Annotated in this window: 47 protein-coding genes, 1 tRNA gene and 3 pseudogenes (1 of these 51 running past the window's edge); 22 read left to right on the top strand and 29 right to left on the bottom strand. The window is 68.4% G+C overall.

Annotated features, from left to right (window positions below):
- Positions 1-367, top strand: partial view of a 3-methyl-2-oxobutanoate hydroxymethyltransferase gene (panB, locus tag IPG50_03195; protein ID MBK6691199.1) — the final stretch only. Its footprint begins 620 nt before the window's first position; 367 of the gene's 987 nt are visible here — the last part of the coding sequence; its start codon lies off the left edge, out of view; its stop codon occupies positions 365-367.
- 363 nt (positions 368-730) lie between these two features.
- Positions 731-2176 carry a hypothetical protein gene (locus tag IPG50_03190; protein ID MBK6691198.1) on the top strand — a complete coding sequence of 482 codons (1446 nt, stop codon included), beginning with the start codon at positions 731-733 and terminating at the stop codon, positions 2174-2176.
- 71 nt (positions 2177-2247) lie between these two features.
- Here the strand turns inward: IPG50_03190 and preA are convergent, their stop codons facing one another.
- The 5 genes from preA to IPG50_03165 all read right to left on the bottom strand — a co-directional run bounded on the left by preA (position 2248) and on the right by IPG50_03165 (position 8110).
- Entirely contained in the window at positions 2248-3594 is a 1347-nt protein-coding gene (preA, locus tag IPG50_03185; protein MBK6691197.1) for an NAD-dependent dihydropyrimidine dehydrogenase subunit PreA, read from the bottom strand.
- Positions 3595-3659: 65 nt separating this feature from the next.
- Positions 3660-4961, bottom strand: a complete 1302-nt coding sequence (locus IPG50_03180; protein MBK6691196.1) for an FAD-dependent oxidoreductase — start codon at positions 4959-4961, stop codon at positions 3660-3662.
- A 51-nt stretch (positions 4962-5012) separates the two neighbouring features.
- Positions 5013-6308 (bottom strand): radical SAM protein, encoded by a 1296-nt coding sequence (locus IPG50_03175; protein MBK6691195.1) that lies wholly within the window; start codon positions 6306-6308, stop codon positions 5013-5015.
- 130 nt (positions 6309-6438) lie between these two features.
- Entirely contained in the window at positions 6439-6912 is a 474-nt protein-coding gene (locus IPG50_03170) for a hypothetical protein (GenBank protein MBK6691194.1), read from the bottom strand.
- A gap of 364 nt (positions 6913-7276) precedes the next feature.
- A complete protein-coding gene (locus IPG50_03165) occupies positions 7277-8110 on the bottom strand; it encodes a hypothetical protein (GenBank protein ID MBK6691193.1) in 834 nt (277 codons plus the stop codon).
- Positions 8111-8255: 145 nt separating this feature from the next.
- Between IPG50_03165 and hydA the strand changes: the two genes are divergently transcribed.
- Positions 8256-9647 (top strand): dihydropyrimidinase, encoded by a 1392-nt coding sequence (hydA, locus tag IPG50_03160; GenBank protein MBK6691192.1) that lies wholly within the window; start codon positions 8256-8258, stop codon positions 9645-9647.
- A gap of 61 nt (positions 9648-9708) precedes the next feature.
- Here hydA and IPG50_03155 read toward each other — a convergent pair whose 3' ends face one another.
- On the bottom strand, positions 9709-10215 hold the full coding sequence (locus tag IPG50_03155) for a hypothetical protein (GenBank protein MBK6691191.1): 507 nt from the start codon (positions 10213-10215) through the stop codon (positions 9709-9711).
- Between the two features lie 173 nt (positions 10216-10388).
- Between IPG50_03155 and IPG50_03150 the strand changes: the two genes are divergently transcribed.
- From IPG50_03150 to IPG50_03140, 3 genes are all read left to right on the top strand, one after another.
- Positions 10389-11837 carry an oligosaccharide flippase family protein gene (locus IPG50_03150; protein ID MBK6691190.1) on the top strand — a complete coding sequence of 483 codons (1449 nt, stop codon included), beginning with the start codon at positions 10389-10391 and terminating at the stop codon, positions 11835-11837.
- Positions 11838-11878: 41 nt separating this feature from the next.
- Positions 11879-12808, top strand: a complete 930-nt coding sequence (locus IPG50_03145; protein MBK6691189.1) for a GNAT family N-acetyltransferase — start codon at positions 11879-11881, stop codon at positions 12806-12808.
- A 446-nt stretch (positions 12809-13254) separates the two neighbouring features.
- Complete coding sequence (locus tag IPG50_03140; GenBank protein ID MBK6691188.1) at positions 13255-13467, top strand: hypothetical protein; 213 nt, start codon at positions 13255-13257, stop codon at positions 13465-13467.
- A gap of 241 nt (positions 13468-13708) precedes the next feature.
- Here IPG50_03140 and IPG50_03135 read toward each other — a convergent pair whose 3' ends face one another.
- Together IPG50_03135 and IPG50_03130 are read right to left on the bottom strand one after the other, a co-directional pair.
- Complete coding sequence (locus tag IPG50_03135; protein ID MBK6691187.1) at positions 13709-15574, bottom strand: sigma 54-interacting transcriptional regulator; 1866 nt, start codon at positions 15572-15574, stop codon at positions 13709-13711.
- A 70-nt stretch (positions 15575-15644) separates the two neighbouring features.
- The gene (locus IPG50_03130; GenBank protein ID MBK6691186.1) at positions 15645-16763 is read right to left on the bottom strand and encodes a trypsin-like serine protease; all 1119 of its coding nucleotides are present in this window, start codon (positions 16761-16763) and stop codon (positions 15645-15647) included.
- On the opposite strand from IPG50_03130, the gene IPG50_03125 reads away from it, so the two are divergent.
- From IPG50_03125 to IPG50_03105, 5 genes are all read left to right on the top strand, one after another.
- Positions 16762-18516 (top strand): serine/threonine protein kinase, encoded by a 1755-nt coding sequence (locus tag IPG50_03125; GenBank protein ID MBK6691185.1) that lies wholly within the window; start codon positions 16762-16764, stop codon positions 18514-18516. The two genes, IPG50_03130 and IPG50_03125, sit on opposite strands and share 2 nt — an antisense overlap.
- Positions 18513-19439 (top strand): PEGA domain-containing protein, encoded by a 927-nt coding sequence (locus tag IPG50_03120; protein ID MBK6691184.1) that lies wholly within the window; start codon positions 18513-18515, stop codon positions 19437-19439. The genes IPG50_03125 and IPG50_03120 overlap by 4 nt, the downstream gene beginning before the upstream one ends.
- A gap of 265 nt (positions 19440-19704) precedes the next feature.
- On the top strand, positions 19705-20109 hold the full coding sequence (locus tag IPG50_03115; protein MBK6691183.1) for a hypothetical protein: 405 nt from the start codon (positions 19705-19707) through the stop codon (positions 20107-20109).
- Positions 20110-20120: 11 nt separating this feature from the next.
- Positions 20121-20756, top strand: coding sequence for a hypothetical protein (locus IPG50_03110; GenBank protein MBK6691182.1), 636 nt, complete (start codon positions 20121-20123; stop codon positions 20754-20756).
- Positions 20753-22468, top strand: coding sequence for a hypothetical protein (locus tag IPG50_03105; protein MBK6691181.1), 1716 nt, complete (start codon positions 20753-20755; stop codon positions 22466-22468). Before IPG50_03110 ends, IPG50_03105 begins: the two co-directional genes overlap by 4 nt.
- A gap of 4 nt (positions 22469-22472) precedes the next feature.
- Here the strand turns inward: IPG50_03105 and IPG50_03100 are convergent, their stop codons facing one another.
- The 9 genes and pseudogenes from IPG50_03100 to IPG50_03060 form a co-directional block, all read right to left on the bottom strand.
- On the bottom strand, positions 22473-24110 hold the full coding sequence (locus tag IPG50_03100) for a protein kinase (GenBank protein ID MBK6691180.1): 1638 nt from the start codon (positions 24108-24110) through the stop codon (positions 22473-22475).
- 49 nt (positions 24111-24159) lie between these two features.
- Positions 24160-25023 (bottom strand): acyltransferase, encoded by an 864-nt coding sequence (locus tag IPG50_03095; protein MBK6691179.1) that lies wholly within the window; start codon positions 25021-25023, stop codon positions 24160-24162.
- A 78-nt stretch (positions 25024-25101) separates the two neighbouring features.
- Entirely contained in the window at positions 25102-26517 is a 1416-nt protein-coding gene (locus IPG50_03090) for a beta-lactamase family protein (GenBank protein ID MBK6691178.1), read from the bottom strand.
- A gap of 109 nt (positions 26518-26626) precedes the next feature.
- Positions 26627-28132 carry an amino acid permease gene (locus IPG50_03085; GenBank protein MBK6691177.1) on the bottom strand — a complete coding sequence of 502 codons (1506 nt, stop codon included), beginning with the start codon at positions 28130-28132 and terminating at the stop codon, positions 26627-26629.
- A gap of 47 nt (positions 28133-28179) precedes the next feature.
- A complete protein-coding gene (locus tag IPG50_03080) occupies positions 28180-29667 on the bottom strand; it encodes an NCS1 family nucleobase:cation symporter-1 (protein ID MBK6691176.1) in 1488 nt (495 codons plus the stop codon).
- 63 nt (positions 29668-29730) lie between these two features.
- A pseudogene (locus IPG50_03075) lies at positions 29731-30358 on the bottom strand (DNA-3-methyladenine glycosylase 2 family protein).
- Positions 30355-31428: a DUF2786 domain-containing protein gene (locus IPG50_03070; GenBank protein ID MBK6691175.1), complete on the bottom strand. Its 1074-nt coding sequence runs from the start codon at positions 31426-31428 to the stop codon at positions 30355-30357. Before IPG50_03070 ends, IPG50_03075 begins: the two are co-directional and overlap by 4 nt.
- Positions 31429-31531: 103 nt before the next feature.
- Positions 31532-32942, bottom strand: a pseudogene (locus IPG50_03065) (sigma-54-dependent Fis family transcriptional regulator).
- Positions 32939-33286, bottom strand: a complete 348-nt coding sequence (locus IPG50_03060) for a HAMP domain-containing histidine kinase (GenBank protein MBK6691174.1) — start codon at positions 33284-33286, stop codon at positions 32939-32941. Before IPG50_03060 ends, IPG50_03065 begins: the two are co-directional and overlap by 4 nt.
- A 175-nt stretch (positions 33287-33461) precedes the next feature.
- Between IPG50_03060 and IPG50_03055 the strand changes: the two genes are divergently transcribed.
- Both IPG50_03055 and IPG50_03050 read left to right on the top strand, forming a co-directional pair.
- A complete protein-coding gene (locus tag IPG50_03055; GenBank protein ID MBK6691173.1) occupies positions 33462-33650 on the top strand; it encodes a hypothetical protein in 189 nt (62 codons plus the stop codon).
- 1020 nt (positions 33651-34670) lie between these two features.
- The gene (locus tag IPG50_03050) at positions 34671-35501 is read left to right on the top strand and encodes a TfoX/Sxy family protein (protein MBK6691172.1); all 831 of its coding nucleotides are present in this window, start codon (positions 34671-34673) and stop codon (positions 35499-35501) included.
- A gap of 54 nt (positions 35502-35555) precedes the next feature.
- On the opposite strand, the gene IPG50_03045 is transcribed toward IPG50_03050, so the two are convergent.
- The 4 genes from IPG50_03045 to IPG50_03030 form a co-directional block, all read right to left on the bottom strand.
- Positions 35556-36134 carry a hypothetical protein gene (locus tag IPG50_03045; GenBank protein ID MBK6691171.1) on the bottom strand — a complete coding sequence of 193 codons (579 nt, stop codon included), beginning with the start codon at positions 36132-36134 and terminating at the stop codon, positions 35556-35558.
- Between the two features lie 104 nt (positions 36135-36238).
- Positions 36239-36763, bottom strand: coding sequence for a metal-dependent hydrolase (locus tag IPG50_03040; protein ID MBK6691170.1), 525 nt, complete (start codon positions 36761-36763; stop codon positions 36239-36241).
- A gap of 73 nt (positions 36764-36836) precedes the next feature.
- Positions 36837-36909, bottom strand: a tRNA-Gly gene (locus IPG50_03035).
- A 652-nt stretch (positions 36910-37561) separates the two neighbouring features.
- Positions 37562-38119 (bottom strand): hypothetical protein, encoded by a 558-nt coding sequence (locus IPG50_03030; GenBank protein ID MBK6691169.1) that lies wholly within the window; start codon positions 38117-38119, stop codon positions 37562-37564.
- Positions 38120-38168: 49 nt separating this feature from the next.
- Between IPG50_03030 and IPG50_03025 the strand changes: the two genes are divergently transcribed.
- Both IPG50_03025 and IPG50_03020 read left to right on the top strand, forming a co-directional pair.
- Positions 38169-38933, top strand: a complete 765-nt coding sequence (locus IPG50_03025) for a hypothetical protein (protein MBK6691168.1) — start codon at positions 38169-38171, stop codon at positions 38931-38933.
- A gap of 60 nt (positions 38934-38993) precedes the next feature.
- Complete coding sequence (locus IPG50_03020; protein MBK6691167.1) at positions 38994-39923, top strand: isoaspartyl peptidase/L-asparaginase; 930 nt, start codon at positions 38994-38996, stop codon at positions 39921-39923.
- A 37-nt stretch (positions 39924-39960) separates the two neighbouring features.
- Here the strand turns inward: IPG50_03020 and IPG50_03015 are convergent, their stop codons facing one another.
- From IPG50_03015 to IPG50_03000, 4 genes are all read right to left on the bottom strand, one after another.
- Entirely contained in the window at positions 39961-40113 is a 153-nt protein-coding gene (locus tag IPG50_03015) for a hypothetical protein (protein ID MBK6691166.1), read from the bottom strand.
- Between the two features lie 157 nt (positions 40114-40270).
- Positions 40271-40555 carry a PEGA domain-containing protein gene (locus tag IPG50_03010; GenBank protein MBK6691165.1) on the bottom strand — a complete coding sequence of 95 codons (285 nt, stop codon included), beginning with the start codon at positions 40553-40555 and terminating at the stop codon, positions 40271-40273.
- Positions 40556-40608: 53 nt separating this feature from the next.
- Complete coding sequence (gene guaA / locus IPG50_03005; GenBank protein ID MBK6691164.1) at positions 40609-42156, bottom strand: glutamine-hydrolyzing GMP synthase; 1548 nt, start codon at positions 42154-42156, stop codon at positions 40609-40611.
- A 47-nt stretch (positions 42157-42203) separates the two neighbouring features.
- A complete protein-coding gene (locus IPG50_03000) occupies positions 42204-43667 on the bottom strand; it encodes a serine/threonine protein kinase (GenBank protein ID MBK6691163.1) in 1464 nt (487 codons plus the stop codon).
- 125 nt (positions 43668-43792) lie between these two features.
- Here IPG50_03000 and dut point away from each other — a divergent pair, with 125 nt between their 5' ends.
- A complete protein-coding gene (gene dut, locus IPG50_02995) occupies positions 43793-44245 on the top strand; it encodes a dUTP diphosphatase (GenBank protein ID MBK6691162.1) in 453 nt (150 codons plus the stop codon).
- Positions 44246-44305: 60 nt separating this feature from the next.
- Positions 44306-45562, top strand: coding sequence for a serine/threonine protein kinase (locus IPG50_02990; GenBank protein ID MBK6691161.1), 1257 nt, complete (start codon positions 44306-44308; stop codon positions 45560-45562).
- Positions 45563-45598: 36 nt separating this feature from the next.
- Here the strand turns inward: IPG50_02990 and IPG50_02985 are convergent.
- The 3 genes and pseudogenes from IPG50_02985 to IPG50_02975 all read right to left on the bottom strand — a co-directional run bounded on the left by IPG50_02985 (position 45599) and on the right by IPG50_02975 (position 48330).
- Positions 45599-47076 (bottom strand): annotated as a pseudogene (locus IPG50_02985) (sigma-54-dependent Fis family transcriptional regulator).
- Position 47077: 1 nt separating this feature from the next.
- A complete protein-coding gene (bamD, locus tag IPG50_02980; GenBank protein MBK6691160.1) occupies positions 47078-47977 on the bottom strand; it encodes an outer membrane protein assembly factor BamD in 900 nt (299 codons plus the stop codon).
- 74 nt (positions 47978-48051) lie between these two features.
- A complete protein-coding gene (locus IPG50_02975; protein ID MBK6691159.1) occupies positions 48052-48330 on the bottom strand; it encodes a hypothetical protein in 279 nt (92 codons plus the stop codon).
- 90 nt (positions 48331-48420) lie between these two features.
- Between IPG50_02975 and greA the strand changes: the two genes are divergently transcribed.
- From greA to IPG50_02950, 5 genes are all read left to right on the top strand, one after another.
- Entirely contained in the window at positions 48421-48897 is a 477-nt protein-coding gene (gene greA, locus IPG50_02970; protein MBK6691158.1) for a transcription elongation factor GreA, read from the top strand.
- A gap of 24 nt (positions 48898-48921) precedes the next feature.
- On the top strand, positions 48922-51042 hold the full coding sequence (locus tag IPG50_02965) for a DEAD/DEAH box helicase (protein ID MBK6691157.1): 2121 nt from the start codon (positions 48922-48924) through the stop codon (positions 51040-51042).
- Complete coding sequence (locus IPG50_02960; protein ID MBK6691156.1) at positions 51042-53948, top strand: sulfatase-like hydrolase/transferase; 2907 nt, start codon at positions 51042-51044, stop codon at positions 53946-53948. The genes IPG50_02965 and IPG50_02960 overlap by 1 nt, the downstream gene beginning before the upstream one ends.
- Before the next feature lie 81 nt (positions 53949-54029).
- The gene (locus tag IPG50_02955) at positions 54030-55259 is read left to right on the top strand and encodes a hypothetical protein (GenBank protein MBK6691155.1); all 1230 of its coding nucleotides are present in this window, start codon (positions 54030-54032) and stop codon (positions 55257-55259) included.
- A 152-nt stretch (positions 55260-55411) separates the two neighbouring features.
- Positions 55412-56647, top strand: a complete 1236-nt coding sequence (locus tag IPG50_02950; GenBank protein ID MBK6691154.1) for a PQQ-binding-like beta-propeller repeat protein — start codon at positions 55412-55414, stop codon at positions 56645-56647.
- Positions 56648-56691: 44 nt separating this feature from the next.
- On the opposite strand, the gene IPG50_02945 is transcribed toward IPG50_02950, so the two are convergent.
- Entirely contained in the window at positions 56692-56880 is a 189-nt protein-coding gene (locus IPG50_02945; GenBank protein ID MBK6691153.1) for a hypothetical protein, read from the bottom strand.
- Positions 56881-57339 lie beyond the last annotated feature (459 nt).

Raw genomic sequence — 57339 nt, 5'->3', positions numbered from 1 at the left:
TCCGCCCGACGTCGCCGCAGCCATCACGGCCCGCGTGTCGGTGCCAACCATCGGCATCGGGGCCGGGGCTGCGTGCGATGGCCAGGTCCTCGTTTGCACCGATTTGCTCGGCATGATGCGAGGCCGTTCGCCAAAGTTTGCCAAGCGCTTCGCCGAGCTCGGTGACGCCATCGTCGAAGCCACACGGACCTACGTCTCCGAGGTTCGCGGCGGGGCGTTTCCGTCGGCCGAGCACACCTACAAGGCTAACGGCGCGCGGCCCGTCGCTGCGGCGCCGCCTTCGTCGTCGACGCGACTCGGTGTCGCGCGCGCCGACGACTCGGGAACCGAGCTGGATGCGCCGCTCGCGCTCGACCAGTGGCACTGAAGCCGCGGCGGTAAGTCGTCCGAGCCGGTAGGCGAGGGCGCGCCCGTGGGTGCTCGGCGCGCCAGCGCACGGGATCGTTGACGCGTGGACCACTCGCGCACCGTCTCTGCGACGCGGGCGCCGACGCGGTTGCGATCCACGCGCGGATCACCCAGGCCCCGTCTCCCGGGTGCTTCAAAAACCGCGATGACGGCACAAGGTAGGAGATGTCGGGCGCCTCGCAAGTGCCCGCGATCATTCACTCGCGGTGGCGACGCTCGCGCACATTCTTTCGTGGAGAGCCAACGATGGCGTTGGCACTGGACTGGCTACGTAGGGTCCAGCGATGGCCGCCACGGTCGGTGGCCCGCAGAGGAGCTCCTCATGAAGAACGAACGCACGGCCCCCGTTGAACTCAGCGTCGATGACCTCGGTAGCGTTGCCGGTGGGCTCGACGAGTTCGCTCGGCGCCCCGTCACAGGGCTCTCGGCCGCGTGGAACTCGTCTTGGCACCCCGACGGCTCGGGCGGTGCGGGGGCGGGCGTCAGTGACATGTTCGGTGTCCTTGGTGTCGGCGGCCCCGCGGGCGTGGGCCACGCGTCGAACAACGGCGGTGGCGCTGGCGCGGCAGGCGGTGTCCTCGGTGGCGGCGCGGGCGCCCACTCGATCTCCACCTTGCCCCTCGGTCAGCTGGCGCCCGTCGCTGGTTGGGGCTCCGGCCCCGTGGGCTCGGGCACCGCGATCAACGGCGGCGGCGGCGCGGGCTCCTCGGCCTTCGTGGATCCCAACGGCAGCCCGCTCGCGGGTATCGGTGGCGCGGGATATCCCGGTGGCCCCGGTGGTGTTGGCGGTATGGGGTACCCGAACGGGATCGTTCCCGCGGGCGCCGGCGTCAACGGCATCGTCGGTCCGAACGGCTACTCGCCCATGACGGCGCCCTTCGCTGGCGCCAACGGCAGCCCACTCGGCGGCCCCGCCGGCATCGGCACCGGCAACCCCGGCGACGTCTCGCCGCTCGGCGGCCTCGGCGCGAACTCGCACTTCACGCCGGGCTGGGGCAACGCGAACGGCGGCCCCTTGGGCGGTGGCGCCGGCGCCTTCGGCCCCAACGGTGCCGGCGGCCTCGGTGTTGGCGGTCCCAACGGCTACGGCGGCGGCGGCGCGGGCATCGTGACGAACTCGTTCGAAATCAAGAGCTGGGGCGACCCGCACCTCAACATCACCGTGAACGGTGAGGCCATGGGCCAGATGGACCGCGCCGCCTCTATCGACAACTTCGCCGTCTTGAACAACACGGCCGGTGGCGCGACGGCCATCTCGACGGTGACGACGAACCAGGACATCAACAGCCAGTCCTACAACAAGGAGATCGACATCGTCGGTGGCAACGGTCAGTGGCACCTCGAGGCTACGAACGCCGACATGGACAACGACGTCGACGTCGTGATCCAGGACGTGAACGGCACGCACGCCATCGCGGAAGGTCAGTCGGTTCGCAACGCGGACGGGACCGTGATCACCAACACGGGCGACAAGCTCCTCGTGACGCAGCAGCTCGCCGGTGGCGGCAACGTGACCACGGAAGTCACGATCAACGGCGCCAACTACCTCGACATGAAGACGACGGGCCAAGGCAACGCAGGCCTCGGTGGCTTCGCGGCGGAGCAGTTCGCCAAGGACCACCAGGTTCAGGCCAACATCCCGCTGGTTCCCGTTGGCAGCATCCTCACCGGCGTTCAGGGTTACGGCGCGCAGCCGGCCTACGGTGCGCAGACCTACGCGCCGTCCGCTCCGCTCCCCGCTTTCCCCATGCCGAACGGCTACCGCTGATCGACGAAGCAGCCACGAGGCAGGCCCAAAGGGCTCCACCGGTTATCCGGCTGGGGCCTTCGGGCTTTTTGTTACTCGTGGATGCCGCCGGGAACTTTGTCTCGGCCGTCGCGGACGCGGTCGTTCCACGTGTCTTTGCCCGTCGCCGGGAGCTCCACCATCGAGATGCAGCCGTCGACGGGGCACACCAGCTGGCAAAGGTTGCATCCTACACATTCGGGCTCATCGACCCACGGGACGCGGGGGCCGGCGAGCTTACCGACGGGGTAGGGGGATGGAGCCTTGGCGATGCCCGGATAGTGGGCTTGCGGCGGGCGCGTGCGGTCGCCCTCGCCGGTGAAGATGCATTGGTGCGCGCCGTCCTGGCAGGCCGCCACGCAGAGCTGGCAGCCGATGCACTTGTCCTTGTCGATGCGGGCGACGAGCTTGTAGTTGAGGTCTAGATCGCCCCACTCTTGGAACGCTGGCACCGCGCGGCCTCGGAGCTCGTTGACGCTCTTCATCCCTTGTTGGTCGAGGAAGTTCGACAGCCCTTGGATGAGATCCTCCACGATGCGGTAGCCGTGGTGCATGACGGCCGTGCACACCTGGACGCTGGTGGAGCCGAGGGCGATGAACTCGGCGGCATCGCGCCACGTCGAGATGCCGCCGATGCCGCTGATGGGCCGCTGGGTGCGCGGGTCGCGAGCCAAGGCCGCCACCATGTGGAGCGCGATGGGCTTCACGGCGGGGCCGCAATAGCCACCGTTCGTGGACGCGCCGCCGACGCGCGGGATCGGGACCATTCGCTCGAGGTCGACGCCGATGAGGCTCTTGATGGTGTTGATGAGCGCGAAGGCGTCGGCGCCGCCTTTGACCGCGGCGAGGCCTGGTTCGAGGATGTCGCCGACGTTGGGCGTCAGCTTGATGAGCACCGGCGTCTTCGCGAAGGACTTCGCCCAGCTCGTGATCTCAGAGAGGACCTCGGGCTCTTGGCCCACGGCGGAACCCATGCCGCGCTCGCACATGCCGTGGGGGCAGCCGAAGTTCAGCTCCAAGCCGTCGGCGCCGGCGTCTTCAACCTTCTGGATGAGGACTCGCCAGTCTTCCTTCGTGTTGGTCATGAGCGAGGCGATGACCGCGTGCTTCGGGTACCGCTTCTTGACGAGGCTGATCTCCTTGAGGTTCACCGAGAGCGGCCGATCGGTGATGAGCTCGATGTTGTTGAGCCCCATCATCTTCTGGCCCGCGTAGTCGACGGCGCCAAAACGGCTCGACACGTTCACGATGGGGTCGCCGAGGGTCTTCCAGACGGCGCCGCCCCAGCCGGCGTCGAAGGCCCGCATCACCTGTTCGCCGCTGTTGGCGGGCGGTGCGGACGCGAGCCAGAAGGGGTTCGGGCTCTTGATGCCACAGAAGTCGATCTCAAGGTCGGCCATGGGAAGAAGTCCGTCGGGCGAAGGTTTGTCGGATACGCGGCACGTAGCGCGGTCAGGTAGCGCGATCAGGTGGCGCCGGCATCGAGCCAGAGGGCCGCGAGGTGGCGAGCCGCGTTGCGGCCGTCGGCCACTGCGTTGACGACCTCTTTGCCGCCGTTGATGCAGTCGCCGCCGGCGAAGACTTGGGCGTTGCCCGTCGCGCCCGTGGCGAGATCCGCCACGATGCAGCCGCGCTTGTCGGTGGCGACGCCCGCGAAGAGCGCCGCGAGCGCCGAGAGCTTGCCCTGGCCAATGGCGACGATGATCGTGTCGCAAGGCAGCTCCCGCTCGCCGCCGGCGCCGGCGACGCGAAGCGCCGTCACGCGGCCAGCGTCGCGGACCACCGCCGCCGGCTGCGCGCCTTCGATGAGCGTCACCCCTTCGATGCGTGCACCTTGCATCTCATGGGCATAGCCGCTCATGTCAGCCCTCGTGCGCCGATAGACCATGCTCACGCTCGCCGCGCCGAGCAGCGCGCACTCCCGGGCCACGTCGATGGCCGTGTTGCCACCGCCGATGACGAGCACGCGGCCGAGGGCCTTGGCGTCGATGGCGCCGAGCTTCATCTCCTCGATCCATTCGACGGCGCCGCGAACGCCCGGCCCGTCTTCGCCGGGAATCCCGAGCCGCGAGTCGGCGCCGAGCCCGACGCCCAGGTAGACGGCGTCGAACCCTGCGAGGAGCTCCTTGGCCTTCGCCTCGGTGGAGACCTCTTCGCCGGTTCGGATTTCCACGCCGAGCTTCCTCACCCACTCGACCTCGTCGAGTGCGTCGTGGGCGTGGAGCTTGTAAGGCGCGATGCCGGTCGTGTTGAGGCCCCCGGCCACGGCGCGCTTCTCGAAGAGCACGGCCTTGTGGCCTGCGAGGGCGAGCGTCCCGGCGAACGCCAACGACGCCGGGCCCGCGCCGATGCAGGCGACACGCCGCGGCTTTGCCGCTGCCTTGCCGACGAGGATTTGCTTCGTTTCGCCTTCCGTCGCCGTCTCGGTGGCGAAGCGTTGAAGGCGACCGATCTGGATCGGCGGCTTGTTCCACCCGTTGTAGACGCAGTCGCCGACGCACAACACCTCGACGGGGCAAACGCGGGCGCAGGAGGTGCCCAAGAGGTTTTGCTCGAAGATCGTCGTTGCGCTCCCGAGGACGTTTCCCGAGGCGATCTTCTTGATGAAGGTCGGGATGTCGATCTCGGTGGGGCAGGCCTTGATGCAGGGCGCGTCAGCGCAATAGAGGCAGCGCTCTGCTTCGGCGCGGGCCTCGGCCGCCGTGTAGCGCGGCTTCTTGTCGTGAAGCGTCGTTTCGGTTCGGTTTTTGGGGAGCGAGGACGCCATCGGCTGAAGGGCCGAGTCTTTCCACTCGGGAGCCTTTGGTCAAGGAAAGGCTCAGGGAGCCAGCCAGCCCTCGCCTGTTTCCGCCAATTTTTGCGCCGTTTCCAGCTCTCCCGCGGGCCAGTCCTCGAGGACGATCTCGAACTTTCCGTGGTCGAAGGGGAGCCCCGCGGCTTCTTCGACCTTCACGATGCGCTCGCGCTTGCCCTCGCGAAGCAGCTCGAGGGCGCGGTGGTGGCAGAACGGGTTGTTGCCTGGCTTGCCAAAGAGGACGTGCGTGGTCCAAGAGCAGCCGGCGCGGCACGTGTCGGCGTAGTAACAAGTGCGGCAGTAGCCGTCGAGATCCTCGACGGTGCGATCGCGTGTATAGCGCAACGGTGCCGTTCGCTCCCAGACGTCCTTCAGGGTGTTCTCGCGGATGTTGCCGCCGACCCAGTCGGCGGTGGGCAAAGACGGGCAGCCCTTGATGTCGCCGTTGGCTTCGATGCCAAGGGTCGAACGGCCCGCGCCGCAGGAGGCCATGTGCCCGCGCGGCATCGTTCCCTTGAGGAGCGTCTCGTAGGGCCCGAAGTAGCCGACGTTGTTGCCAGGCCAAAGCGCGACCTTCGCCTGTTGGGTGCGCTTCTTGATGCGCGCCACCATCGGCATCACTTCGATCATTTGGTAGGGCTCGAGCAAGATCCCCGGCTCGTCAGCGGCGCGGCCCATGGCCACGGTGAGCTGGATCTGCCAGGAGCGAATGCCCTCGGCGATGAGGATCTCGAGCAGGCCCTCCATCTCGCGGACGCTCGCGCGGTTGATCTGCGTGTTGGCGGTGACAGGGATGCCCGCTTCGCGGAGGTTACGCATCGCCTGAAGGGCCGCGTCGTAGCTGCCTTTGACGCCGCGGAGCGCGTCGTGGGTCTCCTTGTAGCCGTCGACCGAGATGGACACGCTCGCGATGCCGGCCTCCTTGGCGGCGCGCGCGCGCTCCTTGGTGAAGTTGCGCCCGCCGCTCGTGATGCCGCACCGCATGCCGTAGCCAACAATGGCTTTGGTGATCTCGGTCCAGTCGTCTCGGAGGTAGGCCTCGCCGCCGATCAGCGTCACCTCCTTGCAGCCGAGCTCGGCGAGCTGGCGCACCATGTCGAGGGCCTCCGCCGTGCTGAGCTCGTCGGGGCGCTCGCGACCGGCACGCGACCCGCAGTGGCGGCAGGCGAGATCGCAGGCGAGGGTGATCTCCCAGACGGTGTAGATGGGCCGCCACTTTTGGTCGATGGGACGAGTCTCATCGGCCAAGGGAAGGCGCTTCTTCGCTGGTGGCGCCTTGGGCGCGATGGGGAGGCTGCGAGGACGGGGCCCGATATCCATGGGAGAACTCTACTTCAGCGAACGCGTCGGGGCGCCATCCAAGCCGCGCGTGACGCCATTCAGCCAGTCGGTAAATGGTGACGAGCGGACCTGCACACGTGGCAGACCCGCTCGGTCTATCTCTCAGAACTCAGTGATTGCCCGGCGGTAGGCCGTACATCGGCATGATGCCACCGCCGTCGAAGACGGCCGGTGGCGGCGGGGCCCCGTACATCGGCTGAATCGCCCCCGCGTCTTCCTCCACGGGAGCGGGCATGCCGTACATCGGCATGATGCCGCCCGCGTCTTCGTCGACGGGAGCAGGCATGCCGTACATCGGCATGATGCCGCCCGCGTCTTCGACGGCACACGGCGGTCGGTTATCGACCGGCGGTGGCGTGGGCGGCATGCCGTAGAGCGCCATGAAGCCGCCGAAATCGTCGGCGGGGCGGCAACCGGCGTCGGCCTTGCCCGAGTCCTTCGCGCCCGCGTCCTTCTTCTTCTTGCGGAGCTCCTCTTCCGTCTGCTGCGGGTCGTCGCCGTCAGCGCCGCCGCTGCAGCCGACACCGGTCGCGCTCGCCACCGCGAGCGCGGCTGCGAACGTGAAGGTCGCGAGGCGGTCCATGCGACGGGTCGTGCTAGGCACGGCTCGCGACGCAAGATCGCTGGGGAGTTCGGCGCTGCAGAACGGGCAAGCCGCCTCGGCGGAACGGACGTGGCGTTGACAGCCGGGGCAAGGAACAAGGACGGCCATGGTAAAAATCCCTCCGAGCGATGTGATGCAAAGAGCGTGTCAGGGGCACACGGCCACACTTTCCCGCCTGTAGTGGTCTACGCCGGAGGGGCGGGAATCCTGACATGCAGATTTCCACCAAGGTTCGTCGCTCACCGATGACGGCGGTGGCCGATTTCACCCCAGCACGCGCTCTCGGCGTAAATGGCCGGCGGGCGGATCGTCGTCGGCTCCGTTGGATCGATGGGGGCTCGATTTAGGAGGCCTCTTCCAAGGCGGACGCGGCGCGCTCCGAGAAGTCGTCCTCGCCGGGCACCTCGACGCAGCGGCCTGGTTGATAGTCAGCCGGGGCCGCGCCCGCGACGAAGACCACGCCCTCGTGCGACGGGCTCCTCACCCAATACCAAGCGCCCTGCTCGTTTTTGAAATGGCGAAAGCCAACCGAGTCAAACCATACGAGCCGGTCCACCAGATCACGCGGCTCGAAGGCGGTGCCGAGGCTCGCTCGAATACTCTCAAGCCGCGCCGCCGAGAGCTCACTGCTCTCGACGATGCGGTCCATCATGGGCGCGAAGGGCCCCACGCCGGGGGCCGTCTGCGCGTCTGGCTCTTTGGGAACCGCAACGGCGAGGAGCATGAACGCCAGCGCCGCGTCGGGCATGAGCGGCACCGGTTCAGGCGACAGCGCCGCGAGCACCTTCGTAAGTCCGCCTAGCGAGCCGCCGCACGCAACCAGCGTCGCGAGCGCGCCCGTGACTTCATCGCGCGCTGCTTTGTCGAGCGACTCCCAGCCGGCAAAGAGCCGCTCGAACACCGTCTGCCACGACTGCCGCATCGGGGGCGCCAGCCATTTCTGAAAGACCGGAGAGGGAACGGCGCTATTCACGAGCCAGCTCGCGGCCATCGCCGGTGCGAGGAGCGACGCGATGGGCGTTCCCTTTTCGGCTGCGAGTCGGAGGCCGAGCACGCTCTCGTCGAACGCCGATGCCCCCGGCAATCGTGAGCGGAGTCGCAGCTTCATCTCCGGCATGAAGGTTGACCATTCGCCATGCACCGTCGCCAAGGTGACTTTCGCGTCGCTCACGCTCATGGTCGCAAAGAAGCCTCGTTCCCACCATCGCGTCAAACGGCAATCGCGCCGGGGCGCGGTTCGCGTCGGCCCCCGATTTTCTCCGCATCGAAACCACGCCCTTCGATACCCTGCGGTGCGCAGCGTCACGCTGCAGGAGGCGAACATGGGTCGAACGTTGATCAAGGGGGGAACCGTCGTCACCGCCGTCGACACCTACGCGGCCGACGTGCTCATCGATGGCGAACGCATCGTGGCGATGTTCGACCCGAGCGCCGCTCCGGCGGGCACCTTCGACAAGACCATCGACGCCACCGGCAAGCTCATTATGCCGGGCGGCATCGACGCCCACACGCACCTCGACATGCCCTTCGGCGGCACCACGTCGAGCGACGACTTCGAGACGGGAACGCTCGCGGCCGCGCACGGTGGCACCACCTGCATCGTCGACTTCGCCATCCAGGCGAAGGGCGAGAACCTGCGCAAGGGCCTCGACACCTGGCACGGCAAGGCTGAGGGGAAAGCCGCCGTCGACTACGCGTTTCACCTCATCATGACCGACGTCAACGATCAGACGATCCCGGAGATGAAGTCGATCGTCGACGACGGCGTGACGTCGTTCAAGATGTTCATGGCCTACCCGGGGGTCTTGCACGTCGACGACGGGCAGATCTTCCGTGGCATGCAGCGGGCCGGCGAGCTTGGCGCGCTCATCTGCATGCACGCCGAGAACGGCATCCCCATCGACATCCTCGTGGCGCAAGCCATCGCGAAGGGGCACACATCGCCGGTCTATCACGCGCTCACGCGGCCCCAGATCGCCGAGGCCGAGGGGACGTTCCGCGCCATCTGCCTCGCGGAAATGGCCGGCTCTCCCGTCTACATGGTGCACCTCTCGGCGGAGCGCGCCCTAAAGCAGGTCGTCGAGGCCCGCGATCGCGGCTTGCCGACGTACGCCGAGACCTGCCCGCAGTACCTCTTCCTCTCCGAAGACGACCTCGCGCGGCCCGACTTCGAAGGCGCCAAGTTCGTGTGCACGCCGCCGCTCCGGCCCGCCCACATGCAAGAAGACATGTGGCGAGGCCTTCGGACGAATGATCTGCAGGTGGTCTCCACCGACCATTGTCCCTTCTGCATGAAGGGCCAGAAGGAGCTCGGTAAGGACTCCTTCGCGAAGATCCCAAACGGCATGCCCGGCGTCGAAACGCGCATGTACCTCCTGTGGGACGGAGGCGTCCGCAAGGGCCGCATCTCGATGAATCGCTTCGTCGAGATCACGAGCACGGCGCCCGCGAAGATCTTCGGCCTCTATCCGAAGAAGGGGACCATCGCCGTAGGGGCCGACGCCGATCTCCTCGTGTGGGATCCCGAGAAGAAGCACGTGCTCAGCCAGAAGACGCTGCACATGCGCGTCGACTACTCGCCCTTCGAAGGGCAAGAGGTCACCGGCGCCGCCACCCACGTCTTCTCGCGCGGCAAGCTCGTGGTCGAGAACGGGAGCTACGTCGGCAAGAAGGGCGACGGGCGCTTCACGAAGCGGCGCACGTTCTCGCTCTAGGACGTCACGCAGGCCGGGCCGCCAGAAGGGGCGCCTTCTTTCTGGAGGTCGCTCCGAGGCGTCACGTCTTGCGGATCATGAGCTGCCACTCGCGCGGATTCCACGTGACGAGCACCGCGCCGACGGGCTCGATCTCGAGCGTGACCGAGTCCGACTGAACGAGAGCCAGGAGGCGGCAACCGTCGACGAGGAATTGCCGCGATTGGCTCTCGATGACGTCGAGCACCTGTTGCGCCAAGAGCCGGCATTGGCGCGCGAAGACATCGAAATGCAAGAAGACGAGCGCCGCCCGGCCATCCTCCGAGAGCTCGAGGCGTCGCAAGCCGTCGCTGAAGCCGTCGAGGTTTTCGACATAACGCCCGCGAAGGTCGAGCATCAAGCGCACGCCCGAGTGAAAGTTGCCCGTCGAGAGCCAGTGCGAGGCGTCGAGCACGTAGATCCGATACCCGAGAGACCGGAGCCGCGAGGCGTCTTCGTCGAGGATGTCGCGGTCGTGGTAGAGGCTCACGGCGCCGCTCAGCAACATCTGCTCGTCGAGGGGACGCTCGGCGGGAGGCAAGCTCGTCATCGGCGCCTCGAAGATAGCGCTCCGCGGTTTGCTGACGCGAGCTTTCCGTCGCCCCTGCCTGCCTCGTGTGCGCGCCGAGAAGCGAAACCGGCGCCGCGGGGCGATCTGGTATAGACGAGCGTGGTGAGCGGCGCTTGTAGGGTTCGGGCGTGCGGGCGCCGAGGGAGCGCCTGATGTCTCTCGCCGCTCGCACCGTGCGGGGTGCCGCTGTGAGCGTCGCCGCCGGCCTTACGTCGCGCCTTATCGGCCTCGTCGCGACGTTGCTGCTCACGCACTTCCTCGCGCCAGCGGAATACGGCGAAGTGGCCATCGCGACGATCGTCGTGATGACGGTGTTCCAGTTCTCGTCGCTCGCCGTGGGCGTTTACCTCACGTCCCATCCGAAGGCGGGGCCCGACGTCGTCTTTCACGCGACGGTGATCCACGTCACCTTGGCGACCGTCGCGCTCGTGCTCTCGCTCATCGTGAGCCAGGCGGGCGCGTTCTTTCAGGTGCCCCAACTCGGGCGCTTTGCTCCGCTGCTCGCTCTAGCGTTCTACGTCGACCGACTGGCGGCGATGCCCGAGCGGATGCTGCTTCGGAAGCTGGCCTTTCCCCGGGTGAGCATGACGCGCGCCCTCGGCGAGGTCACGTATGCGGCGACGGCCATCGTGTTCGCCGTCAGCGGCGCTGGTGGCATGGCCGTCGTGTTCGGCAACCTCGCGCGGTCGTTTCTGCGGAGCGGCATTCTTCTTCGCTCCGTGCGCCTCGCCGAGTGGGCGTCGCCGGTGAAGCTCGACCGAGGCCTGCTGGCGACGCTCGCGCGTCACGGCTTCTGGGTGAGCCTCGGCGCGCTGACGGATTTTGCAGCGCGCAAATGGGACAACGTCATCGTGGGCAAGATGTTCGGCCCGTCGGTCGCCGGCACCTACAACCTTGCCTACAACCTCGCGGAGCTTCCCGCGCTCCAGGTCGGCGAGCCCATCAACGACGTCCTGCAGGTCACCTACGCGCACGCGCCCGAAGGTGAGCGCGAGAACGCGCTCCGTCGCTCGATGGCGATCCTCGCGCTCGTCATGGGGCCACTGGCCTTCGGCCTCGCCGCGGTGGCGCAGACGGTGACGCTCGTGGTCTTTCCGGCGAAGTGGTCGGGCCTCGGGCCCATGATGACGGTCCTCGCGATCTTGTCGTTCCTGCGGCCCGTCGAGGGCGCCGTGGCCTCGTACCTCTACGCTCGCGCCGTGCCGCGCATCGTCGGCACGGTGGAGTCCGTGGGCCTCGTCTTGGTGCTCGGCCTCCTTTGGACCGTGGGCCGAACGAGCCCCTTGGCAGCCACGCTGGCGGTCCTCGGCGCCGTGGTGCTCCGCGGCTTGCTCTACGGCATCGCCGTTCGCATCGTCGAGAAGATGCGCGTCTTGGCCCTCTTCTTCGCGGTCTTGCCACCGCTGCTCGCCTCCATCGCCATGGCGGCGGTCGTCGGGCCGATTCCCCACTGGGTCACCTGGGGACCGAAGGTGACGCTCGCCGTCCAAGTCCTTGTCGGCGCTGTCGCTTACCCGGTCTTTGCGTTGCTCTTGGCGCGCACCGCCTCGCGTGACTTCCTGAAGCTCGTTCGCGAATCGCTGCTGCGCCGCCGCCGCTGAACCTTCGCGCCTCCGTCTCGTTCGAGGTAGGCTCGCGCGCGATGGAGCCGCTCGAAGCCTCGCGCACCGCCGCGCGTCCCGTCTCCGTCGCGCTCTGGGACGCTTCAGCGGTTGAGCCGTTGATGGGCGACTGGGCGCGGCTCGCTGCCTGCGCCATCGAGCCCAATCCGTTCTTTGAGCCTTGGTTCTTGCGCCCGGCGATCAAGGCCTTTGGCGACGACGATGTGCGCTTGCTCACGGTCCGCGTCGACGGCACGCTCGCCTTGCTTGTGCCGGTGCTGGCCACGCGCCGCGTCTTGGGCCTTCCCATGTCGGGGCTCCGCACCTTCCGCCACGACTACGATCCGCTCGGCACCCCGCTCGTGCACCGCGACTACGCGGCGGAGGCCGTCGGGGCGCTCCTCGACGGAGCGGCCGGTCCCGACGCCGGTCACCAGGCTCGCGTGCTGCTGCTCACCGACGTGCGAGGTGATGGCGCCTTTCGCGCCGCCTTGATCGAGGCCCTGCGTGCTCGGCAGGCACCGCTCTTCGTCGTCGAGGCGCACACGCGCGCGCTCTTCCGTCCGGCCGCGAGCGCAGACGCGTTTGTCGAGCGGATCTTCTCCACGCGGCAACTGAAGGACTTGCGTCGTCGTGAGCGTCGCCTCGCCGAGAGCGGCGCCGTTGAATACGGTGTAGACTGCACGGAAATGGAGGGCGAGCGATTCGCCGCCGAGTTCCTCGCGGTCGAGGCTTCGGGGTGGAAGGGGGAGGGGGGCACGGCGCTCGCGTCCAAGCCTCTGCACCGGACCTTCTTCGAGGAGGTGCTGAGGGGCGCGGCGCGGGAGCGGAAGCTCGAAGGGCTGTGGCTTCGTGTTGGCGGCGCGCCGGTCGCGATGTTCTGCGCCGTTCGCGGGGGCCCCGAGCTGTTCGCCTGGAAGGTTGCGTACGACGAGGCGCTTCGCGAAAATGTCGCCGGGGATCCTCCTTGAGCTCGAGAACATCCGCCGCCTTCACGAGCCCGAGCGGCGTTGCGAGATGGACTCGTGCGCCACGCCGGATCACGAGCTCTCCAATCGCCTTTGGCCTGATCGGCGCATCCTCGAGTCCGTCGTGTTGCCGCTCGGAGCCACGCCGGTCACTCGCCTTGCCGTGGCTGCTCTGCCGCTCCTTCAATGGGCGAAGCGACAGGCTCGCGCAGTCCGCGACCGTAAACGATAGACGCTAGGCGTAAACGTGCGCGCTTGGGCGCGCGGGCGCGACATGTGCACGTTGCTTGGGGCGGGCCGTGGCGCGCGGCCGTGGAGCCCGCGAACGTACCGATTGTCGGGTTGGGGACGGATTGTACCGAGCGGTACAACGCGCGAACTTTTGCGCTTCGCATTTTCGCGGACTTGCGGAGGGCCGCTGGTGGATCGGGAGTTGCTCAAGGGAGAGCATGCTCACTCTCCTCGGCACGGAAGAACTGGTTGAAGTCGTCGGCGGGACCACATTCGAGGAGCAGCAGGCGGAGTCGTCGGGTGGAGCCGACGGCGGCGGCGGCGGCGGCGGCGACGGCGACGACGGCGACGAAGGCGGGGTGTCATTTGGACAGAGCCGGATTTGGAACCCGTACACCGGCACATGGAGCCGTTTCTACGGTGGCACGTGAAGGAGCCCGCGATGAAGAGCGCAAAGACTCGCAGCGTATTGCTCCCTCTCTCGGCCATCGAAGCGGCAGCGGCTCGCGGCGGACAGTTCCTCAGCGACACGTCGACCGACGGCGGTGGATGCACTTGTTCGCCGGAGCCCGAGCCAGGTGGCAGGCGGCCCGAAGGCCGGCTACGGCGGCGCTCCGATGACGGCAGTCTATTGCACGTGCCGGTGGCGGTTCGGCGGCGCCTGACGAACGGCTACTTCCGCGGCCGCGGCATCCCGTACTTTTCCATTTTTCCGATGAGCACGCGGCGGGTGATGCCAAGCATCTCCGCCGCTCGCGTTTGATTGCCCGCACACTTCTCGAGCGCTTCGAGGATGCGGGCCTTCTCGATTCGCGAGATCTCGTCTTCCAGCGACGCCGAGGCCGGCCCCGAGCCGGGCGACGAGCCCGGCGGGGTGTCGGCGAACACCGGAATGGGGCGCGTCTCCGAGCCCGGCTCGACCCGGACGGCCGGCGGAGACATCGGTCCGGCTCCGATGGACGGGATGCGATCTTCGATCGCCACCAGCGTGTCGCGGCCGGGAGGCCGCGGTGCGATCGACCCGATGCCCAGGTGACCGCGAATCTCCTCGGGAAGATTCTCACTCGAAACGGTGCCGCCTTGTGCGAGGAGCACGAGCCGTTCGATGGCGTTGCGCAGCTCGCGGACGTTGCCGGGCCACGGGTAGCGCTCCAGCATCGCGTGAATGTCGTTCGGGAAGCGCGGCGTGGGTCGACCCAGCGCCTCCGCCGCTTTCTGCGCAAAAAGGCTGGAGAGTGCACGCAGCTCGTCGCGCCGCTCGCGGAGCGGCGGGAGCCGCAAAATGATGCTATTGAGGCGGTAGTAGAGGTCCGGCCGGAAGCGCTTCGCTTGGATCTCCTCCAAGAGATCGCGGTTCGTCGCGGCCACGAGCCGGATGTCGACGGCCTTCGGCTTCACGCTACCGACGCGGAGCACGGTGCGCTCCTCGAGGACCCGGAGGAGCTTGGCCTGCGTCGAGAGCGGCATCTCGCCCAGTTCGTCGAGGAAGAGGGTTCCGCCGCTCGCGGCCTCGATGAGGCCCGGCTTCGCGGTGTTCGCGCCGGTGAAGGCGCCCTTCTCGTAACCGAAGAGCTCGCTCTCGAGGAGGGTCTCGGGCAGGGCCGCGCAGTTGAGAGCGACGAAGGGACCGTTGGCGCGGTTCGAGCGCGTGTGAATCGAGCGCGCCATGACCTCCTTGCCAACGCCGGTCTCGCCCAGAATGAGAATGCTCGTCGGTGTGGCGGCAACCTGGCCCACGAGGTCGTGGACCTTCTGCATGGCCACACCGCTCGACGGCGTGACGTCGAGGCTGAGCGGCGTTCGCTGGGAGGCGCGGAGGGCGGTGTTGTCGGCTTGCAGCGCCTGCGGGCAGAGCAACGGGAGACTCTCGCCGTCCTCCGGGCAGCCGGTGACGCGGCCCGAGATCTCCGCGCCGCTTCGGCCGAAGAGCGTCGTCAGGCCGTCGAGCCACTTCTCTGCGAAGGCCTTCGGAATGCGCGGCAACAGCACCGCGACGAGGTTCTCGGTGATGGCGGCGATGTGACCGCGCGGTGGGGCCATCGTGGCGACGGCGTCGAGGTGATGCGCGGCGCCGGGCCAGCTCAACGTGCAGACGCTGAAGGGGCCTTCTTGGCGGTAGAACCCGGCGGCGCGCTCGATGGCGTCGGCGATCTCGTCGCGCCCCACCGAGCGGCTCGGCCGAAGCTCCACGGAGCCCTCGTAGACGACGCACAGCACGTCGCCGACGGTGAACAGCTCGCCCAAGTGCAACGCAGCGGGCTCGTTCGCGGCGAGATCCTTGCCGCTGACGCGCGAGCCGTTGGCGCTGCCCAAATCGGTTACCCGGAGCGACTCTCCGTCGAGCGCGAGCTCAGCGTGGCGTCGCGAGACCGTTGCGTGGTTCACGTGGACGTGCGCATCCGCACCGCGCCCGATCACGTATCTCCCGGCGGCGGAGAGCGCCGTGACTTGCGCGCTCCCGTCGACGAGAACACGCAGCGTCCGCCGCGTTTCCGGGCCCGGTGCCTTGGCAATCAACGTCTCGAATACGTCGCTCATCGGGAAATCTGCGTGAGTATCTCCGAGTTTCGGCCTGAGCAAAACCTTCTCGTCTGAGGGCCCGTCGGTTTTATGGGGAGGAGCGCCGCGGACGCGTCGGCCAGCGGCGACCAATTCGGCCCTTTCGGGTCAGACTGACGAGGGCCCAGAGCCCTGCCACGAGGCACGCAAGAGCCGCACCGGGTGGCGTCGGGGCGGCTGCGGCGATGGAACAGCCGCTTGCCTCGCCGGGGCCAAAGCAGGCGCCGCCGCGCTCCGTGGCGACGCACGGGCACGAGTCGTCGCACGATGACGCGCAGGCGAAGGAGCGAGCGCCGTCTTTGCTTCTGCACAAGGCTGAGTCGCAGTCGGCGTCGTCGTCGCACGGAACGCCAATGCCCCGCCCAGGGCCGTTGCCGCGTCGCTCGGCGGCTTCCACCCAAGCCGGGACGGGGCCCGGCGCCGCGCGCGCTGCGCGAGCGAGCCAGAGGGCGTGGCCGTCGAGACGCGTGTAGACTGCAAGTCCACAGGCCGAGCCCGAAGACTCCAGGCTTCGCGAGAGAATGCCAGCAACGCGAGCGTCGCCGGTGATGGCTCCACCGCCGGAATCGCCTGAGCAGGCGCGCGCGTCGAGCAGGAATTCCCCGGGAACGAGCGTGCTGCCGTCGGCGAAGGCGGCGCAGCGATCCACCCCCCCGAGGCAGGCGAGCTTGGCCCCGCTCGTCTTGCGGCGCGTGCCGGTGCCACCGCCCGAGCTGTCGGTGGCGCCGTAGCCGACCATCGTGAAGGGAGGCGCGGACGAAAGGACGAGATCGAACCCGGGCGCCACGGGGGGGCCCTCGAAGGGGGCCGCGAGCGTGAGCGCGGCGAGGTCGTGGCCGCAGGGCGCCGTGGCCCGCGGCGCCGAGATGGAAACGACGCGACGCGCATCGGAGGCCGCGTCACCAACGGATGCCGCCATCGTCACCGAGAAGCGGCCGGCTTCTCGCGTCGGGCTCTCGACATCGCTGGCGCAGTTGGGGCCGGCACCGCCGCGGTCCGTCACACAATGTCGGGCCGTGAGGACCACGGCTGGCGCGATGAGCACGCCGGTGCACCGGAGTTTGCATGCCTGCAGCGGGCCGTCCTCGCAGACGGCCACCGTAAATCGTGAAACCTGATCCGCCTCAGCCCCCTCGAGCGCCCACACCGGCGCCGTCCAGAGCACCATGAAGAGCGAAGCACAAGCGGGGACGACGGCACGAACGCCAAGCATGATCGGTTTGGCCTGCGAAGAAGGTACCATCTCCCTGCCGGCGCCAGCGCCGCCATCGACCGTGTCCGCGACCGAAGAACGTACCCTGACGGCACCTCTCGTGGCGAGCGTTGGCTCGTCGCGCTACCGCGTGCTCTTGGAGCTTGGGCGCGGCGGCATGGCGACGGCGTTTCTCGCCGCGCAAGCAGGGCCGGCGGGCTTTCGAAAGCTCGTCGTCGTCAAGCAGCTCCATCCGGATCTCGCACTCGAGCCGGAGCTGCTTCAGATGTTTCTCGACGAGGCGCGCCTCGCGGCGCGCATCGACCACCCGAACGTGGTCCACACCTACGAGGTCTCGGTCGAGGGCGACCGGCCGTTCATCGCGATGGAGTACATCGAGGGACAAAGCCTCGAAGGCATCGCCCGTCGCGCTCGCGCAGCGAGCGAGCCGCGCACGGCGTTCCCCCTGAACCTGCACCTCCTCGTCTTGCGACAGATCCTTGAGGGGCTTCACTTCGCGCACGAGCTCAAGGACTTCGACGGCTCGCCGCTCGGCATCGTCCATCGCGACATCTCGCCGCACAACGTGATGGTGAGCTACGAGGGGCACGCGGTGCTGGTGGACTTCGGCATCGCGAAGGCGAAGAGCACGACCTCGCACACGGCGACGGGGAGCATCAAGGGCAAGAGCGCCTACATGGCGCCGGAGCAGTTCGAGGGGAAGGGCGTCGACCGGCGCGCCGACGTCTTCGCGGTCGGCGTCATGTTTTGGCAGGCGCTCACGGGGCAGCGGCTCTTCGCCGGGCGCAGCGACGCAGACATTCAGCATGCCGTCTCCACGGGCGTTCCCAAGCCGAGCAGCGTCGTGCCCGACGTGCCTGGCGACTTGGAGGCCGTCTGCATGAAGGCCCTCGCGCCGCGCCGCGAGGAGCGTCACGCGTCGGCTGCGGAGTTTCTCCTGGCCCTCGAGGCATGCATCGACGCCGACCGCTCTCGTCGCGCGACCTCGCGCGAGCTTGCGACGCACTTGCAGGCGACCTTCGGCGACGCGCGCGCGAAGGTTCGGCGCGCCGTCGAAGAGGCGCTCGCGAAGCCGAGCACGGCGGAGCCAGCGAAGCCGCTCGCGACGCCAGCGCGGTCCGGGCCTCTCCGCTCCCCGCTCGCTGTCTACGCCCTCGGTGCGCTCTTTGCGGGGCTCGCGTTCGTGGGCGGGCGCCTCGCGCGGTCTCCTGACGCGCCGCGAACCGATCTCTCGGAGCAAGCGCTCCTGCTCGTTCGCTCGTCGCCAGAAGCGCACGTCCTCGTCGATGACGCGGCGCTCGTGGGGTCGCCAGCAGAGGGCTCCTTTCGTCGCGACGGTTCGCGTCATCTCGTTCGTGTCGAGGCGCCGGGGCACGAGCCCTACTCCGAGTGGCTCACGCTCTCGGCGGCGCGCATCGTGATGGATGTTGGCTTGCGGCGCGCGTCGGAGCCGAAAGAGACGCTCGGCGCAGCTCTGACGGCGGCGACCGCTGCGGTAGCGCAACCGCCATCGTCGTCGGTGGTGGCGGGCGGCCGGACCATCGCGGGGTCAAACGCCGGGCAGAAGACGCCGCGCGTGGGTGCTGCGTCGGCGACGCCCGTCGCGTCTACCGCGCCCGCCAGCAGCGCGCCGGCCGCGGCACCGCCGCGCACCGGCATTCAAGTTGATCTCGACAAGGACAATCCCTTCAAGAGGGGTACCCCGTGAGGCAGCACCTCGCTTTGCCCCTCGTCGTGGCAGCGCTCGCGCTCTCGTCAGTGGCCTCCGGCCAGACTGGCGAGGTCGCTCCGCCGACGCCCGAGGCCGTTGCCACCGCCAGCGCGCACTTTGAGCGCGGGGTGCGCCTCTTCGAGGAGGGCGATCCGAAGCTCGCGCTGGTCGAATTCCGCCGCTCCTACGAAGCGGTCCCTGATTTTCGCACGCTCTACAACATCGGTCAGGTGGAGCTAAAGCTCGGCGCCTTCGCCGCCGCGCGGCGCACCCTCGAGCGGTACCTCGCCGAAGGTGGAGAGCGTGTGCCCGAGGCGCGCCGCGAGGCGGCGAAGAAGAACCTTGAGGCGCTCCAGCTGCGCACGGCGCACCTCACGTTGCGCGTCGCCGTCGAGGGGGCCGAGGTCACTTTGGATGGTGCGCGCCTCGGCGCGACTCCGCTCGAGCGCACCATGGTCTCGAGCGGCATCCACACGCTCTCGGTCGCCAAGGCCGGCTTTCGAACGACGACGCAAGACGTCTCGCTGGTGGGCGGCGAAGACCGCACGGTCGCGCTCGTCCTCGAGCCCTTGCCCAAGACCGCGGAGACGCCGCGCCCCGTCGAGCCGCGCGGTCCCTCGACCATCGTTTGGATCACCTGGGCGACGGCGGGGCTCTTTGCGGCGGGCACGCTGGGCATGACCTTCGCATGGCAATCAGCGGACTCGGACCTCGACGCCACCAAGCGGCGATTGACGACCCGAGAGGAGCTCGATGAGAAGAAGTCTGCCGTGGAGACTCGCATGGGCGTAGCCATCGCCCTCGGCGCCGCAACGCTCGCGGCGTCGGGCGTCGCTGTGTACTTCACGCTCGGCAAAGGCGCCGGCGCGAACAAGGCGAGCGCATCGCTTACGCCGCTCGGCATCGGAGGGCGCTTCTGATGCGCACCGCGCTTCGCGCACTCGTTGGGACCGTGGTTGTCGGGGCCCTCGTCGCCACGGTTGCGTATCGGTCGCGCGCGAGCGATCACGATGACTATTCATCGGGGGCGAATGAGCCGGCGACCGACCTTGCGGACGTCTTCGCGTTCATGAAACCGAGTCCGCTCGCCGACGGCGGACCCAGCGTGAGCGATCGCTTGGTGCTCATGATGACCGTGCACCCCGAGCGACCAAGAGCAGCGAGTTCGACGCGTACGGCGACTACGTGTTTGTCATCCAGGGGGCGGCCGAACCGCCAGCGGTCGGCGTCGACAAGACCATCGATGTCACGCTCGGCTGTCGCTTTCAGGCGAAAACGGACGGCGGCCAGCAACCCTATGTTTGCTCATCGAATGGGTTCTTCTTCGCCGGAGAGACCAACGTCGTCAGCGGAGTCGAAGATGGTCCGTTGCGCGTCTACGCAGGGCTCCGCGCTGATCCGACGGTCGGGGCCGCGGGTACGGTGGTGGGGGCGGTCGACGCAGGGCTCTTGCCCGACGCCGGTACCAACGACTTTGCAAACACCAACGTGCTCGCCATCGTCGCCGAGGTTGACGTCAATCGCGTCGTCTTTGGTGACGCGAGTCGTCGGACGCTCGCCATCGCGGCGACGACGGGGGCGTTCAAGTGAGGCTGCTAGACTTGGTCGCCGCCCTCGCGCTCGTGGCTGGTTGCAGCGACGACAGCCCCGCGCCCGTCGTCGCGGGGCCCGCCGATGCCACCGTTGAGGACGTCACGGCTGCGACTCCGCCCCGTGATGGCGGCGCTTCGGATGCTGCCCTGGAAGGCGGCGTACCGGGGGGACCGCGCGACCGAGCCGGCCGCGCCTTCTTCTCGACGCTGCTCGTCGCGCGCGAAAACTATGAGGTGATCAACCGCTCCGAGGCGCCCATCGAGGTGGGCTACTTCACCCGTGCCAAGGGCGCCAAGGCGAGCGTCGGCGAGTTCATGGACGCGCGGCTCGCGCGCTTCGATGCCCTAGACGGTGTGCTCGATTGGCCGGCGCCCGACGCCGGAGCTCCTTCGCTTGCCGACACGCTCCTCGTCGACGCGCTCCTCGTCGACCCTTCTCGCCCCGCAGCGGCCGGCTATCTCGAGATCGAAGCGAGCGGAGCCGCGCACGTGACTTCCGGCGGGCGCCACCCTTCGGAGGATGCCCTCGACATCACGCTCTCTTGGCTTGTGAGTCGGAAACGAAGCGGCGTTGGGGATGGTTTCGACGGGGGCGGCAAGCCAATCACCGACACGTTTCCATACTTGGCGGAGCCGCATCCATGACATCGGTGTCACAACGCACGCTGGGGCCGCGCGGGTGGCTAAGTCTTGGCGTACTCCTGGTCGGCTCCATCGGTGCGTGCACCGTCAACGGCGATCAGTGCTCGGTTGACGGCGACTGCGCGGCCCTCCTTGGTGTCGCGCCGGAGCAAGCCCAGTGTGTTCTGGGAGTTTGCGGTCGCCGCACGGCGGCCCTTGCGGCTGGCGACGGCGGCTCGGAGAGGAGCTGCCAGACGACGAAGGATTGCACCGCGGGAGGTGACACCGCCTTCTGTCGCGAAGGGCGCTGTGTCTCCATTCTGACCGGCGGCATCAGCGAGGTGTCTCAGAACTACATCGCCGGTGACCCCATCTTCGTCGGCGCGCTGGCTCCCATCAACCTCGAGGTCCCCGGTGGCACGGTCGAGTCGGTCTACGACAAGATCAGAACCGACGGAATCCGCCTCGCGAGCGACGACTGGAACGCGGCGACGGCTGGGGCCGTGACGGTTGGTGCTGCGCGACGGGCCATCTCGCTTGCGGTCTGCGACACCAACGCGTCGCTCGACAAGCTGAACAGTTGCTTTGACGCCATGACGACCGGGCTCCGCGCGCCCATCGTGTTGGTGTCCAATAACGAGGAGGTCGAGACGCTACTTCCGCGGGCCATCGAGCGCGACGTGGTTCTCTACTGCACCGATTGTGAGCCGAGTCGACTCCCGATCCAGAACACGGAGGGGCACGTGTGGTTCGGATTCCCCTCGGTCAAGGTGCTGTCTCCTATCCGGACGCGATGGCTGGAACGCCTTGAGGGACAGGTGCGCGGCGAGCGGCTAGGTCCACTGCCAGCCAAGTTCAAGGTGGCGCTCGTCGGCGCCCAGAGTCTCGTGTCACTCGACACCCTCGTCGGAGGGGTGACCTTCAACGGCCAATCGGCAGCCCAAAACCAGGCCGCCGGTACACTCCTGACCAAGATCATCGATGACAACGCGCCCTCCGACTACCGCGCGTTGGCTGACGAGCTGGCGGCGTTTGATCCCGACGTCATCATCGTCGCTAACCTCGGACGACTCTTTCACTTCTACGTCATGCCGGAGATCGAGGCACGATGGCCGCGCGACGCGAAGGGCAGTCCGCTCCGGCCGCTGCCGCGGTATCTGACGAGCGCCCAGGAGGCCTATGCGTTTCGCTTCGAGCGCTCGGTCGGCGCCAACGACGACCTGCGGCGTCGCGTCACCGGCGTGCAATACCATTCCTCGGATCCGAAGCTCGACGAGAACCAACGTCTGTTCTTTGGCGCGTTTCGAGCGAGCACACGATTTGGTTACGATCCGGCGAACATCGGCACCGGTTTCGAATCCTTTTACGTCGCAAGCTTCGCCATCGCTGCTGGATTTCAGCTCAGCTCCGCCAACCCAGCCGAGCTTCGCGGTCGCGATGTGATCGCCGCGTTGCGTCGCCTGTCGTTCGACGCCGCCGACCCAGGTGCAGTCGTGGACGTTCGCGCCAACGAGATTGCCCGGGGTCTAACCCTGCTGGCGGGTCGGCAACGTATCGACCTGCGGGGCCTCCAATCCTCTCTCGATTGGGACCCCGCGACCGGCGAGGTGGCGGCCGATGCCGCGATCTACTGTGTGAAGCGCGACGGGGCGTTTAGCCTTGGGGACGTGTGGATCTACGACGCTCGCACGAAACAACCGATAGGCGAGCCGAAGCCCGAGGTGTGCGGGCTCTGACCCCTCACTCCACCAGCACAAACCTCACGACCGCGTCGCCGTCGAACTTCACGCGCACGGTGCGCGCTTGGTGCCCCTCGGCCTCCGCGAGCACCGTGTGCTCAATCCCGTCGCGCGGCATTGTTCCGTCGTACGGGTTGGGCAACCACGGTCCGTCGTCGACCTTGAAGCGCGCGGACGCGGGCGTGGCGCGCAGCTCGACGCGGATGGGCGCCGGCGGCGCCGCTGCCGTCGTCGGCCAGAGGAGCGCTGCCGCGCCAGCTCCCACGACGGCTACCGCGACGGCGAGCATCGGTGACAGCCGTGCTGATCGACCGCCGCCCGACGCCTTCACTACCGACGGAGGTGCCGTCCTCGACGGCGGCGTGTCGAGCAACGTCTCGGCGAAGGCGTCGATGCGAGCCGGCGGCGCGAGCGAGGGCAGGGGGCTCCGCGCTTCCGTCACCGAGGGCGTCACCGACGGCGTCACTTCGCCGCTCGCGGGCGGCCTCGCGATGGGGGGCCGGGTCTCCGTCGGGGTCCCGGCCTCGTCCTTCGCCGGCGGCGGTCTGCCGTCGGGGCGGGAGGCCCTCGCATCGACCCGCGTCGGCTCCGTGTCGGGGCGCACCGGCGTCTTGTCGTTCGCGGTCCGTTCGCTCGGCGGCGCCGACGCGGCAAGCACGGGGTTCGAGCCGCTGCGCTTCAGGATCGCGAGCTCCGCGTCGATGATCTTCTTTGCGGCTTCTCGCCGCTCACGGAAGAGCTCTTCGATCTCGGCGCCGATCTGGAGCGCGCTCGGCCGCGCGAGCTTGCCCGCCGAAAAGGCCTCGAGGGCCCGTTGCATGTCGAGCGCCGTCGCGAAGCGCGCGTCGCGGTTCGGGGAGAGCGCCTTCTTGCAGATCTCGAGTAGCTCGTCGTCGGCGACGCCAACGGGCAGGGCGGGGAGCTCGTCGGAGATAAGCGCGCGCATGATCGTCTGGTCGCGCAGGCCCTCCCAGTAGCGCTTGCCGACGATGGCCTCGTAGAGCATCACGCCCACGGCAAAGACATCGACGCGGCGATCGAGCTCTTCGCCGCGCGCCTGCTCCGGCGCCATGTAGGGGAGCTTGCCCTTCACGCGACCGTGCTTGGTCTTGGTGGTCCGCCCTTCGGCGCGCGCGATGCCGAAGTCGACGACCTTCGTCTGGCCGTCGTAGGTGACGAAGATGTTGTGGGGCGTGACGTCGCGATGAACGACGTTGAGCTTCTGTCCGTCGAGGTCGCTGAGCTCGTGAGCGTGATGCAAGCCCGCCAAGACATCGGTCAGGATGGCGAGGTGCATCTCCAGCGGGAAGTCGGTCCCCTCGTCATGCGCGCGCTCCACGATGCGGTGGAGCGGCTGTCCGTCGAGGTACTCCATCACGATGAAGAGCGTGCCGCCCTCGGAGGCCGCTTCGATGGTTTGAACGACGTTCTTGTGGTTGAGCAGCGAGGCGATGCGCGCCTCGTCCAAGAACATGGTGGCGAACTCGGGGTCCTCCGCCAGGAAGCCCTGCATCTTCTTTACGACGACGAGCTTGCTGACCGCGCCGCCCATGCCCGTCGCCACGGCGAGGAAGACCTTCGCCATGCCCCCTTCGCCGAGCTCGGCAAGAAGGTGGTATTTGCCGAGGTCTTTGCTCATGGCGCTGAGGAAGCTACGCGCCAACGATACCAGCGGCCGCGCCGCTTCCCTAGATCTTGACCATGTCGCCGTAGGTCTCGGGGCGCCGGTCCCGGAAGAACTGCCAGGTCTTCCGGACCTCGTCGATCATGTCGAGGTCGATGTTCGTCGAGACGAGCTCGTCCTTGTCTTCGCTGGCTGTCGCGAGGAAATTACCCCGCGGATCGACGATGTAGCTCGTTCCGTAGAAGCGCCCGATGTTCCACGGCGCTTCCGTGCCGACGCGGTTGGACGCCGCCACGAAGTAGCCGTTGGCGACGGCGTGGGCCGGCTGCTCGAGCTTCCACAGGTATTGCGAGAGGCCCGCGACCGTCGCCGACGGGTTGAAGACGATCTCCGCGCCGTTCAGTCCAAGGCAGCGCGCGCCTTCCGGGAAGTGCCGGTCGTAGCAGATGTAGACGCCGACTCGGGCGTAGCGCGTCTGGAAGGTCGGGTAGCCGAGGTTGCCGGGCTTGAAGAAGTACTTCTCCCAGAAGCCGTTGGTCTGCGGGATGTGGTTCTTGCGGTACTTGCCGAGGAGGGTTCCGTCGGCGTCGATGACGGCCGCGGTGTTGTAGTAGACGCCGGCCATCTCGCGCTCGTAGACGGGCACGACCATCGCCATGTTGTACTTCTTGGCGTAGGTCGCCATGAGCTCGACGGTCGGGCCGGGCCAAGGCTCCGCCGCGTCGTACCACTTGGGATCTTGGCTCGGGCAGAAGTACGGGCCGTTGAAGATCTCCTGCAAGCCGAGGATCTGAACGCCGCGCTTGCCCGCTTCGTCGATGAGCGGGAGGTGCTTCTCGAGCCCGGCGGCCTTCGTCTTCTCGACGCTCCAGCTCGCGTCCGACGGCGTGCTTGCTTGAATCAGTCCCACGTGAACGTTGCGCGCCATGGATCACCCCTCGAGGAAAGAGGCGTGACTTAGCCACCGACGTTCGGCTCCGTCAACCCTCCGTCAAGGTCGAGTTGGTCAATTGCGCCGCGCGTGGCCTTCCGGCGTCACGAGCCACTCGACCTTGCCGGTCGGCCCGCGCCAGAAGGCGAGGCTCATGGTGCCGTAGGTCGCGTGCTCGTAAGACGCCGAAGCGCCGTCCCCCGAGTCCATGACGGCGTGTTTGATCCCGCCCCATTGGGCCGTATAGCCCGAAGCCGAACTCTCGACTTGGACGACGCCCAAGTGGATGGGATCCACGTAGGTCCCGACCCAGTCGGCGGCGCTGCCGATGGCCGGAGGTGGGCCGCCCGTGGTCGCGGCCCCGAGCCCCGCCAGCGCCTCGTTCGCCATCGTCTCGCCGTCAACGCCGTCGCCGTTGGCGACCATGAAGAAGCCGACACCTTTGCTGCGCACGACACGCATCATTGACGAGAAGCCTTGCGCCGACCCGTCGTGCCCAAAGGCGTCCGGGTTCGCGGTGTCGATGATCGTGCCGTAGCCGTAGCTGAGGCCCGGCCAGATGGTCTTCGTCTTGGGCGTCTCCATCTCTTCCCACGCGGCTGCGGGGAGAACGCTCGTGGGACGCGTCACCAGTGCCTTGCCGAAGGCGCCGAGATCGGCCGCCGTGCCCCAGGCCCCGCCCATCGGGCCGTATTGGCCGCTCTGAAAGTACGCCTCCGTCGGCCGCAGCGCCTTGCCCTCCGAGTGGCCGAACGCGAAGTCGCCCTCTTGCTCGGTTCGCTCGGTGCTCATGGTCGCGCGACTCATGGCGGTCGGGCCGAAGACGCTCGCCTCGACAAGCGCACCAAAGGGCGTGCCCGTGGCTCGTTGGAGCGCGAGTCCTGCGAGGGAAAAGCCAAGGTTCGAATAGTTGAAGACTGCACCGGGTGGCGACCACGGCTTCTCGGCGCCGTTGGCCTTGAACCAACCCTCGAGCGAATCGTCCTCGTAGCTCGCGTTGGGGATGTCAACGGCGTAGCCCGCTGTGTGCGCCAGGAGGTCTCCGAGCGCGATGGGCCGCGCGCCCGGATACGTGGCGGCGACGAACGGCACGTAGGTCGTGATGGGCTCGCCCAGCTTCACCTTGCCCGCGCTCGCGAGGGCGAGCGCCGTGGTCGCGGTAAACGACTTCGTGATCGAGGCGAACTGAAAGCGCGTGGTCTCTTTGACGGCGTCGCCGCCGGCACGCACGCTGCCGACGGGCCTCGACGTGATGTGCCCGTTGCACAAGACCGCGACGATGCCGCCGGTGCCCTTCGCGGCGCTGAGCTCGGCCTCGAGCTTCTTCGCCGCGCGCGCGAGGACGCCGTCGGCCTCCGGGCATGCGGGGAGCGGGTTCGCGGTTGTGGCGGCAGTACCCGCGTCGGCAGCGGCGCCGCTGGCGCCGGGAGGAACGCTCGCGCCCGGCGCATCGGAGCAAGCCACGAGACCGAGGAGCACGAGCCAGCGCATGGGGACCCTCGAGCAAGGCGTGGGCCACCGAGCGGCGGCCCGCTTGGGCGCAGTTTGCCCGCGTTTCTGGGCGAGCTCTTGGGAGCCCCGCATCTCCCAAAGGAGACGGTTAGGCAGGGCCCGGTGACGAGGGCCGCGCGCCGTGCGTGTTCATGCGGTTCTCGAATTCGCGCAGCGTGACGGCCGGGCCGCGAAAGCGCCGCCTCACAAACGCCAGGTAGAAGAGCGCCAGGAACGTCACCGTTCCGCCAATGAGCAAGCCTGCCGCGCCGTTCGGCGGAAGGCACGAGACCACCAGGACGAAGAGCGACCACAAGACGGCGATCCACGCCACCGGCACGCCCCAGCGGCCCACGTTCCACGGCCCCTCGTGCACCCAGATGCGGCGCTTGCGGGCGATAGCCCCGAGGGCGATGGGAATGGCGTACGAGACGTAGAGCCCCGTTGTCGCGAGCGACGCGACCGCGAGGAACACTTTGTCGCTGAAGGGCGCCGTGGCCAGGACAAGCATGAACGGCGCCACCGTCGCGACAACGGTGGCCACCGCCGGCGTTCGAAAGCGTGGGCTCACTGTGCGAAGGGCTCGCCATCCGGGGAGGCCCTCGTCGCGCGCGAACGCGAAGAGCATCCGCGAGGCGCTCGTGACCGACGAGAGACCGCAAAACCACATGGCGCCCACGACGGCGCTCATGAGCGCGTTGCCGGCGCGCTCACCGAGAGCGACGCGCAGAATGTAGAGCGGCGGTTGCGGATCGGCCGCCGCGGCCGGCAGATCACGAATGGCAAGCGTTAGCGCCGCCGCGAAGGCGAAGCCGAAGAGGGCGCTCATCACCACGGCGAAGACGATTCCGCGGGGCGCTGAGCGTGCCGGATCGTGGGTCTCTTCGCTGACGTGTGCCGAAGCGTCGTAGCCCGTGAACGTCCACATGCCCAAGATGAGCGCGTTCAAGAAGCCCAGCGGGTATGAGCCGTCGGGCCGCAACGTGAAGCCGGTCTCCGCCAAGAACGAGAGCGGCCTCGCGCGCGCGAAGAGCACGAGCGCGCCGGTGACGCACAAGACGCCGACCACGTGAACCGTCGCCGAGAAGCCGTTGAGCCACGCCACGACCCGCACCGAGACCACGTTCAAGACTCCGTGGGAGGCGAGGATCGCGGCGAAGAGCCACCACGACGCGGCCGGTGACATGCGCAGCGTCGCCGCCATGGCCTGCGCGCAACCGAGGTCGATGGCAGCCACGATGGCGACTTGGCCCGCAAGGTTCATGGCTGCCGTGAACCAGCCGAAGCCGGGCCCGCCCAAGAGCGCGGCCCAGTGGTAGAGCGCACCCGCGGTGGGGAACGCGCTCGCGAGCTCGGCCATCGCGACGGCGACGAAGATCGTGCCGAGGCTTACGAGGGGCCAGCCGAGCCCCAGGCCCGCCGGTCCGCCGCCGCCGAGGGCCGTGCCGTAGGTCGTCGTCACGCCCGTCAGGACGCTGATGATGGAGAAGCTGATGGCGAAGTTGGCAAAACCGCCGAGGGCACGCCGCAGCTCCTGCCGATAGCCGAGTCGCTCGAGCGCGTTCGCATCGGCGTCGCTCTCTTTCTCTTGGGCGGCCGGCGGTGCCTTTGCCATCGGCGAGGTGTATCACTCCTCCCGCGCGGACCGCACCGGCCTCGACGCTACGCCTTCTCCAGCGCCGCGCCGCCCTTGGCGCGCATGAGCGCGTAGTAGACGACGCCCGAGCCAATGCCGCCCACGAACCAAGCGTAGTCGTAGAACTGCTTGAGGCTCGGAGCGAAGGCGCCGACCCACGCCGCGGCGCAGCCGAGCAACGTGGCGGTGACGGCGTTCCAATTGGTTCCGATGGCGGTGCCGTAGTCGTAGCGCCCTCTGCGTCGGTAGAGGTCCGCCACGTCGAGGGACTTCTTGCGCAAGATCCAGTAGTCGGTGATGAGGACGCCGGCGATGGCGCCGAGGCCGCCCGAGTAGCCAAGGAGCCACTTGAAGATGTAGCCGCTCGGGTCCGCGATGAGCTTCCAGGGCATCATGAAGACGCCGAGTATCCCCGTGATGAGGCCGCCGGTGCGGAAGGAGATCTTGCCCGGAGCGATGTTGGCGAAGTCGTTCGCAGGCGAAACGACGTTGGCGGCGATGTTCACGGCGAGCGTCGCCACGACGACGGTGAACATCGAGATGGCGACGAGCCACGGCGAGGTGAATCGACCCACCAGCTCGATGGGATCCCACATGGCCTTGCCGTAGATGATCTCGGAGGCGCTCGTGATCACAACGCCCATGGCCGCGAAGATCGTCATGGTTGTTGGCAGCGCAACGACCTGACCGATGGCTTGCTCGCGCTGCGAGCGCCCGTAGCGAGTGAAGTCGGGCATGTTGAGCGAGAGCGTCGCCCAGAAGCCGATCATGGCTGTGACGCTGGGAACGAAGATCGGCCAGAAGGCTCCAAAGGTCGGAAATTTCCCCGGATCGCTCATGATCTTTCCGAGGCCGCCGGCACGAGTCACGGCCCAATAGACGAGCGCGGCGGTCATCACGAGAACGTAAGGCGCGGCCCAGTTCTCCACGCGTCGCAAGAGCTCCATGCCGCGGTACACGATGAGAATGTTGAGGCCCCAGAAGAGCGCGAAGCTGAGCCACTCGGTGCCGTAGTGCCCGCCGGGCTTTCCTTCGCCGAGAAGCGTGACCCATCCGGGCCACAGGGCCTTCATGAAGGTGTGGAGCGCCTGACCGCCGATCCACGCGTTGATGCCGAACCAACCGCACGCCACGATGGCGCGCATGACGGCTGGGAGATTCGCGCCGAAGACGCCGTAGGCCGCGCGCGCGAAGACAGGGAAGGGGATGCCGTATTTCGTGCCCGGGTGGGAGTTCAAGAGGATCGGCACCAGCACGATCACGTTGCCGACGAGGATCGTCACGAGCGCCTGCCACCAGTTCATGCCCGCGCCGATGAGGCCGGAGGCGAGCATGTAGGTGGGAATGCAGTGCGCCATGGAGATCCACAGCGCGGCGTACGTGTACGTCGACCAGGTGCGCGTCTCGATGCGCGTCGGCGCGAGGTCTTCGTTGGTGAGGCGCGGGTCGTCGAGCACCACCCCCTCCGCTAGCTCGACGCGGCCGTCGGCGTGCTCCAATTGCTCGCTTTGCATCGCGGCGTCTTACAGCAAAAACGAGCGCTCCGGGGCGGTCGCGTAGCGCTTTCGTCGCCCGGTTTAGCGGGCCGGCGCGTCGAGGGCGCGCCACAGATACCAGCTGGCCACGGTGCGGTACGGACGCCAGCGTTCGCCTCGCCTCAGAATCTTGTCGGGGTTCGGCAGCGGGCCGCCGAACGTCTTCTGGAATCCCTTCTGGATCCCGAGGTCCGTCGCCGGCAGCACGTCGGGGCGGCCCATGCGAAACATGAGGAGCATCTCCACACTCCAAGGGCCGATGCCGCGGATGCGCGTCAACGTCCCGATGATGTCGTCTTCCGTCATCGCCGCGAGGGTCGCTGGGGCCGGCACTTCGCCGGCCTCGTCGCGGCGAGCAAGGTCACGCAGGCTCGCGAGCTTTGGCCCCGAGATGCCCGCGGCCGCGAATGGTCTCGTCGGAGAGCGCCAGCAATCCCTTTGCGGTCAGCCGACCGCGCGGGTGCGCGGCGACGAGGCGACCGAAGATCGTGGCGGCGGCCTTGCCGCTAAGCTGCTGGTAGACGATGGCGCGCGCCAACGCTTCGAAGGTGGATGGCGGCGGGTCGGGCTTCAGCGTGAAGGGGCCGACGCGCTCGATCAGTGCGCCGAGTTTGGTGTCGGCCTCGGAAAGCGAGCGCGTCGCCGCCCGCGGCGAAAACGCCCACGTCATCGGCGGTTCCCGCTGTTCGATCGCGCCGGCAAGAGCGGCGTCGCCGCGCGTCCCCGGTCGGCCCCGACGCCGGGCCGGAGCACGATGTTGCGGCCCGCTTCGCGCCCTTCGACGAACGCGTCGCTCCGTGGCTGTCCTTGGTAGCGAACGTTGCGAACGTAGGGGTGCCGCCGCTTGAAATACCCTGATAGCTCGTGGTCGCCGACCCACACGAGCCCCGCTTTTCGATCGGCGCGGGCCTCGCGCGTGAGCCGATCGGCAAAGCCGGCCATGACGCCCGACAAAAAGGACCGTCGTTCCCGATCGGAGCGGATCCCCTCGCGTCGCTTGTGATCAGCCCAGAGCTCGTCGGCCGTGTGCCTGAGGAACGAATAGACGTACTCCGCCATCTCGACGTTCTCGGGCTTGCCGCAGATCTCGAGGACGCTACCGCGGCGCTCCTCGAGGGGCCGGTACACGGGCACCCAGATGACCTCGACGAAGTAGTGCCGACCCAGGATCATCGCGACGATGCGCTCGGCCTCGCTGACGCGGCCCGAGGGCGTCCCGAGGTGCCGGAACACGTACGACGAAGGCCGCGAGGCGACGTCGATGTTGTGCTTCAGCATCAGCCGATGCGCCGCGAGCGCCGCCGCCTGCGCCTCGTGCTCGTTGGGGCTCTCCGCGAGGGCGAGGAGTCGCGCGATGCGCTCGACGACGCGGCCCTCCGTACCGGCCGTTGACGCCGTCGGGACGCCGCTCGCGCGCGCGTCGACGCCGAGGCGTTCGCAGACGTTGCGGAACTCGGGGCCGTGCGCCGTCTCGTCGGTGACGCCGACGACTTCGTGCACGAACTGGTGCGCCATCTCGTGCTTCAAAACCTCCACGACGACGCCCCACGGTGAGCGCAGGACGAAGGGCCGCGAGAGCTCAAGGGCGCGTGTGGCCCGCGACCAGCGGCCGAGGAAGGTCTCCGTGTCCGAGAGCTCCAGCGTTGGCGGACGCAACGCTCCCTTGAAGTAGGTCGCGTTCACGCGGCGCCACTGATCCAGGAGCTCACGGACGAGCGCGCGCTCGAGGGCCGGCGCCAAGGCCGAGGATGTTCCTTGTGCCGTCACGTGCGGCAGCGAACCGCAGCGTGGGGGGGCGCGTCAAGACTCGCGAGGGGGCCCTGGCCGCCCATCCAACGGCCCATCAACCACCCTTGGAGTCGGGCGGTGCCGAGCGACGTCGCTCCGAGGGGGCGCTGCCCTGCGCGTAGCGTTCAAGCTTTCGATACAGCGTCGCTCGGTCGAGTCCCAAGATCGCGGCGGCGCGGCGCTTGTTCCCCGCCACGGAGTCGAGGACGCGCTCGATGTAGCGCTTCTCGACCTCGGCGAGCGGAACCAAGTCGTCGGGGCTCTCGGCAGCGACGACGACGTGAGAGGACTTGTGATCGCGAATTCGCTCCGGCAGGTCCTCGGCCACGAGCTCCTCGTAGCGCGCCAGCGCCACGGCCCGTTCGACGTAGTTGCGAAGCTCGCGGACGTTGCCGGGCCAGGAGTAGTTGACGAGGCGCTCTGCGGCACCCGGTGAGAGCGCGCACGGCCTTGCCGTGTTGGGTGGCGTATTGCGTCAAGAAGGCCTGCGCCAGCAGGAGGACGTCAGCCCCACGGGAGCGAAGCGGAGGCACTTCGATCTGGACGACGTTGACGCGGTAGAAAAGATCCTCGCGAAAATTGCCCTCCTCGACGGCTTGGTGGAGGTCGCGGTTGGTTGCCGTGATCAACCGGACGTCGAAGGGGATTTCGGCGGTGCCACCGACGGGCCTGACGCGACGCGCTTCGAGCGCGCGAAGCAACTTGGCCTGCATGGTGAGAGGCATTTCGCCGAGCTCGTCCAGGAACAGCGTGCCGCCGTTGGCGTCGACGAAGAGGCCTCGGCGCTCCGTTCGCGCGTCGGTGAACGCGCCGCGGACGTGGCCGAAGAGCTCGCTCTCGAGGAGCAGCTCCGGGAGCGCCGCGCAGTTGATGGTGACGAGCGGGCCTTCGGCGCGCTTGCTCCGTCGGTGGATGGTTCGCGCGACGAGCTCTTTGCCCACGCCCGTCTCCCCCGCGATGAGCACCGACGCGTCGGTCTCCGAGATGCGACCGATGAACTCGCGGAGTCGGTCCATGCCTGGACTCTGGCCGACGAGCTCGCCCGTTCGATCGCGCGCCGCTGCGACGGCGTGGCGTAGCCGCTTGACCTCTTCGCGGAGCTCTCGATGCTGAACGGCGCGCTCGACGGTGAGCGCCAGCTCGTCCATGTCGAAGGGCTTCGTGAGGAAATCGAAGGCGCCGGCCCGCAGCGTGAGGATCGCGGTCTCCATGCTGCCGAAGCCCGTCACGACGATGACCGGGATATCGGGCCGGCTCTTGACGACGCGTTCGCAAAGCTCGACGCCGCTGACGCCGCGCATGTTGAGGTCCGTCACGATGACGTCGACGTCCCGCTCGGCGAGGCTCGCGAAGGCTGCGTCGGCGCCCTCCGTCGTCTCCGTGGCGAAGCCTCGGGAGGATAGCTCATCCGAGAGGACGTCTCGCATGGCGGCGTCGTCCTCGACGACAAGAATTCGTGCGCTCATGAGGTCGACTCCGGCAGGTTGACGGAAAATGAGGAGCCATTCGCGGGGCTGCTCTCCACGTTGATCCAGCCGCCGTGGTCTCGCACGATCCCGTAGGCCACCGACAGCCCGAGGCCGGTGCCCTCGCCCACGACCTTGGTGGTGAAGAATGGCTCGAAGACACGAGCGAGGTTCTCTTCCTTGATACCCTCGCCACGGTCAGTGACGCGAACAATGGCGCACCGCTTCGGTTGACCATCGACCGGCGAGGTGGCGTCTTGGCGAGTGACCGTTACGGAAATCGCATCGCCCTCGCGGCTCGCGTGAATCGCGTTGACGAGCAAGTTGGTGATGACTTGGTCCATTTGCGCGGGATCCACGCGGGCCTCGACGGCGCCGAGCGCGGCCTCGACGGAGACGTGGACGTCCTTCTTGCTGCTGATGGGCTCGACGAGAGCAACGACGCGTCTGACGAGGGCGGTCAAGTCGGCTTGCGTCGTCGACAGCGGGCGAGTGCGCGCGAAGTCCAAGAGCTGCCTCATGAGCTTCGTCATTCGCTCGACCTGCTCGACGATGATGCGGCCGTATTCGCGCTTCGTGTTCTCGTCGACCGCTTCCAGTCATGATCGGCTTGGCTCGGGCGCTAACCACGTTGAGTGGTGTTCCAAGCTCGTGCGCCATGCCGGCGGCGAGGCGCCCAACGGTGGCCAAGCGGTCGGCGTGCCTTAGCTGCTCGATGGCGTCGAGCTTTGCGCGGTTGGCGCGGTCTGCGGCGTCTTTCGAGTCAGCGAGGCTCGCGCACATTCGATTCAGCTCTTCGGCAAGGTTGCCGAACTCGTCTCGTTGCGAGATGGCGATGCGCGCCGACAGATCACCTCGCCCCACGCGCCGAGCCTGTTCGACGAAGGTCGCCATCGGCCGGCCAATGAACCATGCGCCGAGCACCGAGGTGACGATGGCCGTGACGAGCGTCAAGCCAACCACGACGAAGAGGGCCTGACGCAAGGCGCCCCGTCGAACTTCGGCCTCGCGGTCTAGCGAGTGAGAAATTTCGAGCGCGCCGATGGACGGGCTCGCCTCGGGCGGCACCAACGGGACGTAGGTCAAGAGCTCGCGCTCGCCGGGGTCCACGCTCGACACGTCTTCGCCGCGCTCGAGGGGCGCGAGCCGCTCGCGCGCGATGCGTGGCGCGAAGGGATCGCCGGGAGGCGCGGAGAGCCAGACCCAGCGGATCTCGACGCGTCGGAGTCGCTGATCGGCCTCGCGAACGAGGGCCATGGCGCGGTCCCGACCCTCGACGCTCCACACGTTGATCACCGCGGGCCGCAAGGCTCGACCGACGACGCTCTGGTACGCGGCGGTCTCCTGCTCGAAGCGTCCGAGCTCGTTCTGCACCGTCAAGATGGCGTTGAGGGAGAGCGCGGCGATGACGCAAGCGATGAGCGCGAGGGTGAACTTCCGCGCGATCGGCATGGCTCGAGGATGCAGGAGCCCCGCGCCAAGGGCAACGCGCGATCGCGGTCATCGCACGGCAGAGCTCTGGGCGCGAGGCGCACGGCCGCGCCGGGGCGGACCCGTTGGCGGGGCATTCTCGGGTCGTTTTGCGCGGGTTTCGCGGGCGCCTGGCCGCCGCGCCGTCCCGTTGAAGAGGAGTGGTGCTCCTTGGGCCGTTCGGCGTACCCTGGTCGAGCGCGACCGCGGCACGCCGGGCTCGCAAGCTTGCCGGGGACTTCGCTGAGGATGGGACTCATGAAGGGTGGATTCGAAGAGCTGAACGCGCGACTTGAGGCGGCCACGACGGGGCTCGGCGGCGTGGCTCGAAAGCGCGTATTTGCGCGCAACACGTTCTTCGTCGACGGGAAGCTCTTCGCGCTGGTGTGGCGCGAGGGCCGCATCGGCGTGAAGCTGCCGGAGCCAGACGGCTACGCCGAGCTTCAGGCGCATGCGGGCGCGCTTCCGTGGGTCGCGTGGGGTCGGCCGATGGTGGGGTGGCTGCTCGTTCCCACGGAGATGCACAGCGACGAGGCGTCGCTCTCGAAGTGGGTCCGTAGGGCGTGCGAGGCCGTGCGTCTGGCGGCGCCCGCGCCCGCGCACGAAACCGTCGTGGGAGCCGTCGAGCCGCTACCGGCCGTTGCGAGCGCGCCCGCGGCTCGCGCCCCGAGCGTGCGCCCGCCGAAGGCTCCGAGCGCCGCGCCGCCGCCACGTGCACCTTCCGCGCGGCCTCCGGCTGCGTCGCCCGCGGCGGCCGCTGAGCCCGCCGAGGCCAATGAGTTCTCGTTCGGTGACGACGCGCTCGACGCAGAGGATGCGGCCATCGCGGCCGCGTCGGTTGCGCCAGCCGCACCGCCGCCGCCGCCGCCCGCGCCGCCCGCGCCACCGCCGTCGGAGCCGGAGAGCGATGGCGAGTTCTCCTTCGACGCGCCGGAAGCCGCGGCCGAGGCGCCGGCCGTCATCGCCGACGGCAACGAAGCGCAGGAGAGCTCCGAGTTCGACTTCGGTGGCGAGCCCGAGGCGGGCCCAGCCGCCGCAGCGCCCCAGGAATCGGGCAAAAAGAAGAAGAAGAAGAAGAAGACTGGGTAGACCGGCGGGGTCGCATTGGGGCGGTGCGGGCGCTGGCGCCTCGGCTTTGCGTTGCTAGGCGCAGAGGCAACGGAACGATCGCTTGCCCGCCTCCAGCGTGCAGCCGCTCGGGGGCGGGGACGGGCTGTCGACGCAATACGGTGCGGGCGGGGTGCAGGGACCGTCGACGCAGCCGGGCAGGCCGCCGTTGCAGGTCGATGGTGTTGTGCCGGCGGGACACACGCCCGCGTCAGGAATCGGGTTGCACGCGGGCGCAGGTCCACCGCAACAAGGCGTCACGCAATATTGCGCGGCGGTGCACGTGGTCTTCCCGCACGCGAACGGCTCGGTCGGAGGGCACGCTTGCTCGCTCAGCTGCACCGTCCAGCGACCACTCTGACAGAGGCTCGAGCCAGGTCCGCCGCTCGCACAGCCGAAGTTGCACACCGTGCTCGCGGGGAGCGCGCACGACGCGCCGCTCGATGGAAGCTTCGCGGGACATCCGCTCGCGTTCGCGTCGCCGCCTCCATCGCGGCTGCCGTTGCCGCCCGCGTCGAGAGAGTCGATCGAGCCAGCGCCGCCGCCCGAGCAAGCGATGAGGGTCGTTGCGAAGAGTGAAAGCGAACACGCCACGACGCCGAGCGCTGTCTTCATAGAAGGCCATGCGAGCACAACGCGTGCCCACGCAACGCAGTGAAATCAGGGGCCGTCGGGTGTGCCATGTGCGGCCGCCACGACGCGGCGATCACGCGCTCTGGCTATCGGCGAGGGCGGCGCTTGGGCCAGAGCCCGAAAATGAAGGGAACGGAAAAGGCCGCCAGCTCGGTCAAGGCGACGCGCAAGCCCTCGCCCGAGATGAACCCGCGACCGATGGGGGCGACGGGGAGAGGCGTCCAAGGGGCAAAGAACCGTTCGTCGCTGAACGGCCATAGCAGCGCGCATCCGAGTCCCCCATCCGTGAGACAGTCGAGCAGGGGGTGACTTGCCACGACGGCCCCGACCAGCACCGTCGTGCGAACGACGGGCAACTTTGCGGAGCGCGCCGCCAAGCCTGCGGCCAACGCCACCATCATGGCGAACACCAGCGAGTGGGTTGCCCCGCGATGTCCCCAGGGGTCGGCGTACTGGATGCCCAGGCGAAACCCGAAGACGTCGATGTCGGGCAACAGCGAAATGCTGCTCCAGACGACCATCGATGTGACGGCAGCCCAGGGCGGGCTCTGATCCCGCTCGTACCATCGCCGGGCGGCAAGCCCGACGGCGACGTGACCGATGCTTGCCATGCGATGCGTCGAGGGTCAGGGCTTTCGCGCCGCCGGAGGCTTCGGTTTCGGACCTCTCACGAAACGCGTGTAGAGCGGGGTACCGGGTTCGAACCGGCGACATCCAGCTTGGGAAGCTGGCACTCTACCAACTGAGTTAACCCCGCGAGCGGCGACATTGGTACGCGCTCGCGTTCGCTCCGTCAATACGGCGCGCGGTGCGGTCTTCGCTCGCCAGTCCCAAGTCGCCCGTCGGCCCTCGCGCGGCACGCCCGCGACGGCAGCCATCGACGTTGACCTGACCACGGGACCGGGCGCGAACGCGCGCGAGACCGAGCATCGCCCGCACAAAAGACGACGACCCGGGTGGAACTCTGCCACCCGGGTCGCCCGGCCCCGAAATCGGGGTTGGCCGCAAACGTCGGCCGCTCGGTGGTCCCGGCTTCAGGTCGCGTGGCGACGAAGAAGGCTAGGGACCTCGGCAATCGACAGCACTACGGCGCAGAAACCTCCGGTTTCGAGCCAACTAGGGTTTGCTTCACGCGATTACCTCCTCCGGGCAGTGCCGGCACTCGATGCTCCATCAGCAAAACCGTTGCTGCGGGCGAGGCGAGTGTTTCCGTTTGGGCTTGGGAGCCGGGTTCTGCTTCGCATGGCGGAGTGCTCTCCGACCGGACCATCCGGGGCCTTTCGGCCCATGCGAGGCGACCTCTGGAAAATAGCACGCGCACCCGCGGTGGCGAAATGCGAGGACCGTCTTGTCCTACGCTCTCCCACTCGCGTGCGCCCTCAGGAGCCCAAGCGCCGAGCTTTCGCCGCTTACTTCGCCTTCGGCGTGCCGCGGAGCTCGAGGGCGACCTCGCACGGCAGCTCCGCGTAGCCACCGAGCGCGACGACGTCTTGGCAATCGGAGCCTTCCGTTGGAACGAACCGATACCGGAGCGTGCCGACGAAGCTCGACACCTCGAGCTTCCCGTTCGCGCCCTCTTTCGCTGTGAGCGCTGCGTCGAGCTGATCTTCGCGGCGCACACCGCACGCCGCCTGACCGCGGTTCGCCTCGCGGACCGTCTTCGTGTCGGAGGACTTCATCTGCGTGCGCTGCGCATCGTCGAGCGTTCCTGACACGGGGAGGCCGCCTTGGAGCCAATACAGCGTTCGTCCGTCTTGCGCGAGGCGCACCTCGAATCGCCACGGATCGGGCGGCGACTCGAGCTCGCCGCACGTGGCGGTCTTGCGCTGCGCTTCGACCGTGAAGGTCCCTAACGACGTGCCCGGGTTGTACGGATCTTTGCCGGTGCAGGCGCAAAGGAGCGCGGGGACGACCAGGAGCGCTGCCTGACGGATGGCCTCACGGAGCCTGGGAAAGCAAAAGCGCATCCTTTCGCGCTATCCAAGGGGAGCCGTTCGGTGCAACTTTTCGTCGTCGATGTCGAAGCTCGCCGGCGCCTCCCTCATCCCCACCGCGTGGGATCGCCGCGTGGCGCGTTCGGCGCTCGCCGGCGCCCTCGTCATGACGCTCCTCGCGCTCCTCGTGACGGCGGTGACCGACGAGGGCGGCGTTCCTTGGGCCGAGCGCGCGTCACGCGCATCCGCGGCGCTGCCGCTTTGCGTGGCCGTCGCGGCGGCGCTGGCGCTCCGTGGGCGGCGCACTCGCGGTGAGCTTCTCGCGCTTTCCTCCTTGGGCGTGGGCCCGGCGCGCCGGGAACTACCTGCCATCGTCGGCGCTCTCGGTGTCTGCGCGGTCGCCGCCCTCGCCGTCGCGATGTCGCCAGCCTTCGTGCCCTCCGCGTTCTTTCCCGCGGAGCGGGCCCCGGTGACCTTCGTTCGCGAGGCCGGCGCCTTCGTCGCGGAGGGTGGCGTGCGCATCACCGACGACGGCCGCATCCTTCGTCCCAACGCGCCGGCGCCTCCGCCAAGTCCCGCCGCCGCACACGGCGTGCGGGCAGAAGGACGACGCGGGATGGTGGCCGCCGTCTTGATGCTCCTCAGCGCCGCACTCGCCGTGCTTGGTGCGCGGGGCACACTTCGCGCGCGGGAGCTCGTCCTCGTGGTGGCGGCCTCCGGCGCGGAGATCCTCACGTTCCATCTTGTCGCTGCGGGCCGGGCGCCGCTCTGGTCTTGCCTCGTCGTTCCCGCCTTGCTCCTTGGCCTGGCGGCGCGCGTCTTCTTGGCACCCCGCCAAGGCGCCTGAGCGCGGCCGCGGCTTCGCACCTGACGGAACGAGCGCCGTCCGCTGCTATCTTCATCGCCGATGCAAGACAAGGTCACGGGGTCATGGAGCCTCACGTTCGGCGGTCTCGCCATTCTTGTTCATGGTGGCGCCGGCGATGTTGCGGAGGCGTCGAGGGAACGTCACGCAGAGGGAACTCGTCGGGCCGCCGCCGCGGGCTTCGCCGTTCTCGAAGCCGGTGGCTCGTCCCTCGATGCGGTGCAGGCCGCCGTTACGGTCCTTGAAGACGACCCCGTCTTCAACGCGGGCACCGGCGCGTGCCTCGACGCGACCGCTCACCTCGCGCTCGACGCCGCGGTGATGCGGGGCTCCGATTTGGCAGCGGGCGCCGTCTGCGCCCTGTCGTCGTTCAAGAATCCGGTGGCCATCGCCCGGGCGGCGCTCGATCTCGGCGGACCTATTCTCTACGCCGGGCAAGGCGCCGACGCGTTCGCGGTCGCGTCGGGCTTCGCTCGCTACGACGAGGCGCTCATGATCACGGAGGCCGCGAAGGAGCGCCTGGTTGCCGTTCGCGCAGGCGAAAGCGATGGCTGGGCCGGCGGCACCGTCGGCGCCGTCGCCCGCGACGCGGCGGGGCACGTGGCGGCAGCGACGAGCACCGGTGGGAAGGTTGGAAAGCGCGTCGGGCGCGTGGGCGACTCGCCGATCTTGGGCGCCGGGACTTACGCCGACGACGAGTGTGGCGCGATCTCCAACACCGGAGATGGCGAGGCGTTCATGCGTCTCTGTCTCGCCAAGACGGTGCTCGATTGGATGCGCGGCGGTGCCGCCGCCGAGGATGCGGCGCGTCGCGGCCTGGAGCTCGCAGCACGACGGGCTCGCGGGCTCGGGGGCACCATCGTCGTCACGCCCGCTGGCCACGTTGCCTGGGCACGCACGACGGCGACGATGTCATGGGCCGCAAAAACAAAAACCGCCGAAGGCGCGGTCGCGACCTTCGGCGGGATGTAGAGCGAGCGACCGACGAGGGCCAGCGCGCAGCGGAAGCTCAGCCTTCGGCGGGCTTCTTGGCAGCCTTGCGATCCATGGCGTCTTGCAAGCCACAGCGAAGGCGCGTGGAGCGCTTGACGCGCTTGCGGGCCAGCGGCTTGGCCAGCCATTCGTGACGCTTGCGGACGTTCCAGATTGCTCGATTCGACATGTGAACGGACTCCAACGGGCCGAAACGCGCCAGCGCGCTTCCAAAGGGGGTGCAGACGTAGGGCGTTTTGTCGGGAAATGCAAGGGCCACTGACCTTGCGACGCCAGGAATCGGCAAAAAGGGCCAGCCCAGCGCCGCGCGCCGGGGGATCGATGGGCTATTCCGGAACCGGCACGAGCTTCACCTCAAGCTTGACGGGGCCCGTCGATGCGTCGACGAGGCGGTCCCAAGGCAGGTAGCCGGGCGCCTCGACGGTGATGCGATGCGCGCCTGCCGGCAGCGCGATGCCCCGCCGCGCCACCATCTCGAGGGGACCGATGGGTTGATCGTCGATGGTCACCGTCGCTTTGGCGGGCTCGCCAACCAGGCGGTACGAGATGAGCTTCGCCGCGGGCGCTTGCGCGCCGCCGCAGGCCGCAACAACCGCGGTCAAGGCCAACAAGGAGAGGGGGCCGTGGCGAAGGCGCCGCGATGCGGGCTTGGGCCACACGGGCGTCACTCCCACTCGATGGTGGCGGGCGGCTTCGACGAGATGTCGTAGACGACCCGGTTGATGCCGCGCACCTCGTTGATGATGCGATTCGAGATGCGTCCCAAGAGGTCGTAGGGCATCGGAGCCCAGTCTGCCGTCATGCCATCGACCGACGTCACGGCCCGTACGGCGCACGTCTCTTCGTAGGTGCGGCCATCGCCCATGACCCCGACGGAGCGAACGGGAAGCAGAACGCAGAAGGCCTGCCAGATGCGCTCGTATTCGCCGGCCTTCTTGATCTCGCCGGTGACGATGGCGTCGGCCGCGCGCAGCACCTTGAGGCGCTCCTCGGTCACCTCGCCGAGGCAGCGAATGGCGAGGCCGGGGCCCGGGAAGGGATGCCGATAGAGCAAGTCGTGGGCGATGCCCAACGTCTCGCCGGCGGCGCGAACCTCATCCTTGAAGAGCTCGCGCAGCGGCTCGATGAGCGACAGGTTCATGCGCTCCGGCAAGCCTCCGACGTTGTGGTGACTCTTGATGACGACGCTCGGGCCCTTGAAGGAGACGCTCTCGATGACGTCGGGATAGAGCGTGCCTTGAATGAGGTACTTGGCGCCCTCGACCTTGCGCGCTTCGTCCTCGAAGACCTCGATGAAGACGCGGCCAATGACCTTGCGCTTCTGTTCTGGATCGGTGACGCCTCGCAGCGCGGACAAGAACCGCTCCCGCGCATCGACGGCGATGAGCTTGAGGTGAAAGTTCTCGCGGAAGGTGGCCACGACGTCTTCCGCTTCGCCTTCGCGCAGGAGACCGTTGTCGACGAAGATGCATGTGAGGCGGTTGCCGAGGGCTCGGTGACAGAGGACCGCCGCGACGGAAGAGTCGACGCCGCCCGAGAGCCCGCAGATCGCGTGTTCGTTGGGGGCGACGCGCTTGGCAACGGCGGCGATCGCGTCTTCCGTCCACGAGCCCGGCGTCCACGTGGGCGATAGTTTGGCGACGTCGAAGAGGAACGCAGCGATGAGGTCACTGCCCCGAGGCGTGTGCACCACCTCGGGGTGAAACTGCACGCCGTAGACGCGGCGCTCCGGCCACGCGACGGCGCAGTGCGGCGTGTTGTCCGATTCGCCGAGGTTGTGAAAGCCCGGCGGCAGCGTGGCAATGCGATCGCCGTGAGACATCCAGACGTCGAGCGCATCGCTTCCGCGGAAGCGATGGAAGATGCCTTCCGACTTCGCGACGGTGACGCGCGCCGAGCCGAACTCGCGGGCCTCCGCGCGCTCGACCTTGCCGCCCAAGACGTGGGAGAGGAGCTGGAGGCCGTAGCAGATGCCCAGCACCGGGACGCCGAGTTCGACGATGCGCTTGTCGATTGTGGGGGCGCCGTCGTCGTAGACGCTCGCGGGCCCGCCCGAGAGGACGATGGCCCGCGGCGCGAGCTTTTCGATGGTCGAAAACGGTGTCGTGCAGGGCAACACTTCGCAGTAGACGTGTTGCTCGCGGATCCGCCTCGCGATGAGCTGCGTGGTCTGGGAGCCGAAGTCGAGGACGAGGACAAGCTCGCGCGTCATGATGCGCGGATACTCCTCTTGCCTCTCCGCCGCCAGAGGCGGCGGGGTCAGAGGCACTCAGGTCGGTATTGCTTGTGACCGTTGGCGTCGACGTAGCTCGGCTCGCACTTCGGCTTCCGCGGCCGCGGGTCGCGTGGCGTGCCCGGCGCCGCCGGCGCGTTGTTCGGGATGATCTCGATCGCCTCGTCGGCCTTCGGCGAGGGCGATGGCGCCAACGCCGAGGGCAGAGGGGCAGGGGCCTCGGGCGCGCGGAGCGGCGGCTCGACGGCCTGCGCAGGAGGGATTGAGGGCGGTTTCGGTGGACCGTTCGTCTTGACGGCGACGGCGGCGCCAACGGCAGCGAAAAGGATCCCCAGCGCGAGCACGCCCGCCACGAGAAGCAGCGGCTTCATCCGCGAGGGGTCGGCAGTAGCGGAAGCCCGCGCGAATTGGCTTCGTTCAATCGCCGGCGGCGTCCCGCTGGGATTCGAGCGCGACGACACGGCGCCGGGGTAGCTCGCCGATTCGAGCGCCTCTGTCGAGCGCGAAGCGCGACCGAAGGGCACGTCGTTCTTCTCGATGGCGCTCAGGATGGCGCTGCGACGCCGGAGGCCATCGTGCGCCGTCTTCTCGACGAATCGCCCGATCTCTTGCGGGCCTGCGAGCGGCAACCGCTCGAGTGCCTCGGCCATCTCGGCAGCGGAGAAGTACCGATGGTTTTCGTCGCGCGAAAGGGCGCGAAGCGCGATGGCGTCGAGCTTTTCCCAGAGGTCGCGCGTGGCCCGATCGGTCGACGGCCCAAGCCCCGCGTGAGCGCTCGGCGGCTCTACCTTGCCGCTCAAGATCTTGCCCAAGATGGCCGCTTCGTTGTCGGCATTGAAGAGGCGCTTTGCCGTCAGCGCTTCCCACAGCGTGACGCCCGCCGCGTAGATGTCCGTGCGCGGACTCACGACGCCGTTCAGTTGCTCCGGCGCCATGTACGCGATCTTGCCCTTGAGTTGGCCCTCGCGTGTCTGCTGCGCGCGGCCTACCGCCTTGGCGACGCCGAAGTCGAGCACCCGCGCGACGCCGTCGACGCCTACGAGGATGTTCTGCGGCGAGATGTCGCGATGCACGATCTGCAGCGGCTGTCCGTTGACGTCGTGCGCCGTGTGCGCCGCGTGCAGCCCACGCATGGCGCCCGCCATAACGGCAGCCGCAATCGCAGGGGGGATGACCTTCTTCTTCTCCCGCGTCTGGCGGATCAGCTTCGAGAGCGATTCGCCGACGACGTACTCCATGACCAGGAAGAGCTCCGTCTCCATCCCCACGACGTCGAGGGTGGTGACGACGTTGGGGTGCGCGACATGCACCGCGACGCGCGCCTCATCGAGAAACATCGTGCGGAATTCCGCGTCCTTCGCGAACTGCGGGTGAAGCCGCTTGATGGCCACCGTCCGCGTGTGCCCGTCGGGCGTCGCGAGTCGGCCAAAATGAATGGTCGCCATGCCGCCTGCGGCGAGCTCGCCGTAGACCGCGTATTGGCCCAGCATGCGCGCGGCCGCCGAGGGAGCCTTCGCCGCCACGATGTGAGAGTCTACCAGATGCCTACCGGGAGGCCGATCTTTTGCTCAGGGCAATCCCACAAGGTGTTCTATCCTCAGCAGGACTTCCGCCCATGATTCCCGATGTCTGCATTGCCGTGAGTTGCGTTGGCCCGGTCGCGGTTCCGATGCCCAAGTATCAAACGCCGGGTGCCGCAGGCATGGACCTCCACGCCGCCATCGAGGGGCCCATCGAGGTGAAGCCGCTGGATCGCGTGCTCGTTGCCACGGGCTTGGCGTTCGCGATCCCGCCGAAGTTTGAAGGCCAAGTGAGACCACGCTCGGGCCTCGCGCTCAAGCACGGCCTCACCGTCGTCAACACGCCTGGCACCATCGACTCCGACTATCGCGGCGAAGTGAAGGTCCTGCTCGTGAACCTCGGCAAGAAGAAGGTGACGTTGGAGCCGCTCGCCCGCATCGCTCAACTCGTCATCGCCCCCGTCGCGACGGCGCAACTCGTGCTCGTCGCCGACCTCGAAGCCACGGTTCGAGGTCGCGGCGGCTATGGCTCGACCGGGTCGCGATGACGCCTCGTGCCCGCTACCCACACGCACGCGTCCTTTGGCCGCTCGCTATGAAGAGGACCGATGAGCTCGGAAGGTAGTCCGGAAACGAGCCCCCTCTCGGTGAAGCTCCGCGTCGACACACCTGCGGAGCCGATCCTGACGCAGGCGCAGACGGTGCGGGAGGAGGCTGCGCGACGCCGCGTCGGCAGCCGCATCAAGGGGTGGCGCCTCGTGAAGCTTCTCGGCGTGGGGCCGCTCTCCTCTGCTTACGAGGTCATCCACGGCGACAAGGACAGCGGCGAGCGCGGCGTCATGCGTATCCTCACCGGCGAAGCCGCACGGAGCGAGCGGGCGCGGAGCCAATTTCTTCGCAGCGCTTACGCCGCCAATCGCTTCCGTCATCCGCGCGTCGTGCCGGTCACCTCCGACGGCGCCGACGACGACGGAGTCCCGTACGTCATCCGCAACTTTGTTGAGACGCGCAGCCTCGCGACAGCGCTCGAGGAGCTCCGCGCCGAGGGCTCTCCGGGCATGCCCGAGGCGAAGGTGCTCCGATTGATGGAGCAGCTCTTGGATGCGCTCGAGATCGCGCACGCCCACGGCGTCGTCCACGGCGCCATCGGTCCCGCGAACGTCCTCGTCACGGCGAGGGGGTCGGTGCGGTTGGTCGACTTTGCGACGCCGCCGGGGAGCCTCCTGGGCGGCTCCGACACCCGTGACGCGCTCGCCGACCTGCGCGTTGGTCCCTTCGCGGCGCCGGAGCGTTGCTCGCTGCCTCCCGAGGCTGCCACGGAGCAAACCGACGTCTGGGCCGTCGCCGCGTGCGCGTATTTCGCCTTGTCAGGCAAGTTCCCGCGCGGCTCCGACACCTCACGCGCCGAGCTGGCGACGCGTGAGCCGGTGCCCCTTCGCGAGGTCGCCCCGGAGGCGAGCGATCCGGTTGCGTTGATCCTCGACCACGCGCTCCAGACGGAGCCCGAGCGACGCTACGGCAGCGCCTACGCCATGCTCGGCGACGTGCGCCGCGCGCTGGCGGGGCGCAAGCCCAAGCTCGGCGACGCGCTTCGGCCCGTGCCGTCGGGCAGCTATCGCGACGTCTCCGTCCCGTCGAGCCGCCGCGTGCTCTTGGCGGCGGACCGCCCACAGCGCGCCGGGTACTCGGCGGCGCCCGCCGCTGCGCCAAGCTCAGCGTCGCGGCAGACGCGGAAGAAGAACGAGTGGCGCGGCAACATGGTGCTCATCCTCGCCATCGCCATGCTCGTCGGCGTGGCGACCTTCGTCGTCGTCCGAGAGCGCGTCGAGGAGCAGCGCCGAACCGCTCCGTCGGAGTCACGCTGATTTGGTGAGTCAGAAGTTCGTCCGCAGAATAGTGCCTCAGCCTTCGCCGCGCTTGATGCCGTAGCCGCGAATCTTCTTGTGAAGGTTGGTGCGCTCTACACCTAAGATGACGGCGGTGCGGGAGATGTTCCACCCCGTCAGCTTGAGCATGTCGACGAGGTATTTGCGCTCCGACTGCTCGCGGTGTTCGCGCAGGGTGGGGTAGGACCCTGGCTCCGGGATCGGCGCACGGGAGGCGGGGTCCGGGCCGTCGTCGGCCTCGACGTCGCCGCCGACGTCGGAGGCTTCGTCCTCAAAGGGACTCTCGTGCGGATCTTCCGGCAAGTCCGCCACGGTGACGCGATCGCCTGAGAGGATCGCCATGCGCTCGACGACGTTCTTCAGCTCGCGAATGTTCCCCGGCCACTTGCGGGCCGTGAGGCGCTCCAGGACGGCCGCTTCAATGGGCTTCGGCTTGGTGCCGTTCTCGTTGGAGAACTGCTCCATGAAAAACTGAGCCAAGACGCCGATGTCTTCGACCCGCTCGCGAAGCGCGGGGCTGCGGATGGGGAACACGTTGAGGCGAAAGAAGAGATCTTCGCGAAAGCCGCCGCGTTCGACCTCCTTGGCCAGGTCCTTGTTGGTGGCCGCCAGGACGCGAACGTCGACGTGCATCACGTGCTCGCTGCCAACGCGTGAGATCTCGCCCGATTGAAGCGCACGAAGGACCTTCGCCTGCGCGACCAGGTCCATGTCGCCGATCTCATCCAAGAAGAGCGTGCCGCCGTGCGCCTGCTCGAAGAACCCTCGCTTTCGAGCTTGCGCGCCGGTAAACGCTCCGCGCTCGTGGCCGAACAGCTCGCTCTCGATGAGCTCGCGGGGATGGCTGCGCAGTTCACTTTGATGAAGGGATTGGACTTGCGCGGACTGAGGCGGTGGATGGCGCGGGAGATAAGCTCCTTGCCGGTGCCGCTCTCGCCGGTGATGAGGACGCTGGCTTTGGTTGGCGCCACCTTCTCGATTTCGACGAACAGCTTCTTCACGGCGCCGCTGCGGCCGATCATCTCGTGGCGGTGGGCCTCCGAGAGGGCTACCTGATCGAGGACGCGCCGCGCTTGCGCCGCATCGAGGACGTTGCGCACGCTCACCAGCACACGCTCGCGCGCCAGCGGCTTCTCAAAGAAGTCGCTCGCCCCGAGCTTGATCGCCTGCACCGCCTCGTTCACCGACGCATGCCCGCTGATGACGATGATGGGGATGTCTTTCGTTGCGTCGTCTCGACGGAGGCGTTCGAGGGCCTCGAGGCCGCTCATGTCGGGGAGCTTCACGTCGAGGATGACGAGGTCGACGGGCGGGTCGGGATTGGACAGCGTCTCGAGCCCCTGCGTGGCCGTCTCCGCCTGGAGAACGCCGTACCCTTCGCCCTCAAGGACCAACTGCAGCGCGCGCCGAATGTTCTTCTCGTCGTCGACGACCAGCACCGTCTTGGCGCTGGGAACCCCCGAGCCGGCGGGCGGCGTAGACGGATTGGACATGCTAGACGCCCTGCGTGGTCATCAAGTCGAGGTAGCGGCGCGCAGGCACGATGAGGGCGCTGGCCCCGAAGCCAGCGACGATGGCCTGGAACGCTGCACGCGCCTCCGGGTAGCGGTGCATCTTGAGGTAGGTCTCGCCGAGGAGCAGGAGGGCATCGGGCGCGAGCCCGAACTCGAGCGGCGGTGCGTCGTTGACCGCGGCGGCCGGGCGCACCTCGGTCGCCTTCGCTCTGGGACCGCGCATGGTGGAGAGCGAGCAAGACGTGCCCACGTAGTTCCGGAGCGCGTATTGGAGGCGCGCCACGGCGCCCTCGAAGTTGTCACGCACGAGGTAGAAGCGCGCCACGTAGAGCTCGTGCCTTACAAGCTTGACGGTCACGTCCTCCAAGAGCTCGCAGATGCGCCGGCTGTCTTTGCCGTCGGGGTAGTCTTGGAGGAACGTCTTCAGCTCTCGAAACGCCTCGATGGCGGAGGCCTGGTCGCGCTCTTCCACCGCCGGGAGCAAGAAGGAGTCGGCGATCTCCTTGTATTGAGCTTCCGCGATCTTGCTGCGCGCGTATTCGACTTCTTCGACGTCGGCGCGGTGATCGTGCACGAACTGCTTGTAGCCGCGGATGGCCTCGGCGAACTTGTCCTGCTCGAAATCGGCGTCGGCGATGCGGAGCTCGGCGAGGCGCGCGAACCGCGAGTAGCTGTACTTTCGCTTGAGCTCGCGGAACGCCTGTTGGGCTTCGAGCCAGTTCTTGCTCCGGAAGTCCGTCATCGCCTCGTCGTAGGCGCGCTTCGCGTCGGCCGTGTAGTTCAGCGAAGTGCGCGCCGCGGGCGTGGCCTCGCAGCCCAAGCAGGCGAGGCTCGGCGCGAGGACCAACGGGAAGACGAAGAGCAGGGAGCCCAATCGCATCGGGACTCGTTTACCACGTTCCCGGCCCCGGGTCGTGGTCGCCGTGCTCCCGCCGTCCTCGTGGTCCGTGGGCGTCAGTCGCGCGAGTCACGCCAGCGCTGGATACGCCGTGGAGGCGGCAACCCGTCGGCAGCGGCGTGCTTTAGCGCCGTGCGGACGATGAGGCGGGCCCGCTCCGCGAGGTCCGGCCCGCCGTCCGTCTCGGCAACGACGGTGTCGCCGGCGACGGTCACTCGCAGGGAAAACGAGCGATCGTTGGTGGCGATTCGACCGGTGTAAGTGAGCTCAGCGTCGTCGGTGCGTGTGAGGTCTACGCGTGTGCCGTGTTCAGGGTTGTCGCCGGTGATGGGCATAGCTGCTTCCGTGTGCCAGCCAGCGTGAGCGCAGGCGCGGCGTTCAGGACTCCGTCATTGCCCAGCGACCTGTGCTAGAACGGCATCGCGATGGAGAAAAACCCCATCACCCCCCAAGGGTACTCGCGTCTCCGCGACGAGCTCAACCATTTGCGCAGCGTCGAGCGGCCTCGCGTCATTCAGATGATCGCGACGGCGCGTGAGCATGGCGATCTCAGCGAAAACGCCGAGTACCACGCGGCGCGCGAGAAGCAGTCGTTCATCGAGGGCCGCGTGAAGGACCTCGAAAACAAGCTCGCCCTCGCGGAAATCATCGATCCCTCGAAGCTCTCGGGCTCCCGCGTCGCCTTCGGTGCGCACGTGCGGCTGATGAACAACCAGACGGAAGAAGAGGTCGCGTACCAGATCGTCGGCGCCGACGAGGCCGACGTCGATCACGGCCGTATCAGCATCCTCAGTCCTATGGCTCGCTCGCTCTTGACGAAAGAAGCGGGCGACGAAGTGCGCCTTCCCGGCGGCGGCGGCGCGCCGCGCGTCTACGAGATCCTCGCCGTCGAGTTCAAGTAGGCCCCGCTCGGTTCGAGCCGCCACATGGACCGAAAAGGCGCGAAGGCACCGCCGCTCGACTGGGAGTCCCCACCAGCGAGGCTGTCGGGCGTCGGACCGACGGCCGCTGCGGCGCTCTCGGACGTAGGCATTCACTCGCTCGCGGACCTCGTCTGGACCATCCCCGTTGGCTTCGACGACCTTCGCGCCCCGGCTAGCGTAGGCGAGGTGACGGCGGCGCTCGCGGCCGCCGGTGAGTTTCGTGGTGCCGTCCGCGGCATCGTCGATTCGCTGAGCGTCGTGCCGATGCGCGGTCGCCGCGCCCTGCGGGTCGTGCTCCGCGACGAGGGGGCCACGCTCCACGCCTGGTGGTTCTTCTTCGCGCACGGCGTCCACAAGGCCGCGGCCAAGGGGACGGAGGTCGTGCTCGTGGGGAAGGTCACGCGCGAGGGCACGAAGCCGCCGCGGATGGTGCACCCCGACCTGCTCGTGGGCGAGCTGCCCGCGGTACGCGTCCGCTATCCACGGTTCGGAATCCCCGCCGCGACGTTGCGCAAGGCGATCCCCACGGCGCTCGCGGCGCTCCCAGCGCTGCCCGATCCGGTGCCCGTCGAGATCGCGGTGCGCGAGGGGATGCCCAGCGCGCCCGCCCTGCTCGAAGCCGTTCATCGGCCCACCGAAGGACCGCCCCCGCTGGCGTTCACCGAGCGCATGCGTGAGCGCCTCGCGTGGGTCGAAGTCTTCACGCGGGCCTTTGACCGACTGCGGGCCGAAGCGCGCCACGCCGGCGATCCTCGGGCCGGGCACGACGGCGTCGCGTTGCCAAAGGCGCCGACGCGGGAGGCTCTGGAGGAGGCCTTCGGGTTCACGATGACCGGCGACCAGGCGCGGGCCATCGAGGTGACCTCGCGGGATCTTGCCGCGCCCGTCGCTTCGCGCCGCTTGCTCCTCGGCGACGTTGGAACCGGCAAGACCGCCGTGGCGCTGGCTGCCGCGGTGCAAGCCATCGGGTCCGGCGCGCAGGTCGCTCTCCTCGCGCCGACGACGGTGCTCGCCGAGCAATACGCCGACTCTTGCTTGCCCATCGCGCGGGCCTTCGGCGTGCGCTTCGCGGTCCTCCTTGGTGGAACGGCGGCCGCAGAGCGCCGTCGCGTCCTTCAAGCGCTGAAGACCGGCGAGCTCGACCTCGTCGTGGGCACTCACGCGCTCCTCGTAGGCGACGTCGAGGTGCCGAAGTTGGGGCTCGTCGTTGTCGACGAACAACACCGACTCGGCGTCGCGCAACGGTTGGCCCTCGTGCAAAAAGGCCAAAGACCCCACCTCCTCACGCTCAGCGCGACGCCGATTCCGAGGACGCTGGCGCTGGCGGTCCGCGGCGATCTGCCGGTCACCACGCTCGCGGAGAAGCCGCGAGGGCGTCCTCCCGTGGTGACCGAGCTGGCGCCGCAGCGAGACAAGGGCGCGCTCGTCCGTCGCATCCAGGAAGCGGTCGCCGACGGCGACCAAGTCTTCGTCGTATGTCCGCGCGTGGAGACCGGCGAGGACGACGAAGACGAGCTCTCGTCGGCTGTCGAGCGCGCCGGGGAGCTGTCCAAGGCGCTCTCGCCGACGCCCGTCGCGCTCGTTCACGGCGCCCTCGGTCACGCGAAGAAGCTCCAAGCGATGCGCGCCTTTCGCAGCGGCGAGGCGCGGGTCCTCGTCGGCACCACGGTCGTCGAGGTTGGCGTCGATGTGCCAGCGGCGACGTTGATGATCGTGGAGAGCGCCGAGCGGTTCGGCTTGGCGCAGCTGCATCAGCTTCGCGGACGTGTTGGCCGGGGCCAAAAGCCTGGCCGCGCGATTTTCGTCCACGAGAGTGAGCTCGGTGCCGTCGCCCGTGAGCGCCTCGAGGCTCTCGTTCGCTTCGACCGAGGGGAGGACATCGCACGGATGGACCTCGAGCTGCGCGGGGCAGGGGACCTTTGGGGGACGCGGCAATCGGGCGACGAAGAGGGACTACGGTACCTCGGAGCGAGCGAAAGCCCGCCTTGGCTGACGCGCATTGAGGGCGACGCGAAGCGCATCCTCGAAGCCGACGCCGAGCTGACGGCGCCAGAGCACCGCGCGCTTAGGCTCCTCGTGGCGCGGTTTCGCCGCATCATCGCCGTCCGTGAGGAGGCCGGCTGATGCGGCGCCTCGTCGACTGGCTCGTCGAACTATCGGGCGTCCTGGTGGTCTTCGTGGGCGCGCTCTTCGCAGAGCAGCTCGTCGTCGCCAACCTGCATGGCAACCTTCTGACGGGGACCTGGGAGACGGTGGCAATGCGCACCCTCGTCTTGCCCATCGCCGTCTCAATGCTGTTGCCGATGGTGCTCGCGGCGGTGCTCGTCGCACGCGTCGCCCGGCACGCCGAAGACCACGCGTCGGCGCGCCGCCTCTTGTCCGGCGGCGCGCTCATCGCGGGCGCCGCCACCGCCTGGGGCGTGTCGAGCGGCAGGATGCTCGCCTCACCGCCGCTCAGGACGTCCTTCGTTCTCGCCGTGGCCATCGCCGCCGGTGCGGCCGTCTTCGCGCTGCTCCCTCGCGTCGTCGCGATGCCGAAGGCCCGTCTCGCGACGTCCGGCCTCGCCTTGGGCGCCGCGGCTTGGGCCGCTGACAAGTGGCTCCTGCCTCGCCTCTACCCGGCGTTTCACTCGGCGCTCTTCGTCGTTTGCCTTGCCGGCGTGGCCGCCGCCGTTGTCGCGTTGCCGCTCGCTCACCGATGGACTCGGCGCGCGCTCATGCTTGCGGCGGCCCTCATCGTGGCGTTCTCGGCCACCGCGCGCACGCGCGCGCGGCGCCTCGCGAGCTACGACAACTTGCGTCTCGTGCTTGTGGAGCGGGCTCCGCTCATGGGGCGCGCGGTGCGCTTCGCCGCGTCGCTCGCCCCCCAGGAGGCGGCGCTCGACGACGGCGCCAAGGCGGTGCCCACGGCGGCACCGACGCTCGGTCCGCACTTGGACTTTCGTGGGCGTGACATCCTCCTCGTGAGCGTCGACGCCCTGCGCGCCGATCATGTCGGCGCGTACGGCTACCGCCGCCCGACGACGCCGCGCATCGACCAGCTCGCCGCCGAGGGTGCGCGGTTTGGCGCGGCCTACAGCCCGACGCCGCACACGTCCTACGCGGTGACCTCGATGCTCACGGGTAAATACCTCCGGCCGCTCGTCACCCTTGGTCTCGGCGGCGACTCGGAAACGTGGGCGGGCCTCTTGCGGCACTACGGGTACCGCACCGCGGCGTTCTATCCCCCGGCCGTGTTTTTCATCGACGAGGCGCTGTTTGCAGGCTTCCGTGATCGGCACCTCGACTTCGAATACCAAAAGATGGAGTTTGCCTCGGCGGCGGAGCGCGTCACGCAGGCGGCCCAGTACCTTGAGCGGGCGCCCGCGGAGCAGCCGGTGTTCCTTTGGGTGCACCTGTTCGAGCCGCACGAGCCCTACGTGGCGCACGCCGAGCACCGCTTCGGGGACGGGGCCTCGCCGCGGCCGGTGGACGCCTACGACAGTGAGATCGCCTCCAGCGACCACGCCGTCGGCAAGCTCGTTGAGCTCGTTCGGCGGCGGCGCCGTGATCCCGTGATCATCGTGACGGCCGATCACGGCGAGGAGTTTGGCGACCACGGCGGCCGGTACCACGGCACGACCGTCTACGACGAGCAGGTGCGCGTTCCCTTGGTGGTGGTCGGCGCCGGAATTCCCGCGCGGGTCGTTTCGGAGCCGGTGCAGACCATCGACCTTTTGCCGACGGTCCTCTCGGCGCTGCGGGTGCCGAGGCCCGCGCGCGTGCGAGGACGCGACTTGACGGGGTTGCTCGCCGGCACCGTCGCCGAAGGCGAAGGCTTCGCGTTCTCCGAGACCGAAGACCGAAGTCTCGTCGCCGTCGGAAGACATCGCCTGCTCTGCGAGCGGCGCATCGGTGCGTGCGCCCTCTACGATATCGAGACCGATCCGGGGCAAACGCGGGACCGCGGGGCAGCCGAACCAAGCGTTGTGGCCGCGTTGAAGGGGCGGGGAGCGGACCTCGCGCGAAGCCACGGGCGCCTGGAACGGGGCGATTCGGCTGCGCTACCGGAGTCGCTGCGTCGCGCCCTCACCGGTGATCGCGAAGTGGCGCTCGACGTGGCGCCGCTCTTGGACGATGTGCGCGTGGACCTTCGCCGTGCAGCAGCGCGCGCGCTCTTCGAGTTGCAGGTCGCGGACACCGCGCCCTTCGCCGTGCGCGCCTTTGGCCGGGAGGACGACGACGAGACCAAGCGATGGCTCGCGCTCGCGCTCGTTCGGCTCGGGGCCGACGCCCCCGAGGCGAGAGCGCGGACCGAAGGCCTTCTGTCCGCCGAGGGACTCTGGCCGGCCCGCGCCGCGCTGGCCTTTGCGGAGATCCGTGACGGTCGCGGCGTCTTGGTCCTCGCGTCGTGTCTCGAGCGGCCCGCGTGCCGCGCCGAGCTCGGCTTCGTGGAGCAACGCGCGAGCGTCAGGGCCATGGCCAAGCTGCGAGACAAGCGCGCGGTGCCTTCGCTCGTGCTGTTGCTCACCGACGTGCGCCTCCGAGGGTTTGCCGCAGAGGCCCTCGGTGAAATTGGTGACCGCTCCGCGAAGGGCGCACTGCTCGCGGCGTTCGCCGCTGAGCGGTACGTGAGTCTGCGCGCGAGCGAGGCGCGGGCGCTTTCCGCGCTGGGCGCCGGCGCCGACATGGAAGAGCCGCTACGCCGATTTCTTGGCGTGCCCGAGCCTTGGGCTGACGGCATGCGGATCGCCATCGAGGCCGGCGTCGCCAAGGAGCGCGCGGCGGGGCCCTTGCGCGTGCAGGAGGGCGCGCGAGCCTACGTCGTCGTGAAGGGCCCGGACGGAGGGCAGGGCGGGCTGCTCTCTCCGCCGGCGCCGCTTCAGGACGGTGAGGTGTCCGTCTACGAGGCTGACCCCACACGGCCGGTGCTGAATCTCGTGGCGCCGGCGTATGTCCTCCTGGTTCCCCGCGTCGACGAGCTCCCGCCGCCGGCGCCGATTCCCTGGGACGGCGGCGCGGGTTCCGAGACGTTGGACGGGGGCCTTTAGGCGGGCCGCGCCGCCTCCGAGGATTCCGCCCAAGGAGGCACGAAACTGCGCTAGAGTCCGCGCGAATTCTGAGGAGGCCCCGTGTCCGCGGAGAAAGAGAACAAGGCCGAGTCCGAGGCTTCTGAGCCGAAGGAACCCACCGAGCCGTCGACCGAAGCGCAAGCGTCCGAGGACGCGCCGCAAGGTGACGCGCCAGAGGCCGATCTCGCCTCGCCCGACGCCATCGCCAAGCGCGTCGCCGCTCTCGGCGACGAAGACGAGCTCGAGCGCCTCGCGCGGCTCGAAGAAGAGAAGCTCGCGGAGCGGCGCGCCAAGCTCGACAAGGGTAAGAAGGGCGGAAAAAAGGGCCTTGAGGCCGCCGCCTCCAAACGTCTCGCGGAAATCGGCAGCAAGCCCCGCCCGGTGCAGGCGCGCTCGCCGCAAAACGATCCAGTCCTCCAAAAGACGCAAGAGTTCAGCAAGTGGGCCCGGCAAAACCAGAAGGTCGTGGCCGGCGTCATCGCCGCCGTCCTGCTCGTGTTTGGAGGCTTTGCCCTCAAAGAGAGCATGGCCCAGCGCACCGAGAACCGCGCGTCGGAGCTCTTGGCCGCCGCCGTCGCCGACCAGCGCGGACGTGTCGGCAGCGAACCGGCCGAGGAGCCGGAAGGATTCCAGGATCCGTCGCCGCTCTTCAAGACCGCGGCAGAGCGACGCGACGCTGCGCTCGCGAAGTACCGCGACGTGCAGGCCAAGTTCCCCGGCACGGGAGCGGCCTACCTGGCCAAGCTCGCCGAGGGGTCGTTGCTCCTCGACCGGCGCGAGCCCGACGCCGCCATCGCTGCGTTTCAGTCGGTTCGCGCGTCGGTGCTTGCCACGGCCGATGCGGAGGTTCGTGGCCGCGCCCTCGAGGGGCTTGGCTTCGCGCTGGAGCTCAAGGCGCAGGGCGGCGATGCGGCCAAGCTCGACGAGGCGGCCAAGATCTTTCGCGAGCTCGAGAACACAGACGTGAAGGGCTTCAAAGAGCTCGGCATGTACCACCAGGCGCGCGTCCTCGAGGCCAAGGGCGACAAGGACAAGGCTAAGGAGCTCCTGAAGAGCATTCGCGAGCGCGTTAACAAGCCCGGCGAGGGCCACCCGTTCCCGTATCTGGAGAGCGTCGCCGAGGACCGGCTCCGCGCCCTCGACCCGAGCGCGCTGCCGCCGAAGCCGCAGATGAGCGCCGGCGGCGGTCCGGGCAACAAGATGAGCGACGCCCAGATGCGACGCATGATCGAGCAAATGCAGAAGCAAATGAAAGAGCAGGCCGACAAGAAGGGGCACGGGGGCCATTGAGCGGCTCGTCTGGCCTGCCCGGTCTGCCCGGGCTGTCTCGTCGCTTGGGCTCGGCAGCGCTGGGCGCGGCGCTTCTTGGCTGCACCGGTGCCGGAACGGCCGACCGCGTCAGTCCCGAGGTTCCGCTCTGGACGCATCGCCCCAGCGGCGTGATGCGTGTGCTTTACACGCGCCCGTTGACGGCCGTGTCCCGAAAGATCGGCGAGGACTACGAACGCGGGCGCATCGAGATCGACGCCCGCGGCGGGCGCGTCTTCGTCGGCTCCGCCGACCGCGGCCTCTACGCGCTCCGCGCCGGCGACGGCAGCACCCTGTGGCGCTTCGAGACGATGGGCGTCGTACAAGGCGAGCCCTATTACGACGCCGAGCTCGACGCGCTGTATTTTGGGTCACACGACGGCGCGCTCTACGCGGTGAAGGCGCAAAACGGCGCGCTCCTCTGGCGAATGATGACCGGCGCCGAGGTGGCGCGCAGGCCCGTCCTCTCGGGCGATACGCTGATCTTCGCGAACGCCGCTGACCAAGTCTTCGCGGTCGATCGCAAGAGCGGCCAGAGCCGCTGGCGCGCCCAGCGGACGCCCGCTGCGGGCATGGAGATCGCTGGATATTCCGGGCCAACGTTGGCCTTTGGCAAGGTCTACATCGGCTTCTCCGATGGCCACGTCACCGCGTACGACGCGAAGAGCGGTCTCGAGCAGTGGACACCGCAAGACCTCGCCGCTGACAGCGAGCGCTCCGGTGGCGAGACGGCGAAGTACCTCGATGTCGACACGACGCCCGTCACCGACGTGAACGCCGCTGGCAAGGTGGTCTACGTCGCGAGCTACGCAGGCGGGATCTTCGCCCTCGACGCGCAGACTGGCGCACGCATCTGGTCGAACGATCGCGCGACCGGCGTCATCGATCTCACGATGTTCCGCGAGGCGGCGCACACGCCGTCGCCCGACGGCCCTTACGCCGGCGGCCCCACGGTCCCAGAGCGCAAGGTGCTGCTCGCCACGAGCTCCACGACGGGCTTCTGGGGACTCGACCCCGTGACGGGCCGAAGCCTTTGGCAACATCCCGTGCCGGATGGCGCAAAAACGCGCGGCGAGGCCTCCCAGAGCGCCGCCAAGGCGCCCGGTGAGCCCCGCCGTTCGATGGCCGGCAGCCCGCCGCCCGATGGCGGCATGACGCTGCCGGTTCCCATTGCCGGTGCCGTCCTCATCGGCACGTCGCGCTACGGGCTGTTTCTCGTGTCGCCAAAGAACGGCCGCGTCATCGACGGCCTCGACATCGGCAGCGGCTTCGCTCAATCGGCGGCGACCTACGGCAACCGCGCGTTCATCCTATCGAACGCGGGGACGCTCCTGGCGCTAGCCGTCGATCCGCCAGCGCCGCCGCTGTAGGTGGCCGCCTCGCCTGTCCGCACTTCGATAAGTGCGCCACTCGCTCAGTCGCCGGAGAGGTCCAAGAGGCGATCGTCATCCGAGAGCGGTCGGGCACCGCCGCCGCCGGGGCTCGGCGGGTACGGATACGGGTACGGGTAGGGCCCGACCACGATCTCGATGGCGGGTGCCCAGGCGCCGCCAACGACGGCGTTCAGTTCGGCATCGTCGAGGGGCATCAGCTGAGTGTTCATCGCGGGGCTCCTTGTCTGTCGCTGGGCTTCAGCGCGGGACGAAACCAGTAAGTGCAGTGCGCATGCCACCGACGAAAGCGCGGCCTTTCGCGATCGAAGGCCGACCCTTGAACGCCACGGGCCAGTTTGGACGCTTGGAGTCACCGGGCTCGGTGCGCTCGGGTACAACGGCGCGGACACGGACGGACCGTTGTCGCGCCCAGGTCGGTCCCAGGTCGGTCGGTGACGAGGGGCCCGTGCGGAATCGCGATCGCTGAGCCCAGGGGACCGCCAGGGACCGCCAGGGAGCGAGGCGTTCGTCTCCCAGTTTCCGCCGAGGAACGCCACGTCACAAGTTCGCATAAGATGCATTATGTAAACTTTCTTGAAACGGCCGGCCCGACACTGGGCAGCGGACCTCGCGCGGCTTGGTGCGGTGAACTCGCCGGCGGCGCCTGGAAGCCCTGAAGGCATCGGCCG

This window comes from Myxococcales bacterium (assembly GCA_016703425.1).
Taxonomy (GTDB): Bacteria; Myxococcota_A; Polyangia; order Polyangiales; family Polyangiaceae; genus JADJCA01.
The sequence above is the reverse complement of the archived record's forward strand: the minus strand, read 5'-3'. Positions and strand labels throughout refer to the sequence as shown.

What these genes read in the sequence shown, in the direction of transcription:
- greA (MBK6691158.1), top strand. Translation starts at nt 48,421, where the DNA reads ATGGAGAAAAACCCCATCACCCCCCAAGGGTACTCGCGTCTCCGCGAC.
- IPG50_03125 (MBK6691185.1), top strand. Translation starts at nt 16,762, where the DNA reads ATGAAGAGCGAAGCACAAGCGGGGACGACGGCACGAACGCCAAGCATG.
- IPG50_02965 (MBK6691157.1), top strand. Translation starts at nt 48,922, where the DNA reads ATGGACCGAAAAGGCGCGAAGGCACCGCCGCTCGACTGGGAGTCCCCA.
- IPG50_02950 (MBK6691154.1), top strand. Translation starts at nt 55,412, where the DNA reads ATGCGTGTGCTTTACACGCGCCCGTTGACGGCCGTGTCCCGAAAGATC.
- IPG50_03165 (MBK6691193.1), bottom strand. Translation starts at nt 8,110, where the DNA reads ATGAGCGTGAGCGACGCGAAAGTCACCTTGGCGACGGTGCATGGCGAA.
- IPG50_02975 (MBK6691159.1), bottom strand. Translation starts at nt 48,330, where the DNA reads ATGCCCATCACCGGCGACAACCCTGAACACGGCACACGCGTAGACCTC.
- IPG50_03000 (MBK6691163.1), bottom strand. Translation starts at nt 43,667, where the DNA reads ATGCTGGGCCAATACGCGGTCTACGGCGAGCTCGCCGCAGGCGGCATG.
- IPG50_03105 (MBK6691181.1), top strand. Translation starts at nt 20,753, where the DNA reads ATGACATCGGTGTCACAACGCACGCTGGGGCCGCGCGGGTGGCTAAGT.
- IPG50_03040 (MBK6691170.1), bottom strand. Translation starts at nt 36,763, where the DNA reads ATGGCAAGCATCGGTCACGTCGCCGTCGGGCTTGCCGCCCGGCGATGG.
- IPG50_03015 (MBK6691166.1), bottom strand. Translation starts at nt 40,113, where the DNA reads ATGTCGAATCGAGCAATCTGGAACGTCCGCAAGCGTCACGAATGGCTG.
- IPG50_03045 (MBK6691171.1), bottom strand. Translation starts at nt 36,134, where the DNA reads ATGAAGACAGCGCTCGGCGTCGTGGCGTGTTCGCTTTCACTCTTCGCA.
- IPG50_03080 (MBK6691176.1), bottom strand. Translation starts at nt 29,667, where the DNA reads ATGCAAAGCGAGCAATTGGAGCACGCCGACGGCCGCGTCGAGCTAGCG.
- dut (MBK6691162.1), top strand. Translation starts at nt 43,793, where the DNA reads ATGATTCCCGATGTCTGCATTGCCGTGAGTTGCGTTGGCCCGGTCGCG.
- guaA (MBK6691164.1), bottom strand. Translation starts at nt 42,156, where the DNA reads ATGACGCGCGAGCTTGTCCTCGTCCTCGACTTCGGCTCCCAGACCACG.
- IPG50_03100 (MBK6691180.1), bottom strand. Translation starts at nt 24,110, where the DNA reads ATGAGCAAAGACCTCGGCAAATACCACCTTCTTGCCGAGCTCGGCGAA.
- IPG50_03055 (MBK6691173.1), top strand. Translation starts at nt 33,462, where the DNA reads ATGAGCTTCGTCATTCGCTCGACCTGCTCGACGATGATGCGGCCGTAT.
- bamD (MBK6691160.1), bottom strand. Translation starts at nt 47,977, where the DNA reads ATGCGATTGGGCTCCCTGCTCTTCGTCTTCCCGTTGGTCCTCGCGCCG.
- hydA (MBK6691192.1), top strand. Translation starts at nt 8,256, where the DNA reads ATGGGTCGAACGTTGATCAAGGGGGGAACCGTCGTCACCGCCGTCGAC.
- IPG50_03030 (MBK6691169.1), bottom strand. Translation starts at nt 38,119, where the DNA reads ATGCGCTTTTGCTTTCCCAGGCTCCGTGAGGCCATCCGTCAGGCAGCG.
- IPG50_03090 (MBK6691178.1), bottom strand. Translation starts at nt 26,517, where the DNA reads ATGCGCTGGCTCGTGCTCCTCGGTCTCGTGGCTTGCTCCGATGCGCCG.
- IPG50_03140 (MBK6691188.1), top strand. Translation starts at nt 13,255, where the DNA reads ATGCTCACTCTCCTCGGCACGGAAGAACTGGTTGAAGTCGTCGGCGGG.
- IPG50_03095 (MBK6691179.1), bottom strand. Translation starts at nt 25,023, where the DNA reads ATGGCGCGCAACGTTCACGTGGGACTGATTCAAGCAAGCACGCCGTCG.
- IPG50_03020 (MBK6691167.1), top strand. Translation starts at nt 38,994, where the DNA reads ATGCAAGACAAGGTCACGGGGTCATGGAGCCTCACGTTCGGCGGTCTC.
- IPG50_03180 (MBK6691196.1), bottom strand. Translation starts at nt 4,961, where the DNA reads ATGGCGTCCTCGCTCCCCAAAAACCGAACCGAAACGACGCTTCACGAC.
- IPG50_03155 (MBK6691191.1), bottom strand. Translation starts at nt 10,215, where the DNA reads ATGACGAGCTTGCCTCCCGCCGAGCGTCCCCTCGACGAGCAGATGTTG.
- IPG50_03135 (MBK6691187.1), bottom strand. Translation starts at nt 15,574, where the DNA reads ATGAGCGACGTATTCGAGACGTTGATTGCCAAGGCACCGGGCCCGGAA.
- IPG50_03145 (MBK6691189.1), top strand. Translation starts at nt 11,879, where the DNA reads ATGGAGCCGCTCGAAGCCTCGCGCACCGCCGCGCGTCCCGTCTCCGTC.
- IPG50_02990 (MBK6691161.1), top strand. Translation starts at nt 44,306, where the DNA reads ATGAGCTCGGAAGGTAGTCCGGAAACGAGCCCCCTCTCGGTGAAGCTC.
- IPG50_03050 (MBK6691172.1), top strand. Translation starts at nt 34,671, where the DNA reads ATGAAGGGTGGATTCGAAGAGCTGAACGCGCGACTTGAGGCGGCCACG.
- IPG50_03130 (MBK6691186.1), bottom strand. Translation starts at nt 16,763, where the DNA reads ATGGTGCTCTGGACGGCGCCGGTGTGGGCGCTCGAGGGGGCTGAGGCG.
- IPG50_03060 (MBK6691174.1), bottom strand. Translation starts at nt 33,286, where the DNA reads ATGGACCAAGTCATCACCAACTTGCTCGTCAACGCGATTCACGCGAGC.
- IPG50_03150 (MBK6691190.1), top strand. Translation starts at nt 10,389, where the DNA reads ATGTCTCTCGCCGCTCGCACCGTGCGGGGTGCCGCTGTGAGCGTCGCC.
- IPG50_03085 (MBK6691177.1), bottom strand. Translation starts at nt 28,132, where the DNA reads ATGGCAAAGGCACCGCCGGCCGCCCAAGAGAAAGAGAGCGACGCCGAT.
- IPG50_03025 (MBK6691168.1), top strand. Translation starts at nt 38,169, where the DNA reads ATGTCGAAGCTCGCCGGCGCCTCCCTCATCCCCACCGCGTGGGATCGC.
- IPG50_02945 (MBK6691153.1), bottom strand. Translation starts at nt 56,880, where the DNA reads ATGAACACTCAGCTGATGCCCCTCGACGATGCCGAACTGAACGCCGTC.
- preA (MBK6691197.1), bottom strand. Translation starts at nt 3,594, where the DNA reads ATGGCCGACCTTGAGATCGACTTCTGTGGCATCAAGAGCCCGAACCCC.
- IPG50_03175 (MBK6691195.1), bottom strand. Translation starts at nt 6,308, where the DNA reads ATGGATATCGGGCCCCGTCCTCGCAGCCTCCCCATCGCGCCCAAGGCG.
- IPG50_03170 (MBK6691194.1), bottom strand. Translation starts at nt 6,912, where the DNA reads ATGGACCGCCTCGCGACCTTCACGTTCGCAGCCGCGCTCGCGGTGGCG.
- IPG50_03190 (MBK6691198.1), top strand. Translation starts at nt 731, where the DNA reads ATGAAGAACGAACGCACGGCCCCCGTTGAACTCAGCGTCGATGACCTC.
- IPG50_02960 (MBK6691156.1), top strand. Translation starts at nt 51,042, where the DNA reads ATGCGGCGCCTCGTCGACTGGCTCGTCGAACTATCGGGCGTCCTGGTG.